Annotated in this window: 29 protein-coding genes; 8 read left to right on the top strand and 21 right to left on the bottom strand. The window is 72.9% G+C overall.

Annotation, left to right across the window (positions count from 1 at the left end; genetic code table 11):
• Positions 1–854: 854 nt before the first annotated feature.
• From ACFVWY_RS33155 to ACFVWY_RS33145, 3 genes are all read right to left on the bottom strand, one after another.
• Complete coding sequence (locus tag ACFVWY_RS33155) at positions 855–2519, bottom strand: ADP-ribosyltransferase domain-containing protein (protein WP_389878629.1); 1665 nt, start codon at positions 2517–2519, stop codon at positions 855–857.
• Between the two features lie 124 nt (positions 2520–2643).
• The gene (locus tag ACFVWY_RS33150) at positions 2644–3312 is read right to left on the bottom strand and encodes a macro domain-containing protein (protein WP_389878628.1); all 669 of its coding nucleotides are present in this window, start codon (positions 3310–3312) and stop codon (positions 2644–2646) included.
• Positions 3313–3905: 593 nt separating this feature from the next.
• Positions 3906–5480, bottom strand: coding sequence for an alpha/beta hydrolase (locus ACFVWY_RS33145; protein WP_389878627.1), 1575 nt, complete (start codon positions 5478–5480; stop codon positions 3906–3908).
• A 425-nt stretch (positions 5481–5905) separates the two neighbouring features.
• On the opposite strand from ACFVWY_RS33145, the gene ACFVWY_RS33140 reads away from it, so the two are divergent.
• Together ACFVWY_RS33140 and ACFVWY_RS33135 are read left to right on the top strand one after the other, a co-directional pair.
• Positions 5906–6205 (top strand): hypothetical protein, encoded by a 300-nt coding sequence (locus tag ACFVWY_RS33140; RefSeq protein WP_389878626.1) that lies wholly within the window; start codon positions 5906–5908, stop codon positions 6203–6205.
• 443 nt (positions 6206–6648) lie between these two features.
• On the top strand, positions 6649–7236 hold the full coding sequence (locus ACFVWY_RS33135; protein ID WP_389878625.1) for a hypothetical protein: 588 nt from the start codon (positions 6649–6651) through the stop codon (positions 7234–7236).
• Between the two features lie 86 nt (positions 7237–7322).
• On the opposite strand, the gene ACFVWY_RS33130 is transcribed toward ACFVWY_RS33135, so the two are convergent.
• The 8 genes from ACFVWY_RS33130 to ACFVWY_RS33095 all read right to left on the bottom strand — a co-directional run bounded on the left by ACFVWY_RS33130 (position 7323) and on the right by ACFVWY_RS33095 (position 22658).
• On the bottom strand, positions 7323–9155 hold the full coding sequence (locus tag ACFVWY_RS33130) for a hypothetical protein (protein WP_389878624.1): 1833 nt from the start codon (positions 9153–9155) through the stop codon (positions 7323–7325).
• Positions 9152–12916 carry a DUF5682 family protein gene (locus ACFVWY_RS33125; protein WP_389878623.1) on the bottom strand — a complete coding sequence of 1255 codons (3765 nt, stop codon included), beginning with the start codon at positions 12914–12916 and terminating at the stop codon, positions 9152–9154. The genes ACFVWY_RS33130 and ACFVWY_RS33125 overlap by 4 nt, the downstream gene beginning before the upstream one ends.
• A complete protein-coding gene (locus tag ACFVWY_RS33120; RefSeq protein WP_389878622.1) occupies positions 12913–14067 on the bottom strand; it encodes an AAA family ATPase in 1155 nt (384 codons plus the stop codon). The genes ACFVWY_RS33125 and ACFVWY_RS33120 overlap by 4 nt, the downstream gene beginning before the upstream one ends.
• Positions 14068–14192: 125 nt before the next feature.
• Positions 14193–19106: a DNA-binding protein gene (locus ACFVWY_RS33115; RefSeq protein WP_389878621.1), complete on the bottom strand. Its 4914-nt coding sequence runs from the start codon at positions 19104–19106 to the stop codon at positions 14193–14195.
• A complete protein-coding gene (locus tag ACFVWY_RS33110; protein ID WP_389878620.1) occupies positions 19103–19969 on the bottom strand; it encodes a DUF4132 domain-containing protein in 867 nt (288 codons plus the stop codon). The genes ACFVWY_RS33115 and ACFVWY_RS33110 overlap by 4 nt, the downstream gene beginning before the upstream one ends.
• Positions 19947–20333, bottom strand: a complete 387-nt coding sequence (locus tag ACFVWY_RS33105) for a hypothetical protein (RefSeq protein WP_389878619.1) — start codon at positions 20331–20333, stop codon at positions 19947–19949. The genes ACFVWY_RS33110 and ACFVWY_RS33105 overlap by 23 nt, the downstream gene beginning before the upstream one ends.
• Positions 20334–20621: 288 nt before the next feature.
• Positions 20622–21485, bottom strand: a complete 864-nt coding sequence (locus tag ACFVWY_RS33100) for a DUF3592 domain-containing protein (RefSeq protein ID WP_389878618.1) — start codon at positions 21483–21485, stop codon at positions 20622–20624.
• A 78-nt stretch (positions 21486–21563) separates the two neighbouring features.
• Complete coding sequence (locus ACFVWY_RS33095) at positions 21564–22658, bottom strand: hypothetical protein (RefSeq protein WP_389878617.1); 1095 nt, start codon at positions 22656–22658, stop codon at positions 21564–21566.
• A 347-nt stretch (positions 22659–23005) separates the two neighbouring features.
• On the opposite strand from ACFVWY_RS33095, the gene ACFVWY_RS33090 reads away from it, so the two are divergent.
• Positions 23006–24370 carry a bifunctional folylpolyglutamate synthase/dihydrofolate synthase gene (locus tag ACFVWY_RS33090; RefSeq protein ID WP_389878616.1) on the top strand — a complete coding sequence of 455 codons (1365 nt, stop codon included), beginning with the start codon at positions 23006–23008 and terminating at the stop codon, positions 24368–24370.
• 172 nt (positions 24371–24542) lie between these two features.
• Here the strand turns inward: ACFVWY_RS33090 and ACFVWY_RS33085 are convergent, their stop codons facing one another.
• Both ACFVWY_RS33085 and ACFVWY_RS33080 read right to left on the bottom strand, forming a co-directional pair.
• The gene (locus tag ACFVWY_RS33085) at positions 24543–25121 is read right to left on the bottom strand and encodes a hypothetical protein (protein WP_389878615.1); all 579 of its coding nucleotides are present in this window, start codon (positions 25119–25121) and stop codon (positions 24543–24545) included.
• Positions 25122–25653: 532 nt separating this feature from the next.
• Positions 25654–25908: a hypothetical protein gene (locus tag ACFVWY_RS33080; RefSeq protein WP_389878614.1), complete on the bottom strand. Its 255-nt coding sequence runs from the start codon at positions 25906–25908 to the stop codon at positions 25654–25656.
• Between the two features lie 325 nt (positions 25909–26233).
• Here ACFVWY_RS33080 and ACFVWY_RS33075 point away from each other — a divergent pair, with 325 nt between their 5' ends.
• Complete coding sequence (locus tag ACFVWY_RS33075; protein ID WP_389878613.1) at positions 26234–26842, top strand: hypothetical protein; 609 nt, start codon at positions 26234–26236, stop codon at positions 26840–26842.
• Between the two features lie 285 nt (positions 26843–27127).
• On the opposite strand, the gene ACFVWY_RS33070 is transcribed toward ACFVWY_RS33075, so the two are convergent.
• Entirely contained in the window at positions 27128–27862 is a 735-nt protein-coding gene (locus ACFVWY_RS33070) for an alpha/beta hydrolase (protein ID WP_389878612.1), read from the bottom strand.
• A 414-nt stretch (positions 27863–28276) separates the two neighbouring features.
• On the opposite strand from ACFVWY_RS33070, the gene ACFVWY_RS33065 reads away from it, so the two are divergent.
• Entirely contained in the window at positions 28277–29581 is a 1305-nt protein-coding gene (locus ACFVWY_RS33065; RefSeq protein ID WP_389878611.1) for a DUF4157 domain-containing protein, read from the top strand.
• Positions 29582–29836: 255 nt separating this feature from the next.
• Here ACFVWY_RS33065 and ACFVWY_RS33060 read toward each other — a convergent pair whose 3' ends face one another.
• The 3 genes from ACFVWY_RS33060 to ACFVWY_RS33050 all read right to left on the bottom strand — a co-directional run bounded on the left by ACFVWY_RS33060 (position 29837) and on the right by ACFVWY_RS33050 (position 35012).
• Complete coding sequence (locus ACFVWY_RS33060; protein ID WP_389878610.1) at positions 29837–30241, bottom strand: DUF4232 domain-containing protein; 405 nt, start codon at positions 30239–30241, stop codon at positions 29837–29839.
• Between the two features lie 254 nt (positions 30242–30495).
• Positions 30496–30840 (bottom strand): hypothetical protein, encoded by a 345-nt coding sequence (locus ACFVWY_RS33055; protein ID WP_389878609.1) that lies wholly within the window; start codon positions 30838–30840, stop codon positions 30496–30498.
• A 242-nt stretch (positions 30841–31082) separates the two neighbouring features.
• On the bottom strand, positions 31083–35012 hold the full coding sequence (locus ACFVWY_RS33050; RefSeq protein ID WP_389878608.1) for an amino acid adenylation domain-containing protein: 3930 nt from the start codon (positions 35010–35012) through the stop codon (positions 31083–31085).
• A 532-nt stretch (positions 35013–35544) separates the two neighbouring features.
• Here ACFVWY_RS33050 and ACFVWY_RS33045 point away from each other — a divergent pair.
• From ACFVWY_RS33045 to ACFVWY_RS33035, 3 genes are all read left to right on the top strand, one after another.
• Positions 35545–36246 carry a ScbR family autoregulator-binding transcription factor gene (locus tag ACFVWY_RS33045; protein WP_389878607.1) on the top strand — a complete coding sequence of 234 codons (702 nt, stop codon included), beginning with the start codon at positions 35545–35547 and terminating at the stop codon, positions 36244–36246.
• 109 nt (positions 36247–36355) lie between these two features.
• Positions 36356–37600: a cytochrome P450 gene (locus tag ACFVWY_RS33040; protein WP_389878606.1), complete on the top strand. Its 1245-nt coding sequence runs from the start codon at positions 36356–36358 to the stop codon at positions 37598–37600.
• A gap of 774 nt (positions 37601–38374) precedes the next feature.
• Positions 38375–39205, top strand: coding sequence for a BTAD domain-containing putative transcriptional regulator (locus tag ACFVWY_RS33035; RefSeq protein WP_389878605.1), 831 nt, complete (start codon positions 38375–38377; stop codon positions 39203–39205).
• Positions 39206–39394: 189 nt separating this feature from the next.
• On the opposite strand, the gene ACFVWY_RS33030 is transcribed toward ACFVWY_RS33035, so the two are convergent.
• The 4 genes from ACFVWY_RS33030 to ACFVWY_RS33015 form a co-directional block, all read right to left on the bottom strand.
• Complete coding sequence (locus tag ACFVWY_RS33030) at positions 39395–40606, bottom strand: MFS transporter (RefSeq protein ID WP_389878604.1); 1212 nt, start codon at positions 40604–40606, stop codon at positions 39395–39397.
• Entirely contained in the window at positions 40603–40806 is a 204-nt protein-coding gene (locus ACFVWY_RS33025) for an MbtH family protein (RefSeq protein ID WP_389878603.1), read from the bottom strand. Before ACFVWY_RS33025 ends, ACFVWY_RS33030 begins: the two co-directional genes overlap by 4 nt.
• Before the next feature lie 29 nt (positions 40807–40835).
• Entirely contained in the window at positions 40836–42026 is a 1191-nt protein-coding gene (locus tag ACFVWY_RS33020) for a cytochrome P450 (protein ID WP_389878602.1), read from the bottom strand.
• Positions 42027–42094: 68 nt separating this feature from the next.
• Positions 42095–51409, bottom strand: a complete 9315-nt coding sequence (locus ACFVWY_RS33015) for an amino acid adenylation domain-containing protein (protein ID WP_389878601.1) — start codon at positions 51407–51409, stop codon at positions 42095–42097.
• Positions 51410–51783 lie beyond the last annotated feature (374 nt).

Raw genomic sequence — 51783 nt, 5'->3', positions numbered from 1 at the left:
GGGCACCGCCACCGACCAGGAAGTCGTCGACCTCTTCACCGGCATCTACGCCGACGGCCTCGACGCCCTCCACAAGACCCTCTCCGCCTGACACCAGAGCCGTCGCGGCACCCCGCCGTGGCCCGGGTACGCGCTCCGCATACCCGGGCCGCAGTGCGCCCGGGCCGTACAGTCACCCGCCGCGCCAGCCAGCGTGTCCAGCACGTGGCGCCGGAGCGGAGCGCCGGTACCGCCGGAGGCCCGCGACACGGTCACCACCACGGATCGCCACCACGATCGGCCCGGGTCCGGCCCGCATCACAGGAATGCCCCCCCCCGCCGGTCCGCTCTTCAACGAGCTGAGACACACGAAGCGAACCTGCTCAGCTCGTCCTCAGCCAGCGCACCGCCGCGTCCAGCCAGTACGCCCGAGGCGGCCAAGCGGAAGACCAGCGCCCGCCAGGGCATCCGAGCCCCCCGGCTCCGGGGAGCACCGAGCCCGCCAGACGGGGTCCGGCCTGGTGACAGAGCAGGCCGTCGACCACCACGGCCGCGCCGCAGTGACGGCCAGTACGGCGGGAAGTCCACGGGTTCGCGAAGCTCCCGCAGCCCGGTGCCCGACTGGCGGATGTCTTCCGGTACTTCCGCGGCCACGGCGCCCCAGGCGACTCGGTCAGCCGCCGCCCGCGGATGCTGGTGCGCCGTCCAGCCGGCCAGGACGCGGAACGTCCCGCAGTGCCTCGTGGAAGGCCCTGTCGGCAGACCCCGGCTCATCTGGCGGGAAGGCCCTCTCTCTCCCCGCCGCGGGATGGCGGCCGTGTCCCCCGCCGCACTCGCAGCCTTCGCGCAGACGAGCGCGGCGGCGGCACGAACGGTCACGACACCTGGCCGGCTCCCTCCAGCTCGGTCAGCCGCACCGTGCACAGGCCCCCGCGCTCGGCCTTCACCTCCGTCACCTTCAGCTGTGTCCCCGGCGCGAGGATGTACTCCTCCTCCCCCGTGAACGCGGAGAACCGCCGGATCCCCACCGCGCGCGCGGGCGTCACCTCGAACAGCGTCCGCCGGCCGCGCCCGCCGAGGAACGCGCGGGCCACGCCCAGCTCGGACGTGCACGACGACACGCCCCACCACGTCACCGTCCGCCCCAGCGGGTACTGGGACCGCAGGTCCAGCGCCACACCGCGCCACAGCGGCCGCGCCTGCGCGGGCAGCGCCTCCATCGCCGAGAACAGCAGCCGCAGGTACGGCAGGTACGGCACCACGCGCTCGCGGTCCGACGAGCGCAGTACGGCGTTGATCTCGCGGTAGAAGCCCGACTCGCACGTGTACAGGTAGAGGGCCGCAATCGCGTCGGCCGACAAGGTGCCCGCGGCGTCCTTGGACCGCGCGCCCGCGGACGCCTCTTCTGCGGCTTTCGCCGCTCCGAAACGGCTCGACAGGTCGATGTGCCGGTCCAGGTGCGCGAGCACCTGCGAGACCGGCTCGACGGCCTTTCGGAAATCCATCAGCGGCGTGTCGAAGACCCCGGTGACGGGCGGCAGGGCGAGGCCCTCGTCCTTGACGCTGGTGAGCCGCTCCAGATACAGCTGGTGCAACTCCATCGTGGACGTGATGAACGCTCCCATCCGCTGCGCGACCTCACCGGCCTGAGGCCCGCCGTCCCCGCCCGTCCCCTGGTCCCAGCCCTTCTGCGGCAGCCAGTCGACCGGCTCGGCTCCCACCGCCGCCAGGGCGTCGTTCACCTGGGCGAAGTGTTCGCCCTCGCAGAACAGATCCCCCTGCGCGGCCGGGTTGGCGTGGTCCAGGTGACGGACCTGCACGCCCGGGTACTTCTTCTCCAGCCGCTGGACGACCCTCTTCAGACTCCGGGCGTGCGCGCCCCACCAGGCGAACACCACGCCCCGGTCGTCCTCCTCCGCCGCGTTCTGCTTCGCCCGGAGGATCTCCTCGGCGATCTGCTCGGCCACGGGGCGCCAGAACGACGTGTGCCGGTCGGTCGCCATCGCCCCGTCCGCGCTCGCCGTGAGGGACGCGTTCAGCAGCAGCACACCCTGGGTCAGCATCGCCTGGAACCACTCGGGCGGCTGAACCGTGTCCTCCTTCTTCAGCAGGGCGCGGACGTCGGCTATCGGGGTCTTCTTGGCGATGCCGTACTTCCACATCGCGGCCGCCTTGATGAGGCAGCGGATGCTGACGACGCGGCCGAACTGGCTGTCCTTCCAGTCGCTGAAGGTGTTGTCGAACATCGCGATGCCGGTCGCGCTCTCCGCGCGCGGATAGGGGTTCTGTCCGAAGACGACCGCCTTCCACTTCTCCGGCGGGTGCGGCTTCAACGCCTGGAACGTCAGCTCGCGCACCGGAACGACCTCCGGGCTGCGCTTCGGGCCGATGAAGTCGGCGGCTCCCGGCTGTGCCTCGATCACCGGTCCGAGCAGCGGCAGCCACGGCTCGCCGCCACCGGTGAACAGGCCTGCCAGTCCGAGCGGATCCCCGGCCGGGGACGCGGCGCCGTCCGCGGCGTTCGCATCGGCTTCACTCACGAGGGTGGGACTCCCGGTACTCGGGCCGGACGCCTCCACGGGCGCCCCGGCGTGCTGAACAGGTGTGGCAGGGCCGTCGCCGGTGTCCGCGCCCTGGGCGGCACCGGTCTGCGGGGTCTGCGGGTCAGTGGCGAAAGGAGGGACGCTGCGGCACGTTGATCCGGACCCGCCGTGCGGACCCCGCTCCCTCGATGTCGTCGAGCTGCCCCAGTACAGCGGCCCGCAACTCGTCGTAGTCCGCGAATCCGTGGTCGTGGAAGAGGGTGTAGCCCGTCCACATCAGGTTGGCGCACACCTTCGCGGGGACCTGCCCGGTCTGCGCGCCCATCCCGACGAGGGCCACCGAGCGGATACTGCCCGGCTTCGCCCGGTTCTGCAGGTGCACGGCCTGGAAGGCGGCCGCGCAGGCCAGGGCCACGTTCATCGTGTGGCTGACGTTCTGCGACGACTGGCGCATGGTGGGTGTCGAGATCAGGTACCGGGGCGTGTCCGCCCCGGACGGGACACACACCGCGCTGCCCACCGGCAGACGTCCTGCGAACCGGTCGCGGATCGCCCGCTGCACCCGCACCTGGATGCCCGCACCGAGGTACCGCTTGACGACGGCGTCGACCCCGCCGTCCATCCGGCCACGCTCGTTGGTGGGGGAAACCCAGGCGTCGGCGTCCACGTCGAGAAGGGAACCCCGTCTGATCCCGACCTCCGGCGTGTCCGCGAACGCGGACCGCCAGGCTGTCACCACCTCGTCATTGACATCGACCAGGACGACGCTCAACGCATGCCTGACACCCACGAATTCACTTCTCTCATCCAGTGATCTCGAACAGCCCCGAAACTACCGCGCGCCACTGACAGCGCCGTTCGGCACGGTTGTCCGGGCGGGGAGAAGGAAGCGGGAGTCCAGGACGCGGGCGCCGCACGAGGCCCGGCTCGCCGGCCGGTTCAGATGCCGGGCGGGCCGTACGCTGCCGGGCCGGTTCGGTTCCGTGGGGCCGCCGAGGGCCGCGAGCGGGAACAGGTCATCGCCCGGCGCCCCGGATGGCTCGGGTTGGGCGGGGCGGCGGACGAGGCGGGCGGGGCGGCCGGACAGGCGCGCGGGCTCGCCGGGTTCGGGCCCGGGTGCGGTTGCCCCGGAGGGCCTCGGGAGGGCTTGGCCTCGTCGTGCCGGGCCCGGACGGTCCGGGCACCACGGGCCGTGCCGACGGCGGAGACCGGGGGGTGGAGACCGGGGGGTGGCGCGATGCCCGCCCGCGCCCGCACGGGACCTGGTCCAGGAGCCCGGCCGCGGGGGTGGGCGGCGCCTGAGCGCCCGGACGGCGGGGCGTGGCGCCCGGCCCGGAGCGTCGAACGGCGTCCGGGCCGAGGGCTCGTGGTGCGGCTGCCGGGCTACTTGGCGCAGGTGCGGTCGCGGGCGGGGAGGCGGCCGGTGGCGAGGTAGGAGTTGACGGTGGAGTCGATGCAGGCGTTGCCGTAGACGCCGTAATTGACGTGCTGGTTGGCGCCGTCGAGGGTGAGGAGGCGGGAGCTGGGCAGACGGTCGTGCAGGGCGACGCTGTTGGCGTACGGGACGCGGGGGTCACCGGTGGAGGCGACGATCAGGGCCCGGGTGTCGTGGCGGACCCGGACCGGTGCCTCGCGCGGGCGGTCCCAGAAGGCGCACGGGGTGATGCTCTCGGTCAGCGGGGCGAACAGCGGGTGGTCGGCGCGGCCCCGTTCGATGTCACGCCAGTACGTCTCGGGGTCGCGCGGGGCGGAAACGTCGCCGCACAGGATCGCGGTCTGGGCGCTGGCGACGGAGGAACCGGCCGGGGTGAACACGCTGCGCAGCAGGCCGGCGAAGGCGGGCGTCAGGGTGGTGGGGCGGCCTTTGGCGGCCCGGGCGAGCAGGGACATGTGCTCGGCCAGGGAGGCGCGCGCCGGGTCGGTGTCGTCGGCGAGTTCGGTGAAGAGCAGGGCGGGGACCTGGCTGCCGTCGAGGCGGAAGACGTCGGGGGCGGTGCCGACGGTGAGCGGTCGGCGGGCGGAGGCGGCGATCACGCCGTCGAGGGTGGCGCGTACCTGGTCGCGGGTGCGGCCGAGGTGGTAGGTGCCGTGGCGCGCGGCCGTCCAGTCGGCCCAGTCGTCGTACGCCTTCTCGTTCTCGGCGTCGGCGCCCTTCAGGAGGCGGGGGTTGTAGCGGTCGGGGTCCAGGGCGCTGTCGAGGACCACCCGGTCGTGGCGGGTGGGGAACATCTGGGTGTAGGCCGTGCCCAGGTACGTGCCGTAGGAGTAGCCCAGGTAGGAGATCTTCCGCTCGCCGAGGACGCTGCGGACGACGTCGATGTCGCGGGCGGTGTTGCGTGTCGTGACGTGCGGCAGGAGGGTGCCGTTGGTGGCCCGGCAGCGTTCCGCGACGTTTCTGGCGCGGGCCGTCTGGCGGTCGAATCCGGCCCGGTCGGGGCCGGCCGACAGCAGGCCGGGGCCGGAGGACAGGCCGCAGTCCAGGGGGGTGCTGCGGCCGGTGAAGCGCGGGTCCATGCCGATCAGGTCGTAGCGGGCGCCGGTCTCCTTCATCACGGGGCGCACAGCGAGCCCCGTGCCGAGGCCCGGTCCGCCCGGACCTCCGGGGTTGATCAGGAGGGAGCCGATCCGGTGACGGGGGTCGGTGGCCTTCAGGCGGGAGACGGCGACGGTGAGGGTCCGGCCGCGGGGCTTGCTGTAGTCGAGCGGCACGGTCACGTCCGCGCAGCGTGCGCCCGCGGCGTCGAGGGCGCGGCCCGTCTCGTCGTCGGCACCCTGGGCGCAGCCGTGCCAGTCGGGGCGCTGCTGGTAGTAGCGGCCGAGCCCGGCCGCAGGGGCCGCGCCGGAGGCCGTGGGCGTCGCGGCGGTGGCGGATGGGGTGACCAGGCCGGTGGTGAGGCCGGCGGCGAGGACGAGTCCCACAGCCGAGGCGCGCCGTGCGGCGGTGCCGGGGGTGATCATGGTGCTTCTCCTGACGGTGACGGACACGGCCGGTCCGGAGAGTGTCCGGGCCGGGCAGGTCGAGCCTTCCAGCGCGCTCCGCCCGCGCGCATCGCCGTGAGGCATGAACTGGTGGTACGTCAGGTGCAGCAGGGCGGGTCACCGGCCTACGGCACGCGTACCACCGCCTGTGCCCGAACACGGCGGGGTGTGGCGCCGTGGCATGTCAAGTGGAAGGTTTCATGGGCTGGTTGGCCGCTTCCGGGCCTACGGCTGACGTGCGGGGAGCGGTTGGGTGAACTGCCCCAGGGCCGGGCGGCGCGGCGCGGCCCGTGGCCGCTCCCCCGGTCTCGCGTTCCCGCGCGCCGTCTGGTGGCGGGAGCGGTGACGGGCCTGCTGGCGGACGGGGCCTGGCAGTGGTGGGGCCCCGTGTGTAGCGTCGCTCCATGACCGACGAGACCACGGCCAGGGCAGGCAGAGAGTTCTACACGTTCGACGGCCGGATTCTGGAGGTCTTCGGCAGTCATCCGCAGCGGTTCCACGTCCGGAACATGGATCTGCGGGTCATGGGCCCCGACCGGAAGGGGAGGCGGACCATCGTGGTCGTCGCCGGTTCTCCCGAAGCCCCGGCGACGCAGCACACCTGGCACCACTCGGCCGAGGAATGGCAGCGGGCGCAGGGCCTGGAGGCCCTGCTGGAAGCGGTACGGGCGGGTATCGCGTCGGCCCGGGAGCGCGGCATCTGAGGGGGTTCGCGCACTGGTGGCTGAGGGCGGCCGTGCCGGGGCCCGGGTTCCTTCACGGGCGCCGCTCGTCCTGGGGCCCGAGCCGTGTCGGTGCTGATGGCGCAGGTGGTCGGGTCCGCGCGTCCGTGCGGGCCCGCAGCGCGGTGACGGTCCGCTGCCGGGTGCCGTCCCGCTGCCGGTGGCGGGACAGGTCGCGTGACCGGCCCCGGGACCGTGCTGGGCGGGTGTGCTCGGCCCTGGGGTGCCGGATACGGACCCGGAGCGGTGTGCCGCCGGTGAGCCCCGCCGTCGGGTCCGGGCCGGCGGGTGGCAGCGGCTGGTGATCGCCCGTGTATCCGGGAGAACCCGGCCGTTGGGCCGTCCGACCCCTACGGTGGCTTTCCGGGGGTACTGAGGGATCGTCCCGATGGCCCGTACGCGTACCGGGCAGCGACCGTATGGACATGACATCGGCCACACGCACCACTCGACTGCTCTGCGTCCTCATTCCCCTCCTGCTGCTGCTGTACGGCGTGCTTCGGCTGATCGACGGCATGGACGGCGATCACGGCCCGGGGGTGGCCTGGAACCTCGGCCACACGTTCTTCCTCGCCGCCTTCCTCCTGCTCGGCGCTTTCGTCGTGGTGCTGCGCGGCCTCGTTCCCGCGGCCACCGTCCGGATGAGAGTTGTTGCCGGTGCCGCCATGGCGGCGGGAGTGTTCGGTGCAGGCTGCTTCGTCTGGGTGATCCTCGGTGATCTGTTCTCCGGTCTCGCCGAGTCCGCTCCGCTGCCCGGATCTCTTGAGTTCGCGGGGCCGATGGCCTTCCAGCTCGGAATGCTCACTCTGCTGATCATGATGGCGGCCGTGCGGCCCAGGCGGCTGCCCGTGTGGAGCCCGGTGCTCGTGTTCGTGTTCTTCGTCCTGATCGCGGTCAGCCTGGACCTGATCCCGCTCGCGGCTCTGGTGCTCATGGCCGGTCTCGCGCCGCTGGCCCGCGTCCGCGCACCGGGTGCCCCGCGCGTGCCCGTCAGCGAGGGTGCGGCCGGCTGAGCGTTTCCCGTCGGGTCGCCGTAGGCATCCGCTGCCGTCCCGGTCCGCCGGACTGTCCGGGCGGTCCGGCCTGACCGGGCGGCGGGTCAGGACCAGGACGCGGCCAGCAGCGAGCGTTCCGCGGCCGCCACATGCACGGCCGAGGCGAGCCAGGCCCTCGCGTAGGCGTCGGCGCAGGGGTCGGTCAGGCGGCCGAAGGGGTCGCGGGGGCGGCGTCCCGCCTCCGTTGTCAGGGCCTGTGCGAGGTGGGCCGCTCCGCCGAGTCCCGCCCGGGTCAGGCGGGCAAAGAGCGAGGCCGCGTCCGTGCCGCGGCCCGCCTCGGCCACGGCGCGGCGGCCGCCCGCGACGCCCGTCTCCAGCAGGCGCCGGACACGCCACAGGGGTGCCTGCGCCAGCGGGTCCGGGGCCGCGGTGACCGGCCCGCAGGCCGCTGGTCCCGCCGGAGGGCGGGGGAAGTGTTCGCCCTGGAGCCGGTCGTAGCCCAGGTCGGCGCGGCCCTTCCACGCGTCCGGCAGGCGCAGGGTGGCCGACGCCCCCGGCACCGGCCCGGCCGCCAGTGGCAGGAGTGTCGCGGCCCGGTCCAGGTCGGGGCGGCCGAGCACGCGCAGGGCGAGTCCCGGATGTTCGGCGATCCGCCGCAGGTTGGCGGCGTGCGGCAGCTCCGGGTGGGGGTGTGCGGGGCGAAGCCGCAGCAGCGGTCCCTCACCGGCGACGCGGACGACGACGGAGTCGTCGGCCGCACCGATCACCTCGACGTCGCAGCCCAGCAGGCTCGGGGCCGCGCCGCCGGGTCCGCCCGTCTCGGGCGCGCTGTCGGCGAGCACGGCGGCCATCGCCTCCCGCACCGGCCGGGTGAAGAGGGCGGCGGCGGGTTCCTCGGACCAGTCCACCCCGCGCAGGGGTGTCGCGCTGACTCCCCGGCCTGCCCCGAGCCTCCCGTCCGCGGAGACGGTCGCGCCGACGATCCGCAGGCCCCCGCGCGCCAGCCCTGCGTGGTCGAGGACGGCACCGCCGAGTGCCACGGACGCGGACCCCGCGCCCTTCGCACGGGCGAGGCCGCCGGGGCGTACGTCGGACACGGTGTACCCGGCGCCGTTGGGACCGACCAGGTGTGTGGCCACTCCGCCGTACCCCGTCGCGGACAGCACCGGCTCCCGGCACAGGCCGTACACCCGCAGGCTGCCTCCTTGTTCGTAGGCCCGGCGCGCGGAGCCTGCCGCCTCCGTTCCGGCGGTCCCGGAGGCGAGCAGGGCGGTGACTGCCAGCAGTTCGCGGAAGGCTCCGGTGAGGTCGGAGAGGCGCTGTCCCCCGCTCCGCTCCCGTGCGGCCCTCAGGCTCCGTACGACTCTCAGCGCGGCTGCTTCGGCCCGCGGCAGCCCGGCCAGCCGCGCGGTGTGGGCGGCGCGGAGCAGCTCGGCCTGCACTATGGCGCCGCCCGCCGTGACGCCGGCGGACAGGGCCTCGGCGGCGGCGTCCCACAGTGCCGTGGCGGCGCGGATCTGCTCCGTGCTGAGGGTGGCCGGTGTGACCGGCGTGGCCGTGACGTCGGCGGCGGGGGTGGGGGGTGCGGCCTTCTCGGGCTCGGCGTCCGGGCCGGTGGCGGTGCCGCCCGCGCCGCCTTCCCCGTCCGCGAGGGGTGCCGCGCCCAGGACCGCGGCCCGGTGCAGACAGCGCGGGGCCAGCAGGCATGTGCACACGGCCTGTTCCCTGTTCGTGACCGTGCCGGACGGACCCGGGCGCAGTGTGACGGTGGCGTCCTCGCCGAAGCGGACCTCGACCGCCCCGTCAGCCGTGGTGGAGGCCTGGTCCGCGCAGCCCGGGATCGCCGCGTCGAGTTTCTTGCGCAGACGTGTGCTGAGCTGTTCGACGGCGTCGGCGAGGACGTCGGGGGCGACGGGGGGCAGGGGTTCGGTACTCAACGGGGTTCTCCACGGAGGCGGTCGCCCACCCAGCGGGCGAGTTCGAGCGGGCTGAGGGCGGCCACCGGCATGCCGGCCGCGACGAGCTGGCGCGCCACGGGCACCGAGTAGCGGGGCGTGCCGGTGTCGTCGAGCGCCGCGCAGCCCAGCAGGTGGGCGCCGCAGGACGCCAGGGCGCGCACCTCGCCGAGCAGTCGGCCGAGCGGTGCGCCCTCCTCGAAGTCGCTGACCACGACGACGAGTGTGCGGCTCGGCACGGTGATCAGCGAACGTGCGTGCGCGAGACCGGCGGCGATGTGCGTGCCGCCGCCGACCCGGACCTCCAGCAGCAGTGACAGCGGGTCCTCGACCCGGTCGGTCAGGTCGATCACCTGTGTGGAGAAGGCCAGGAAGTGGGTGGACAGGGTCGGAACGCCGCCGAGGACCGCGGCAGTCAGCGCGGACCAGATCACCGACGCCTCCATCGAGCCGGAGACATCGACGACGAGGACCAGGCGCCAGTCCGCCTCCTTGCTCGCCCGCGTGCTGAACAGCGGGCGCTCCGGTACGACGACCAGTCGCCCGTCCTGCGTCCGGCGGGTGTGGGCGAGATTGGCCCGCAGGGTACGGGCGAGGTCGAGGCGCCCGCCGGGCCGTCGGGTCGGGCGCGGGGTGGCCAGACCGGTGAGCGCCGGGCGCAGGCGGGTGGCCAGCTCCCGGGACAGTTCGTCGACGAGTCGTCTCACCAGCGGCCGCAGCCGGGCGAGCTGGGTCTCGGGCATGCCTCCGGCCAGGGACAGTACCGAACCGAGCAGTTCCACCGACGGGCGTACCGACGCCGGATCGAGCTGGGTGAGTACGTCGGTGCGGCCGGTATCGGCGGCCTCCGCGAGTACCTCCTCGCGTACGTCGGTGCCGAAGAGGGCCTCCAGCTCCTGCGCCCACTCCCGTGCGGTGGGGAAGGACGGGTCCTGGCCGCCGTCTTGGCCTGGTGCGCCGCCGTTCAGGTCCTGGGCGCCTTCGCCGCGCCCGCGGCCGTAGAGCTCGTCCAGGGCGTGGGCGTAGCGGCGCGCGTCGCCGGTGAGCCGTTCCTTGTGGCGGCCGAGCAGCAGCCGCCAGCGGTCGGCGGGGCCGAGCCGTCGGTCCGCGGCGGGTGTGGGGCGGGGGCGGGCGGCCGGGTCCGGGCCTGGTTCTGTTCCTGGGCCGGCGGCGGCCGGTGTATCCGGGCCTGGCAGGCCCAGGGCCTTCAGCGCGGCCGTTCCGGCCGCGTCGGCGGCCGCCCACAGGGCGAGCAGTGCGGGCGGGGCGTCGAGTGACAGGTCGAGCCGGTCGCCGAGCCGCTCCGTCACGGTGGTGAGCAGCCTGTCGCGGGCGGCCGGGGCCAGGGCGTCGAAGCCGCCGCGCAGGGCCGGGAGCCGGTCGAGGAAGTCCTGGTCGGCGAGGGTGTCGATCCGGTCCATGAGCGTGGCGAGCGCGTCCGGCGAGGCCTGGAGCAGCGGACCGGCCGCGGTGAGCAGCCCGGTAAGCCGCTTGGCCAGCGCCCGGCGCGTGCCGGGGGCCGTGGCCCCGTCGATCCAGCCGGCCGTGCGCTCGCCCAGATCGGCCGCGTCGTCCAGGTCGAGCAGCACGCGTACGGCCAGGGCCGCGCCCTGGATGAGCGGGGAGCCCTCGGCCGCGAGCCCGGCGAGCGTCCGGTCCAGTCTCAGGCCCAGGTGGCGGGCGGCCGTCCGGTCGGCCAGTGCCACCAGTGCCCCGGCGTCGGCGCCGCTGTCGCTCCCGGCGAGGCCGGGCAGGGAGCGGACCGCGGCTTCGAGGAGTTCTTCCGTGAGTGTGCCCGCGCGCGTGCGGGTGTCGTGCGTGGTGCCGGGGTAGTGTCCGCGCCGTAGTCCCTCCAGCAGGTCCAGGGCCTGGAGGAGTTCGGGCAGGTCGGCGCTGTGGGGCAGTACGGCGGATGCCTCGTGCAGGCGTGCGCCGACCAGTTCGGGCAGGTCGCAGCGTGCGGCGGCGGTCAGCCCGGTGAGGATCTGGGCCGGGGCGGGTCCGCCGTCGGCGGCCTCGTGGCGGGCGGTCGCGGCGAGCGTTCCGGCGGCGGCCTGGGCCGCGGTCACTCCGCGCACGCCCGCGAGGTCGAGGCGTGCGGGCACGGACGGCGTCCATGCCAGGCGCCACTTGGTGCCGAGTGCGGTGCCGTCGCCCGTGCTCGTCACGTCCAGGGGTTCGCCGTACGCGGCGCCGATCACCAGCAGGCGTTGGAGCAGCACTTCCCGGCGGCCGTCCAGTGGTGAACGGAGCGGGTCGAGGCGCAGGTCGCGGCGGTCGGGGTCGTCCGGCCGGGGCAGCCGCAGTTCCGCGAGCTCGGTCTCGACCGCGGGGCCGAGACCGGATCGGGGGGCGTGCGGAGTGATCCGGCCGCGAGCGGTGCCGACGAACACGGCCTCCAGGGCCAGGGCCAGGGCCCGGCCCCGGCCGAGTCGTTCGCCCTGGCCGAGGACCGTGGTGACGGCTTCGAGGAGTTCGCCGCGCCCTGGCGCGGGCAGTCCGCGCAGGGTGGCCAGGTCGCAGGCCAGGCGTAGCGTCTCGGCGGCCTCGCCGGTTCCTGCGGTGTGGCCGTTCCGGCGCATCTCACGGCACAGGCCGGTCACCGCGTCGGCGGCTGCCTGCCGGATCCGTTCCGGGTCGCCGGCGGTGGTGAGCACCGCCTGCTGCCACAGTGGGTCGCGGATTCCGGCCGGGTAGCCGGACCGGGAGTCGAGCAGGTCGAAGGAGTACGGCACGAGGGAGGTGGCCGTGGGGGCCCTGGTGGCGGTGGCGCCGTTCTTCCCGGTCCGGCCGGCCGGGCGATCGGCTGCCGTGTCCGTAGCGGCCTCTCGTGTACGGGGCTTGGCGCCGTGCGGTCCGGCCTGGGGCGGGATGTCCGTCTGCCCCGTAGCGCGAGGGGTGTCCGTCGTCCCGGCTCCGGTCTCCGTCGCGGTATCCGCCTGCGTGGGTATGAGGAGCGCGGGTGCGTGGAAGGCGCCGATCACGGCTGCCGCCCGGCGCCCGCTTGCCGTGGCGGCGGCGATCACCTGCCGCATCCGTTCCTCCCGTGCCAGGTCGGCGGCGGGTACGACGGTGTCGGCGCGCAGGGCCCAGCCCACGCCCAGTGCGGCCCGGCGCACCGCGTCCGGGGTGCACCCCGGGGCCAGCACCTCCACCGCGCGGTCCCACAGGTCGTCGCCGTCCCGGCCGGTCCCGGCGGCGGCGAGTGCCCCGGCGTACGGGCGCCGTACCCGTGCCGTTGCGTCGCTGGAAGCAGGGTCCGGACCGGTGTCCGGACCGGTGGTGCGCGCGCCTGTGCTGTCTGGGGTGTCCAGGGGGGTACCGGCTGGGGGGCGTGCGGTCTCGCTCCCGTCCGGCTCGTGTACCGGTCCGTGCGCTCCCGCCGTCCAGCCCGGGTCGCCGAGGGGAAGGTCGCAGCACACGACCTCCACTCCGCGGCTTCTGGCCCAGCGGACGGCGGCGAGTTCCGGTGAGAAGTCGGCGAACGGGTAGAACGAGAGCGGTCCTCCCTCCGCTGCCCCGGCCAGGGCGACCGGGGCGACGGTTTCGGGGTCCGCCAGATGTTCCAGCCAGGGCTGGAAGTCGGCCGGCAGTTCGACGCAGACCACTTCGGCCCGTGCCTCTTCCAGCAGGGCGGGTACCACTGCGGCCAGTGCCGGGCTGTGGTGGCGCACTCCCAGCAGGTACGGGGCACGCGATGCGGCCAGCGCGTCCACGGCGGTGCGTGGATCGGCGGTGGTCAACGCAGGCTCCCGCGCAGGTCCCAGAGCCGGCGCCACATCGCCGAGCCGTTCTCCGCGCGGCGGCGCACCGGGCCGTCCCAGTAGCCCAGCAGCCGTGCGTGGTCGGCGGGGTCGTCCTTGCGGACCACGCCGAGCAGGTGTCCTGGCAGCAGGTCGAGGACGTCCCCGCCGGGCAGGTAGGCGGCCGCGACCCCGAGCGACGCCGCTACCTGGACGGCCTCGGCGGTGGACATGACCGTGCCCGGCCGCTCGACGTCCCAGCCCTCGGTGGAGCGGCCGGAGCGCAGGTCGCGGAAGACGGTGAGCAGGGCGTCGAGGACGGCTTCGTCGACGGCGAAGGCCGCGCCCGCCCGCTGCACGGCGGCGACGGCCTGGCGGCGGATCAGGACCGCCTCGGCGTCGGCGTCGGCGATCGGGTCGACCGTCTCGAAGTTGAACCGGCGCTTCAGTGCGGCCGACATCTCGGAGACGCCCCGGTCGCGCAGGTTGGCGGTGGCGATGACGGTGAAGCCGGGGGCGGCGCGGACGACCGCGTCCTCGGTGGCGGTCAGTTCGGGCACGCTGATCCGCCGGTCCGACAGGAGGGAGACGAGGGCGTCCTGGACCTCGGGCAGGCAGCGGGTGATCTCCTCGACCCGCACCACCCGTCCGGTCCGCATGGCGGCGAGGACCGGGGAGTCCACGAGGGCCTGCGGGGTGGGGCCCTGGGCGAGCAGCAGGGCGTAGTTCCAGCCGTAGCGGAACGCGTCCTCGGTGGTGCCCGCCGTGCCCTGCACGGTCAGGGCGCTGGTTCCGCTGACGGCGGCCGCGAGCAGCTCCGACAGCATCGACTTGGCCGTTCCGGGCTCACCGGTGAGCAGCAGCCCGCGTTCTCCGGCGAGGGTGACCACGCAGCGTTCGACCAGCGCGCGTTCGCCGACGAACTTCGGGGCGATCACCAGCTTCGGCGGCAGACCCGTGCGGCGCCGGGGCAGGGTCAGCTCCATGCCGTCGCTGCCGCAGACGAACGTGACCACCGCGCGGGGGGTGAGCGCCCAGCCGGGCGGGCGCGGGCCGGTGTCCTGGGCGGCGAGGAAGGCGAGTTCGGCGGCGTGGCGCTCCTCGGCCGGCTGGCCCTGCCGGACGGGTGGGGTCGGCTCGGTGACGGTCATGCGGGATTCCTTCGTCGTGGTTCGGCGGTGGGTACGGGCGGCGCGGCGTGCCCGGGGCGGGCGCGCCGCGCCGTGCTGACGACGGGTGGCCGGTCAGCGGCGGCTCGGGGCCGTTCGGCGGTGCCTCAGCGGCGGCGTCTCGTGCGCCGCACCTTCAGCTCCTCGAAGCGGGGAAGGTCGCCTTCGAGGATCCGCCGCCAGGCACGGGCGTACAGCTCCGCGGCCGGTTCGACGGGCACCAGGGCGCCCAGTGCCGGCGTCCCGCCCGTGGCCACCCCGTACATCGGCAGCTTCCACTGCTCGACGGGCAGGACGGGCGTCGGCTGTTCCGCCCAGGCGCCGGGCAGGAACAGCGAGCGTCCCGCGCGGGCCCGTACGGCCGGCACCACCAGGTCGGTCCCGGCGAGTTCGGCCCGCGCCGCCTTGAGACGGGCCGGTTTCCACCCCGTCCATCGCGCGGTGTTGCGGTCCGTCGGGTCCGGCATGGCCAGCAGCATCAGGTACAGCGTCGCCGCGTCGGCGGTCAGACCGCGCGTCTCGGCGGCCTCGGCCACGTGCTCGGGCACCGAACGGGACGGGTCCTGCGGCCACCACTGGCCTTCGTCGTCCGCCGCGCCGGCCGCGGGTGTGCCGGGGTCGGCCAGGAGCCGTGCGAACGCCGGGTCGTATGCCCGTCGCAGGGCGGTCTCGACCTCGGTGGGCTGCTGATCGGGTCCGCGCAGTGCCGCCAGGTAGGGGTCGGAGCCGGTGGAGTCCAGGAGTGCGGGGCGTATGGCCGGCTGGGGCTGGCCGTCCTGTGTGGCCATGAGCACCGCGCCGTAGCGCTCGTGGTCCGGTGCCGTCTGCGTGGGGGCGCCGGCCACCTTGCGGAAGTCCGCGAGGCTTGTGTAGTGCCCGGCGCAGAGCAGTAGTCCGGGGGCCGCGAGCCGTTGCCGCACGGCGGTCAGCGCGCTCGGCAGCGCTGCCCGCACCGGGTCGCCGGCGGGCAGCCGGTGGGCCAGCCAGGCCGCCAGGCTCATCGACCCGGTCAGCACCTCCGAGGTGAACGGCGCGTCGGCGGGGGACGCCGGCGCCGGGTGATCGCCTTCGATGTGCCACGGCACGTCGGTGCCGAGCTCCGGCGACGACGCCGGTTCCAGCAGCGCGGGCAGTGCCCGGTGCGCGGGCCAGCCGCTGCGCGCGGCGCGTGCGGCCTCCGCCACCAGCCAGTCGGGCACCGCTCGGCGCCGTCCCACCTTCTCGTTCCACACGGTGGCCGCCGACGCCACGTCCGGGCCTTCGTTCCACAGCCGTGCCGGGTCGTCGGGCAGGAGCGCCGCGAGCACCGCCCGGCGTACCTCGGCCGGGAGCGCGCGCAGTTCGGCGCGGGCGTGTCCCGCCTCGGCCACCTTCAGGCCGAGCGTCTTGCGCAGTTCGGTCGGCAGGAAGTTGTTCTCCCAGCTGTCGACGTCGGGCATGCCTGCGAGAACGATCCGGGCCAGTGCCCGGGACACGCCGGTGAGGCGGCTGAACTCGTCGGCGGCCTCCGGCAGGAAGGGCGCCGCCTCCCGGGAGTGTGCTTCTCCGAGGAAGCCGGCCAGCCAGTCGGCGCCGCGTGCCCGGTCGCCCACCTGCGTGCCTTCGCTCATGGTGTAGGGGCCGGGCGCCTCGAACCGGCCGCTCGGGTCGTGGAACAGCGCGCCGAACTCCCACCCGTCGCCGGTGTCGCGGTTGTGCTCGGTGAAGCCGAGCGCGGCACCGCCGCCCAGGGGCAGCACACTGCGGTGCGCGACGTTGCGGCGCTGGCCGTCGGGGGTGTGCAGGTGGGGCGGCGTCAGGCGGACCAGGACCCGGCGCCAGTGACCGGCCGAGGCCGCCGTCGAGGCCAGCCCCAGTGCGTCCACCAGGCCGAGGACTCCGAGCAGGACCGCCCGGTGTCCGGGGTCTCCGCCGGGCGCGACAGCCCGGTAGGCGATCGCGGCCGGCTCGTCCAGGAGCGAGACGAACGGCAGTCCCGAGTAGGGCAGCGGCGGCAGATCGAAGTGCAGCTGGCCCGGCAGTGCCGTGGCGGTGGTATCGGCGCGCGCGGACGCCAGAGTCTCCAGATAGCGGTGGGTCACGTCGGTGTCCGCGCCGTAGCGGTAGTAGCCGGCTTTGACGATGCCGTGCAGCGCCTTGGCGAGCGCGTGGTCGCTCGGTCCCTGGGCCCGGGTCTCCGTGGGTGCGGTGGCGGGGTCGAGCCGTGCGGCCACGGCGTCCAGCGTCCTTTGCTGCCGCACCGCGAAGCGCAGCACCTTCACCACTCCGGCGATCAGCTCGGGTGCCGAGACCTGCGGCAGCGCGGCGCTCACCAGTGCGGGCAGGTCCGCCGCCCGCTCCGCGCGCACGGCCGCCTTCAGCAGGAGCCCGGCCAGCTCCGTGCCGGTGCGCCGCAGCGCCTCCGATCCCTGCGGATCACGCGCGCGCAGCATGGACAGGTACGGAAGCGGAGGCAGGGCCTGGGCAGCGGTCCCGTAGAGCTCGTTGCGGTGGTCGCACTGGGCCGTCGCCGTGATCAGGCCCTCCGGGTCGCTGAGTGAGAGCTCGCGCCACTGGCGGGTCAGTGCCCGGGGCCGGTCGTCACCGGGGAACGTCAGGGCGGCGACCGGCCTGTCGGCGCCCTTCGGGAGGGTGACGGACCGTCCGGTGGTGTCCTCGCCGTGGTAGCCGCCGTCGGGCAGCCGCACGACACGCCAGCCGAGGAGGCCGTCCTCGGATGTCTTCTGGGCCAGACCCGCCACCGCCGGGGCGGGCCGCAGCCAGCACGAGCCCGCCTCCAGCTCGGCCCCGGGGGCGTGCCCCGGCAGCGCGTCGGCGAGGAATCCGGGCTGTGAGCGCCGGCCGTACGCACCGCTCACGGGGTCGTATTCGAGCCAGCCGCCCTTGTCGTCCCCGTCCTTGTCCTGCCACACCCAGCACGACGTGCCGTCGGACAGCAGCGCGCGTTCCGCGGGCAGCTTCGTGTCGCCGCGGTGGAGGACCCCGCCGCCGGTGGCGCGGCCGCCGCCGGGCAGCTGCAGGCTGAGGTGGTCCGAGCGCATGACCCAGGAGCCGACGCCCGCGAGAGGGAACACCGTGTCGGGCGCGGTGTGCCAGTAACCCTGCGGCTCGCCACGGCCGTATGTGCTCCAGAACACCAGCAGCGCACCGTCCACGTAGTGGAAGCCCGTCTGCCACACGGACGTGGTGGGCACTCGCAGGTCGTGTACGAGAACGGTGGAGTCGGCGTCGATGACGCGCACCTGCGCGGCGTTGGCCACGATCAGGTACGGCCAGGCCTCGGAGACCGTCAGGCCCTCGGTGGTGTGGCGCCCGGGTGCCAGCTCCGTCAGCGCCTCCTCCCAGGCCGGCCAGTGCAGCTCCTCCCACAGGCCGCCCCGGAGCGTGCGTGCCACGGCTTCGCCGAGGTCGGCCCCGGCCGCTGCCGCGACCTCCCGCGGCGCGAGTGCGAGAGCCTCGGAGGGCAGCCACGAAAGCCGCTCGATCGCCTTCGGCAGTCCGGGCAGCCCTGCCGTCACCGACGAGGCGGCCACCTCGCGTATCCACTCGGTGAGCAGGGGGCGTCCGCCGGGCGAGGCGGCCAGCCGCCGCATCACGTCCGCACCGGAGGATGCGCTGTTGTAGCTGTCCGCCCCGCGCCCGAAGGCGGGCCGGAAGCGCGGGTCGGCCGCCAGCGCGGCCAGGTCCCTCGGCTCCTCTCCGCGCGCCCAGTCCGACAGGTTCAGGGCGTTGCCGCGCTGGTGGCGGGCGGACTTCTCCTCGGGGTCGGCGACCGCGATCTCCAGCGAGAGCAGGAGGTCCAGCAGGTTCACGTCCTCGACACCGATGCGCAGGAACCGCTTGTCCTCGGGCCGGGCCGCCAGGTCGGCACGCAGCCGGGCGGCCGCCCGCCCGACCAGGCCGAGCAGGGCGGGCGGCGTCGGGCGCGTTCCCCAGCCGCGGTGCCGGGCGCTGTGGAAGCGCTCCAGCCAGCCCGCAGCGCCGTCGGAGCACTGCTCCTCCTGCGGCAGGCCGGCGTCGGTGAGACCGGCGTCGGCCCCCGACTCCGCGAGGATGCCCAGCCACAGCTCGGTCATCTCCCCGTTGTCCCCGGGCGGGGTCATCGACAGCAGCGTGCCCCGCACGGACGGAACGCGCCGGGCCAGCGCGGCCAGCGCGCCGCGGTGCGACTTCCACCAGCCGGGGGCGGCCCGCAGGGTGGCCGGCAGCGGGAGGAGCTCGGCGAGGTGGTCCTGCTCCGCCTCGTTGCCGGAGAGGGCCGCGGCGCGGGCGAGCCGTTTCAGCTCCACCGCGGCCTGGGCGGACGGAGCGAGGCCGCCGGCGGTCCGGCGTACGCACAGCCGGCGGAACCGCTCGTACGCCTCGACGGGCGCGAGCCGGGCCGACAGGTCCTTGCCGTAACTGGTGAGGACCTTCACCGGCAGTGCGCCGGCCAGGGCGAACTCCAGGAACACGGCGTCGAGCCGGTTATCGTCGACCGCCAGTCCGTGCTGGGCCTCGCTCGTGCGGGCACGGCCGAACAGCTGGCCTGCGTAGGTGCTGTTCTCGACGCCGAGGAAGACGCGCGCGGCCTGCTCGTAGAAGAGGGGCAGGAAGTGCGGGACGGCCGCGGCGAGCCGTCCGGCCAGCTCGTGGCAGGCGTCCAGGGCGGCCTTGGGCTTGGTCCTGGCCTGCCGGGCCAGCCGGTCCAGCTCGGGTACGACCGCCAGGGCGTGGTGCCCGTCCTCGGGGTGGTGCACCAGCACCCACTCGGGAAAGCCGAGTTCCTGGCGCCGTCCGAGACCGACCACGGCCGGCTCGCCCTGCGGCTCAAGCCCGAGGAAGCTCGCGGCGAGGTCCTCGGCGGGGCCCAGTTCGGCCGCGGCCAGCCGTACGACGACCCGGTCCTCGCCGAGCACCGTGTGGCGGTAGGCGCGGGCGGTCAGCTCGACCGCTGACGGGCCCGCGTCCTGTGCGTCGGCGGGGAGGACCGCGCCTGCCGCGAGCAGCTCCTCGTTGTCGTTTCCAGCCGTCCCGGTCACGCGTCCTCACCCTCGTCGATCGTGCGGCCGGCGTACAGCGCAGCGGCCATGCGCATCCCCTCGGACCAGGCCACCGGCCCGACCTCGGTCAGCCGCACCGCGCGGCCGTTCTCGTCGTGCCAGCTGAGCCCGCCGGTCTCCGACTCCCCGTCCCAGTACGGCTCGCCGATCCACACCGACGCCTCCGTGCCGCTGCCCCCGTCGCGCACCTTGCACGTGGCGTAACCACCGGACACCCGGTAGCCGAGGCCCGTGGCGCGCGCCGCGAGACCGAACCGCGAGGCGAACTTCCCGCCCGCGTAGTCCCGTACCTCCGTCGCCGTCTCCGGACGCCCGGCGTCCGGCCCGTCCGGCCTGGCCCAGGTCGCCCGGTGGATCTGCTCCACCTTCTGGGTGATGCCGAGGTCGGCCGCGAAGTCCCGTACGTCGTCCAGGTCCGGCAGGAGGACGGGGTGGGGAAGCGTCACCGTGCGCGGCGAGAGCCGCACGGTCTCACCGTCGAGGTCGACCACCTTGAGCTCCCCGTCGCCGGTGACGTCCCGCAGGAAGCCGGCCTCGTCCGGGTCGTCGCCCACGACGGCCATGTCACGCAGCGCCGCCTGCCACGCCTCGTCCGGCCACACCCGCGCGATCAGCTCGGTCGGAACCGGAAGCGAGGACACCATCCAGGCATCCACCTGAGCCACGCACGAGGCGGCGTGCCGCTCCAGCCACTCGGCCAGCTGCCTCAGCCGGTCGGCCTCGGGACTGCCGCGCAACGCCTTCGGCAGTGCCTTCAACTGCCTTCCCCCGGCGCGCCGTGCGACCACACGCCCGTCCTCGAGGGTGATCTCGTACCCCTCACCCGCTGCCAGCCACGCCATCAGCCGTGCCCCTCTGCCTGTCCATCAGATGCCAGCGCAGCCGGAACCAGGGACCATGAGGTCCCTGAACTGCGATATGAGGGGAGACTAACGAGGCCCTCTGACAACGCAGGCCGCGAGCGGGGCCTTGGGCCTGCGCACGGCGGGGCGGCTTCGCGGCAGGCACGCTCCGCGCCGACGGCCGGTACGAAGCCGCGGCCGGCTTCCTGCCGGTCCGGGGCGTCCGGAGCCCTGCCTCGGCGGTGACCGCGCCTGCGGCCGGATGGACGATCTCGTCGTGCTCGTCGTGCTCGTCGTGCTCGTCGTGCTCGTCGTGCTCGTCGTGCTCGTCGTGCTCGTCGTGCTCGTCGGCGAGCACGCCCACGCGGTGCAGTGCGGTGCGAGCGCCGACTCGCGCGCTTCGACAGGTCCGCCCGCATCACACCGACGGCGGCCGCCGTCGTGGACCGCCGCGGTTCCGGCCCTGGCCGCCTCCTGCGGTGCCAGGTCCAGGCGGCGCCTGTCCGGGCCGGGGCCGGTGCATCCGTTCAGGCAGGCAAGGCACGTTCCGGCCGCGGGAAAGCCCCCCTCGGCACCCTGCCCCCTTCCCCTGGCGCCTGCGCGCCGGAGTCCTTGCACCGGCTGCCGCGCCGGACGGTCCCGGCAAGCAGCGTCACAGCGCGACCAGCCCCACCACGGCCGCCGCCGCCACGGCCAGAAGGCCCACGACGTTGGCCGCCATGTCCCGCTTCCAGGAACGGCGTTCGGCCTCGACGTCCAGAACGAAGACGGCCGGGTCGCCGGGATCGTAGTGGACCGTGACGTCCAGGCCCCGCGATCCGGCGGGGTTCCGCAGCCCTGACTCGCAGTAGGCCGTCACGGCCGTACCGTCGAGGGTGGTGAAGGTGATGACCGGCACCAGGCGGGTGGAGGTGTGGCCGTCGTCGGTATCGACGCTGACGCTCTTGAGTACGGCGACGACACGGCCGGGTACCGCGGCCATGGCGGCCAGTTCGTCCAGACGGCGGTTCCTGTCACGTACGTTTCCGGGCAGGTGGTACACGCCGGAGAGAGCCCACGGCCCGCAGAAGCCGAGCAGAGCCCATGGCCAGCCCCGGTCGACCGCGGCGGCGACGACCAGAGCGGCGTAGACGAGGAAGACCGCGAAGGTCGGCCAGCCAAGACCGCGCCCGCCTTCGGAGGGGTTACCCGTGAACCGGTAGGCGTGGGGTCTTCCGCGCGGGTAGTGGACGCCGATCTCCCGGCCCACCCAGGCCACGCCGATCCTCTCGCCCCGCTCCCCGTCGTTGGTGACGGTGAACTCCTTTCCGGTGGAGGGGTCCTGGAAGGAGACGACCACGGCTATGCCGTCGTTCGGGGAGCTTCCGTGCCGGGGCTCCCCCACCCGCTCGATGAGCCCCTTCGCCCGGACCTCCCGCTGCGCCTTGGTCAGCCCGGCCAGCGACCTCCCGTACCCGACCAGCGCGACCGTGCCCAACACGCCACACCACAGCACCAGATATCCGTGCCAGTCCATCCGTGTCTCCTCCTGCCACCTCGGGGGACGGCCACCGAGCACGTCCGTGCCGTCCGGAACAGCGCTGTCCCCGGCACCTCACCGCGCGGGTGCGCGCCGCACCACCTTGCCCTGCCCGTCCGCCTCCAGTGACGCCGCGCCTTCAGGCCCGGTCACAACGACCCTGATGGTGAGGGAGCCGGTCAGACGGTCAGCGATGATCTGCCAGGTCCGCGGGGAGTGGACGCCGAGGGTGGTCGTGGCCTCCTTGAGCAGGGCGGGGAAACGATCGTAGGGCAGCGCCCCGGGGTCGAACCCCGGGGCCTGCGTGCCGGGCGGCGAGAAGACCACCGACAGCAGGCGCTCCTGCACGACGACGGTGAGCGCCCGGCGTGTGTCCCCGCCCTTGGTGAGCGAGCCGACGGCACGGTCCAGCTCACCCTTGCCGAGGAACGACTGGCCCGGTCCCAGGGCGACCGTTCCAGACGCCGATGACACAGTTGTGGAGGACGACGTGGAGGAGACGGACGGCCGCGCGGCCGAAGGCGGCTTCGCCGCGCCGTCCCGGCCGGAGAGGTCCGCACGGAAGAGCAGGACCACGGCGGCCCCGCCGAACAGCAGGCCGAGGAGCACGACAAGGCCGAAGGCACAGCCCTGCGGAGGCTCGGCCACCCTGGCCGCCCCGGGCACCGGGTCGAGGCGGGCCGAGGCCGCCCGGTCCTCCCACTGCGGTGTCGGCCGCTTCACGATCCGCACCCGCCACGGCCTGTCCGGCGGGTACTGGACCACCAGGACACCGCGCGGCCGGTAGCCGGAGAGGTCCACGAGGTTGATGTCCTGGGTGATTTCCACCCGGTACGCCGGCCCGTCGTCCGGTACGACGGTGAGCGCGAACCGGACCGGTATGTCGCTCGACTCGCCCCTGACGGCTTCCAGGCTCTCGATCACCGCGAGTGCTGTGCGGGGCACGACCGCCGCCTCCCGGGCACGCCTCGGCCTTCCGGCGAGGAAGAACAGCAGTCCGTAGACCGTGGGCACGACCAGCCCCGTGACGAACAGCTGCACGTTCTCGACGATCCCGCCCACGACGAGCGCGGCAAGCGATGTTCCGGCCACGCCACCGGTCAGGAACCCCCGGGCGAGCGCGACGGGTGTGTGGTGCGTGGGCGGCGGCGCACCCGTGGTAGTCGTCATACGGGCGATTGTGCTGGGCTCGGGTTTCGGCCGGTAGACCTTTGCCGCGGGCGGCGAAGAAGCAGGCCCCGCAGGCCCGTTCGGTCACGGCTCCGTCCCGCGGACCGGGCGTCGGGGATCGCGTCCGTCCGGGCCGGGGCGACCCTGCCGCGCCCGGCCCGGACGGCGGCCCGCAGCCGGGCGCGGCACCGGTTGGCCCGTGCGCCCCGCGCGTGATCCGCGGGCCCGAACGGTGCAGCGGCAGCCCGGAGGGAGCGGCGGTCCGCTCGGCGTCGGCCCGGCGGACGGCATGGAAACCCCTCCCACAACCCCTCACCCTGCGCTTCTCGGCCGTCACGTTAGGTGGCATGATCTGGCGGGTGGATTACCAACGCTGCATCGGCATCCTCGCCAAGGTGCACGAGAACCCCCACGGGCTTCCCCGGCCAGTACGGCAGGCACATGTCTCCAGACTGCTGGAGGCGCTGGGCCGTCCTGAGCGGGACCTGCGCGGAATGCTGGTGGTCGGGACGAACGGCAAGGGATCGACCTGCGCGTTCGCCGTGTCGGCGGTGGCCTCGACCGGCGCACGGGTGGGCAGTTTGCCCAGCCCGCATCTGCAGGAGCCCCGGGAGCGGATCAGGGTCAACGGGGTTCCTGTCACGCGCGCCGAGTACGCCGCGGCGTTCGCCGAGGTCTGGCGTGTGATCGAGCGGTGCGGTCTGCCCGTCCTGAGCCAGGGCATCTTCACCACCACCGCGGCCGTGCACTTCCGGCGGGCGGGCGTCGGCCTGGCGGTGGCCGAGGCGAGCATCGGGGGAAGCAGGGCCGCGGCCGCGGAGCTCGGCCTGGACGTGAAGGTCCTCACCGGCGTCGGACTGGACCACACCCGGCTGCTCGGCAGCTCCCTGGCCCAGATCGCTCGGGCCAAGATCGAAGCCGTGCAGGACGGCGACCATGTGGTTCTCGGGCGGCTGGTGCCCGAAGCGGCCACCAGTACGGAGCGGGTGCTCAAGGAACGGACGGGGCTGTCCGTGTGGCGCATGGACCATGAGATCCGCTACGCGGCCCGTCCCGTCGGCCGCGACGGCAACCGCGGTCCGGTGACGCTGGTGGATGTCACCACTCCCCGCGCCGTGCACCGCGATCTGCCCTGCCCCCTGCCGGGCGCGCACCAGCACCACAACCTCGCGGTCGCCATCGCCGCGGTGGACGCGATGGCCGAACGCGGTCACATCCGCGAGCCGGACGACGGACGCCTCCGCCCACGGCTGGCGGCCACACGCTGGCCCGGACGCCTTGAGCTGATCCCCCACGCCCGGCTGGACGACTGGACCGGCCGCGTCCTGCTGGACGGCGCCACCAATCCTCAGGGCGTCGCGACCGTCGCCCCGGAGATCCTGCGCCACGCCCGCGCCGACGGCCAACCGGGCCCGCCCGTACTGGTCTTCGCCTCGATGGAGGACAAGGACGTCCCCGGCATGCTCGCCCCCCTCCCCTCCACCTGGCCGCTGGTCCTCACCCGCACCGGCTCACACCAGGCCGCGGCCCCCACCACCTTGCACAGCCGGCTCTCCCCCGGCCGCCAAGGGCCGTGTCTGACAGCCGAAGACACCCCGTCAGCGCTGCGCCGGGCCGTCGGCATCGCCGGGCCCGGCGGCCTGGTCGTCGTACTCGGCTCGCTGCGCCTCATCGGCGAAGCCCGCACCGCACTCGCCCTGCAGCCCGCATGAGAGGCCCCACGAAGGACGTCGGCCGCGCCGACCCGCCGATCCGGGACCGGCGGCGATTCCGCGGTGCTCCGGCTCCAGGTCCGAGAGCGGTGCCCTGATCGAACTCATCGAACGCATGGAACGCATGGAACGCATCAAGAGCACCGCCGCGTGATCGGATGCGCGGCTGGGCTCACCCATCGCTCAGGGAGGTGACGAAGCGGCGGAAGACCGCGTCCCCGGCACGACTGACGGCGAGCTCCGCACACAGTGCGGGAAAGTCCGTCCATGCCTCACCCGCGACGGTCCACCTGCCGACGCTGCTGCGCCCGTCGCGGACGCGCACTTCGTCGACCCACCGGTCGGGCCCATCGCCCATCGAGCAGACGAAGAAATGTGTGTCCTCCACAGCGGGGGCCAGCCGGCCGATGAGCCGGTGGAGGTTGCGCATGTCGATGTAGCAGACGTCCGACAGCATCTCCCAGCAGAGGTAGTCCGCCCCCGGCGGGCCCAGATCGAACTCCCACCCTCTGCCCTGGGCCTCCTGGTTGAGCAGATGGACCGGCCAGACCTGCCCAGGCATCTCGGCGGCCACCACCGAGAGCGTCTCCTCGACCAGGGACCGCCACCCGGGGCGCACGCGGGCGAACGCCCGATGCGCGTCGGGCCACGGCGAGACCTGCGGAAAACGCAGCCGGAACCGTCCGCTCCAGCGATCGTCCCGCTCCGAGACGAACGTCTCCGGAGGCTCAACCGGGTAAGGCACGCTCACGTGTTGAGCATATCGGCAGGTTGCGCCGGTACCTGGCCGGCGACGGGGTGGCTGCCGCCGCGACCGGTCCGCACAGCCGGATGCGCCGTCCCGCCCGGCCGCCGGCTGCGGTCAGCGGCCAGGGCCAGGCCCGCCCTTCGTGAAGCGGTCAGCCGCCGGTGGCGGCGTCCGGGTCCGGGTCCGGGCAAGACCTGCGCCGAGCACGCCTTCTCCCTGTACCCCGGCTGCCAGAACGGTACGGATGGGGTCGTGGCGGCCGGCCGGTCCTCGCGCGGAGAGGGACTCGCCGTCAGCCGATACCGCGGCCACCGCCCTCGGCGGACTCGGCGGACTCGGCGGACTCGGCGGACTCGGCGGACTCGGCAGGTGAACGTCCCGCTGGCGGAGTCGGTCCCGGGAAGCCGTTGAGGGCGGGGCGTCGTGGGGTGCCTGGCGCGGGCACCCCACGACGTGATGGCAGTGACGGGTCGGCAGATTTCTCTGTCCGGCGCCCCGTCAGCGGGGCTACGCGTGGTCGCCCATGAGGCGGGTGTCAGTCCTGGGCCCGGCCGCGGTAGCCGACGGGGCCTTCGCCGGGGAACTGGGCCGTTCCCTCGAAACGGCTGCCCTCGTCGAAGAAGGTGACGGAGCCGTTGCCCTGGTCCCCGCTCCAGGTGACGGTCGTCCCTGTCGAGGGGCGGCCGTCCTCGGGAACGGATTCGTCGCGGTTCGCGATGCTGAGCGACAGCGGCGCGTCCGACTGCCAACCGCCGCCTCCGGTGTGAATCTCGGTCTCGTACGTAGCCATGGGCTCCCTCTTCTCCTCCGCCGGAACGCGGGGTGGCAGCTCGCGCGCCCCGCAGCGCCACCTTCACCAGGAGCGAAAGAGGGCGCCACAGGATCAGGTCTATCGCCGGACGAAACCACTCGTGGGAGCGAGCGTCCGCGCAGGGGGGCGAACCGGCCCGCTCGTCCGGCTCGGACACGGGTCTCGCTGACCGGTCCGGTCACCGGTCGGCGCTCCAGGACCGCGCGCGACGCGCGGATCGCGGTGCGGCGCGTGAACGGGGCACTGGCTCACCGGGACCGTGACGTCCGGGCCCGGCCGTCACACCTCGCGGTAGCCTCTCACCATGCATCACGGGGTGGGCGAGGGCGCGCTGGTTCTGGAGGCTCGGGAGATGCTCGGCGCAGGACAGCGCGAGCAGGCGGTCTTCGCCGAGCTGGCCGCGAGGACAGGCGAGTGGGGTGTCTGTGCGCTGGCCGTGTGCCTGGCCCTGGGCGTACCCCGGACCGACGCCGAGAACCGGCTCCGCGAGGTCGAGCCGCTCTTCGCGGAATTCGCGAGGGGTGAGGAGGAAATCCTCGCCTCCCTTCTCCACTTCGGGCACATGTTCATCGTGAACCGGGTACTTGACGAGTACGACGAGCACATTCGCGGCCTGCTGGGAAGCGCCGCCAGCGCCCGCGGAGGCTGTCCCGGCAGCCTGCTCGGGTGGTTTCGCACCGGGGAGCTCACGAAGATCTTCCTCTACTTCGCCAGAACCCGGTTCCCGGACGAGCGGGGCTCACCTCACGCTTTCTGGGCAGCCATGACCACGGCTGGCGAGCTGCTGGCGGGCAAGGGCGGTCCGCACCAGGCTGAGGTGCTGGCGGGGCTGGAACGCTGCCGCACGCAAGCTGCCGCCATCGGCGCGGGACAGACCGTGACCGGCGAGAGACCTCCGCGCAGGCGGCCCTGACGGCTCCGGCGGTCCGGCGCCCGGCAGCCGCGGGTACTGATGCCGCTCAGTGCGCAGAGGCTGGGCAGGGCCCCGCGCGTCGTCACGGAGCGCGCCGGTGCCGCGCCGTACCGCTGATGGCCGGGCGAGCGTTGCCCCCGGCCGACCGGAACCGGCCGGCCGGGGGCGGGTTGTGCACCTGCTGGGCCGCGCAGTCGAGGAGGGCCGGGGCCTGTCCTGGTGAGCGGCGTACCGACCAGTGCCGCCTGCCGGTCTGGCGGTCTGGCGGCGGGGGCCTGCCCGTGACTAACGCAGATGCCGGGCGAAGAACCCGGCCGCGTCCTCCCCCGCGGACTGCGGGACGCCGGTGTGGCCGCCCATGCTGGCGTGCAGGGACTTCTCCTTGGAGCCGAAGGCGTCGAACAGGTCCAGGGCCGCCTGCCGGTCGTTGCCTTCGTCGTCCCACTGAAGCAGGACGTGCAGCGGAACAGTGACCTGGCGGGCTTCCTCGAACATGGCGGCGGGCACGAGACTCCCGGCGAACAAACCGGCGGCCACGATGCGCGGCTCAACCACCGCCAGCCGGATGCCGATGGAGATCACTCCCCCCGAGTACCCCACCGGGCCGCCGATCCCGGGCAGCGCGAGAAGGGCGTCCAGGGCGGCCTGCCATTCCGGGACCGCCTTTTCGACGAGCGGGAGGATGAGGGCGTCGGTGATCTCGCCGCCGACCGGGCCGCCGGCCTCCATGGCCCGGCGCAGTTCGGCGCGGGCCTGCTCGACGGCGGGCCAACGGGGCCGGTCACCGCTGCCGGGGAGCTCGATGGTGGCCGCGGCGAAGCCGTCCGCCGCGGCGTGCCGGGCCCGCCGCACCAGCCGGGGGTACATCGCGCGCAGTCCGAGCGGAGGGTGGCCGAGCAGGATCAGCGGCACCGGTGCGGACGCGGACATCGGCGTCCACAGGATGCCGGGGATCTCGCCGAGGGTGAACGCGCGCTCGATGACACCGTCGTCGAGATGCCGCTCAGAGGTGACATGCATGGGTCGTGCCTTTCGGGAGTGCGCAGAACGGCGCTCCCGGACGACCGCCTATCGCCCGACCGTGGCCTCGGAGGAGAGCACCCACGTCGATACGTTCACGGGTACCACCTCCTCAATCCCTCGCACGGCCTCCGGGAACGTAGCAGTGGGCGCCGCGGTCCGCCAAGCGGGTTCTTGCGGCCCATCCGGCCCCGTCGCGGTCCCAGGGCCCGTCTCAGCGGCCACGGGGGCCTCCAGCGGCGGGCCATGACCTGGGATCATCCACCGCTCAGGATCCACTTCTGCCGCACGGCCTGAGGTGCTCCGCGTTCCGGGCGTCCTCGCGGGGCAGCGAAGCGTGTCCGTACGGATCTGGCACGCGCGGGGGCCCGGCAGCTATGCAGGAGGTTGCGTCCTCCTGTGAGAAGAAGGTCTATGCGAGCCCGAGAGAAGTCCCAGGACCCCAGCACCGGTACCACGCACGCCTCGGCCCGTGCGCGCGCGTCCAGCCGTACGCCGGGCAGGCAGGAGAGCCGGGGCGCCAAAGAGGCCGAAGAGCCGCCCGTGCTCATGGGCTTGCAGGACACCCTCGGCAACGCGGCCGTCGTGCAGATGCTCCGCGCCGCCGGGCACCTCGGAGAGGAGGACGTGAACCGGCGCACCGCCGGCCACGGGGACGGCGGGACCGGGCTGCCCGCCGTGCAGCGTTCCGCGGTGCACGAGGTGCTCGGCAGGGCAGGGCGTCCGCTCGACGACGCGACCCGCGCCGACATGGAGGCGCGGCTCGGCGCCGACTTCTCGGACGTACGGGTGCACAGAGGTGCCGTGGCCCGGGCCTCCGCCGCGGAGATCGGGGCGCGTGCGTACACCTCGGGCAGTCATGTGGTCATCGGCGCCGGGGGCGGAGACAGGCACACGCTCGCGCACGAGCTGACCCACGTGATCCAGCAGCGCACGGGCCCCGTGGCGGGCACCGACAACGGGGCGGGCCTCAGGGTCTCCGAGCCCTCCGACCGCTTCGAGCGCGAGGCGGAGGCCACCGCGCGAAGGGTCATGTCCAGCGGCCCGGCCGTGCAACGCGTCACCCTCGACGGCCCCAGGAAGCGGGCGGGCGAGGGAACGGCGGTCCAGCGGGCGAACGACTCGGAGAACCGGCCCTGGATCAATCACGCCGACGCGGCCGACGACTGGTTCGCCGACAACGCCGCTGCGGTGCGCGCGGACGGCCTCGTCCTGAGCGGTCACGGCGGCTGGGACCGGGTGGACGGCTACTTCCGGGTGCCCAGGGGAACGAGGGTGCACTTCTACACCGTCCACGGGCAGACCGTCCCGGATGACCTGGGCGGTCAGGTGGAGCGGGGCACCGAGCAGCGCGGCAGCGTCGAACAGGGGCGGCAGGCCGGTGCCTCGCGCACCGTGGTGGGCGGCCGGTCCGTGGCCAACTACCGGATCTCCTACCCCTCCGGGCTCACCATCAGGGGCAATCCCGTAGTGGCCACACCCGTGGCAGGCGGGTACAGCGTCGAGATCGACCCGGGAACCCCAGCCCCCAGATTCATCAACGTGGCCACGCTACTCGATCCCCAGCTCGCGGGGCACTCGATCGTGTTCGACGGCAATGTGCTGCTGAGCGACATCCTGCAGGCGGACATGGGCGACGTGCACTTCGCGGCCTGCCGTTTCGTGGAAACCGGCCGTCCGGACACCAGGAACCAGGATGAGGGTCTCTTCAACCCGTGACGGCAGGGGCAGGAGCACCGCCCGGTGCCCGTGACGCTCAGGAACGGGGCGGGCACCGCGTCGCGCGGTGCGCTGGCCCCGGCAGCCGCCAGCCGAGACCGTGTGTCCGGCGGTGTCTCCCGGAACGTGCTGCGAAAGGGGCGGCGTACCAAGCGCCGGGGGCGCGGGCTCCGGCTGCACGCCGGACGTCCACGTCCATGTCCCCGGCCGGGTAGGGCGGTTGGCCGCCGACGGGACCGGACGTGTGCCTCACGTCTACTCGGCCGTGTGCGTGGGGTAGACCTCAACGTCGGTGTAGGCGCCCTTGACGCCCCCCGCGCCCGCGGGCCACTTCAGGCTCACGGTGTGGGTCTCGTTCGGGGGCGTCACCAGGATGCCGGCCGGTGAGGCGAGGCTGTCGCCGCTGTTGTCGACGTCGTAGGCGAGGTTGAAGACAGCGGCGTCGCCGGGCTTCAGGGTGGTGACACGCGGCTGGGCGGAGCCGCGCTCGATGGGGTTCGAGGTGTTGTCGGCGTCCTTGATGTCGACGCCCGCGAAGCCCGTCGCCGAGCAGGTGGCCGACCCCCGGTTGATCATGGTGATGTCGATCCTGCCGGAGTCCTTGCCGGGCGCGGCGTCCCTGGCGTCGATGGCCAGGTCTGCCGTCTTGCAGAACGTCATCTTGCCGCCGGTCGTCGTCGCGCCGTTCGCGGCATCCGCGCGGGTTTCGGTGCCGTCGCCGGAGCCCGGCTTCGGGACAACGCGCCCAGGGCTTAGGGCCTCTCGTTTGGATCATGCCGGGCTCGCGGGGGCCGGCACGCACATCTGCCGCGTTGTCGTCAGTCACCGACGCTCCGCGTCGGCTCCTTCCTCCGCCTTGCAGCTGCACGCACCAGCCCCCGCTCCCTGATCCAGCCTGATCCAAACGAAAGACCCTAGGGCTTGTGGTCCGGCACGGGCTCGGGCAGTCCCGCGTACCAGCCCTGGACGGCCAGCCAGAACCCGGTCAGCACGATGGCGACGATCACGACGCGGCCCGTGTACCCGGCGGCGGACGGCCCGGCCGTCCAGCGCCGGGGCAGCAGCCACGCCGCCAGAGCGGCCAGCACTCCGCCGAGAACGGTCAGCGGGAGCTCCGCGTACAGCACGCTCCAGTCCGGTCCCGGCTCGAATCCGGCGCGCGCACGGAGTTCGGCGTCCGCGGCCCATCCCAGCAGCCCGACGAATCCACCGGCCAGGGCCACCCCCGTACCGCTCAGCGCTTCAGCACGTTCTCTCATGATCACTAAGGACGTGGGCCGCCTCGTGGGAGTTCCCGGAAAATCGTACGATTCTCTGCCACAAGGTTCGAGCTGCCACGGAGCGCAGGCGGTCGGCCGGTGCGAGGGGCTCGCGAGGGGCCTGCCACGCTCCTCTTCTTCGGATGCGGTCAGTTCGTGCCGCGGGCGCCCCGAAGCGCGCACCACGGTGGTGGTGTCCGCTCCGGGGCGCCGTGGAAGGGCGCCGCGTTCCCGCTTCGCCGTTATCCGGCGTGCGGGCCGTCCGCCAGCAGCGCCGCGAGGGGGCCGGGCCGGTCCTTGACGAAGTAGTGGCCCGCGCCTGGCAGCACGGACAGGCTCGTGCGGTGCGCGTAGCGGTTCCATCCCCGGTAGCCGTCCTCGTACCCTGCGGTCGCCGGGTCCGTGTCTCCGATGACGACGTGGACGGGGGTGCGCAGTTTCTCCCACCGTTGCGCGGACTCGATCTGGAAGGCCGCTCCCCGGACCATGGCCTGGCGGACCTGCTTCAGGACGTGCCGCAGGTCTCCCTCGTCGAGGACGCCGTCGAAGCCGCCCAGGGACCGAAGGTAGGAGTAGAGCGCGTCGTCGGTCTGTGCTTCGAGTGTGGCGAGGGAGCGGCGGGGGTCGGGGTCGGTGAGGGCCGCGGCCAGGTGGACGGCCCGGGGGGCGGTGTTCCGGTCCTCCAGTTCCCGTGCCGTGAGCAGGGCGAGTACGGTGCCGACGCAGTGTCCGTAGAGGGCGAACGGGCCGTTCACGGTGTCGGCTATCTCCTCGGCGAGGTGCTTGGCCGCTTCTCGCAGTGTCGGAGCGTCCTGGGCCGGCAGGGTGGGGTCGTGGCCGGGAATCGCGGCGGCGCGCAGTTCCATGTGCGGGGGCAGGCAGGTGGCGAGCTGCTGGAACGCGGTGGCGCTTCCGCCTCCGTAGGGGATGCATATGAGGGACATCCGTGGTGCTGCGGGCCTGGGCGGTGTCAGGGTGCGCAGCCAGTGCTTCTTCTCCGCCTCGTGGTCTGCCGTGCGCAGGTGTGCGGCGAGGCGGCGTGGGGTGGGGTGGGTGAAGATGTCGATGGCTGAGGCGTGGTGGCCGATGCTCCGTGCGACCCTGACGGCTTTGAAGGAGTCGCCGCCGAGGTCGAAGAAGTCGTCGTCGATGCCGATGGTGCCGGGGGCCGTGTCGGCGAGAGCGCTGCTCCAGGCCTGGATGATCTGCCGTTCGAGCGGGTTCGTGGCGGGTGCCGGGGTTCGTGAGGCCGTGGGGGCGGGGGTGGGGAGAGCCGCGTGGTCCAGCTTCCCGTGCGGGGTCATCGGGAACGCGTCGATGACGACGACGAGGGAGGGCACCATGTAGCCCGGGAGGGTTTCCCTGAGGGCGGTGCGCAGTGCTGCCGGGTCGGGGCGGGGGCCGGGGGCCGGGACCGCGTACGCTCTCAGGACCGCGTCGCCGACGGTGTCGGTGCTCACGAGGGCACGGGCGTCGGCGACCTCGGGCAGGTTCTTCAGTGCGGCTTCGATCTCGCCGAGTTCGATGCGGAAGCCGCGGACCTTGACCTGGTTGTCCGCGCGGCCCCGGTATTCGAGCAGACCGTCCGGTAGCCAGCGTGCCAGGTCTCCGGTCCGGTACAGGCGTGCTCCGGGCGGTCCGAAGGGGTGCGGCAGGAAGCGCTGTTCGGTCAGGGCGGGCTGGTGGAGGTAGCCGTCCGTGACCTGTTCTCCGCCCACGTGGATCTCGCCGGTGATCCCGTCGGGGACCGGGCGCAGGGTGCGGTCGAGTACGTACACCTCCGCATTCGGCAGGCCGGCTCCGATGATGCTGCCGGGGGCGTCGGCGACCAGCTTCGCGGTGAGGGGCTGGTGGGTGACGTGGACGGTGGTTTCGGTGATCCCGTACATGTTGACCAGGCGGGGTGTCTGGTCGCCGTGCCGTTCGTACCAGGGGACGAGCCGTGCCAGGTCCAGGGCTTCGCCTCCGAACACCACGTAGCGGAAGGCGAGTTGGCCGGTGATGCCGGGGGTGTCCTGCTCCTCTCGCATGAGCTGGTAGAACGCGGACGGTGTCTGGTTGAGCACCGTTACCCGTTCCGCGGCCAGCAGGGCGAGGAAGGCCTCGGGAGAGCGGGCGACCGTGCCGGGGACGACGACGAGCCGTGCGCCGTGCAGGAGTGCCCCCCAGATCTCCCAGACGGAGAAGTCGAACGCGTAGGAGTGGAACAGGGTCCATACGTCGTCCGGGCGGAAGTCGAAGAGGCGCCGGGTCGAGGAGAGCAGGCTCATCACGTTGCGGTGTGTCACCACCACGCCTTTGGGGGTGCCGGTGGATCCGGATGTGTAGATGACGTAGGCCGGGTCCGTGGCGGTGAGGGGGGCCGCCCGTTCGGTGTCCTGGAGGTCGTGCGCGGGGTGCGCGGCGAGTGCCGTATGGGTTTCGGGGGCGTCGAGCAGGACATGGGGGCGGCCGTCGCCGGGGAGGCGCGCGGCCAGCGTGCGGGTGGTGATGAGGAGGTGCGGGTGTGCGTCACCGAGGATGTGGGTGATGCGTTCGGACGGGTAGTCGGGGTCGACCGGAATGTAGGCCGCGCCGGTTTTCAGGACGGCGAGGAGTGCGGTGAGGAGGTCGGGCGAGCGGGGCAGGGCGAGGGCCACATTGCGGTGCGGACCGGCCCCGGCCTCCGTCAGGAGACGTGCGAGCCGGTTGGCGCGGGCGTTGAGCTCCCGGTAGCTCAGCGCTGTTCCTTCGCATGTCACCGCGGTGTGTTCCGGGAACCGTTGGGCCTGGGCTTCGAAGGCCTGGGCGAGGGTGCGTGGGTCGGTTTCGGCAGTGAGGCCGACGTGGGCGCGGTCCAGCAGGTGCTGGCGCTCCGCCGGGTCCAGGATGTCGAGGTCGTGCACGGTGCTCGCGGGAGCGGTGATGAAGGTGTCGAGAACGGTCAGGTAGCGCTTGAGGTGCCCGGTGAGTTCGGCGGGGGTGTACCGGTTCGGGTTGGCGTTGAGTACGAGGCGCAGGCCGCCTTCGCGGGGGGTCACGGCGAGTGTGAGGTCGTCCACCGGGCCGGGGGCCAGGGGGTGGAAGCGTGCGGTGACGTCACCGAAGGCGAGGTCGTAGTCGAAGGTCATCAGGTTGATGTGCGGTCCGCACAGCGCGCCGCTGTCGTTCAGGAGGCCGAGGTCCCTGCGGATGTCCTCGTAGCGGTGGCGCTGGTGCCTGACGGCGAGCCGGGTGCGGTCGACGGCGTGGCGGACCAGTTCGGACGCCGTCATGCCGGGGGAAACGGTCAGGTGCAGGGGGACGAGGTTGGACACCATGCCGGGGGTGCGCTGTGCCGCCGGTGTTCTGCGCGCGGTCACCGGCAGGCCGAGGATGATCTCGTGCGCCCCGGTGACGCGGTGGGTGTACGCGGTGAGCGCGGCGATGAGCAGGCTGCTCCAGTGGGAACGCAGGGTCCGGGCCGCGGTGCGCAGCCGGGCGAATTCCGGCTGCGGCAGGTAGTGGGTCTCGCGCAGGGAGCTGTGGGCTGCGGCTGCTCTCCGTTCGGAGAGGGACGCCACTTGTTCGAGGGCGGGCATTCTTGTCCGCCAGAACTCCCGGTCGGTCTCCGCCGCGGGTGAGGCCCGGTAGTCGGTGTCGTCCCGCACCAGATCGCGGAGCTGTCCGAAGCCGGCGGGGGCGGGTTCCCGTCCGGATGTGAGGTCCGCGTAGAGGTCGGCGACGCGCCGGGCGATGAGTGAGTGGGAGAAGCCGTCCATGACGAGGTGGTGGAACTTCTGGTACCACACGTGGCTGTTCTCGCCGAGTCGCAGCAGCGCCTCGGTGAACAAGGGGCCGCTGTGCAGGTCGACCGGGGTGGCCAGGTCGTCCCGCATCCACTGTTCGGCGGCGGCCTGCGGGTCGGGGGCTGTGCTGAGGTCCAGTACAGCGACCGGGATTTCCCCGGGGACGTCGACGATCTGCCAGGGGCCGGTGTCGTCTTCCCCGCACCGGATGTGCAGGCACTGCGCCTCGGCCACGGCACGGCGCACGGCGTCGCGCAGCGTCCCGGTGTCCAGGGGTCCGTGGAGTTCGGCGTATTCGGCTGTGACATAGGCCGGGTTTTCCGGGTCGAGTCGCTGAGCGAACCAGATCCCGCTCTGTCCGGCTGTCAGGGGAAGCCGCGTGGTGTGCGGGGCTTGCTCGGGCATGCTGTCCTCTCTCGTTTCTTCTCGTCCGTTGCCGTGGGAGCGCCTGTCGGGGCGCTTGACCGCGGCTTTCGAGGGAGAGGAGGAGCCGGTCGCCGTCCGGCGACGGTGGGACACGAAAGCCCTCGGCCGGTGCTGTGTCCTGCGGCATCGGCGCCCTTCAGGGCTGTACTGTCCGTTGGCGTATCGGCGCTGGTGCACGTGGTTCGCGACAGGCGGTGTGCTGGCGCCGGTCCGGCGAGATCCTGGTGAACCGGCCGCGTACCGCTCCCCCGTGAACGGTCCGTGACTGCGCATGATGCTAGTGCCGCCCGGTACTGCCAGGCCAGGTGCACAATGCACGGGTCCGGATGAAGAATGATCGCCACGAAGGCACCGGGAAGGGCGGGGCGAAGGCCGCCGCGGGAGTGCTGGAGTTCGAACTGCGGTCAGCAGAAGGCGTGTTCAACGCTGCGCGGGTGGATACCCCACTGATATCATACGGGTCTGCCGGTTTTTTTTGAGATGTCACCAGCCAGTTTCCCGGAGGTGAGGCGTGGCCCAGCAAGAGCGCGCGGTTCGGACACGGCGGGCGATTCTCGCCACGGCCGCCGAGGTCTTCGACGAGGTCGGCTACGAGGCGGCCACGGTGTCCGAGATCCTCGCCCGGTCGGGAGTGACCAAGGGGGCCCTCTATTTCCACTTCGCCTCCAAGGAGCACCTCGCCCAGGGCGTACTGCTGGAGAACGCCCAGGTCGTTCCTCCGGTCCCGCCACAGCATCTGAAGCTGCAGGAGGCCGTCGACCGCGGCATGCTGCTCGCCTACCGGATGGGCTACGACCCCCTGCTGCGCGGCAGTGTGCGGCTGGCACTGGAGCGGTCGGGGAACGACAGCCTGGACCGCAGCGTGCCCTTCGACGCCTGGATGCGGGAGAGCGAGATCCTGCTCGAACAGGCCCGGACGGTCGGGGAGCTGCAGCCGCACGTGGACACCCGCGAGCTGGCCGGGGTGTTCGTCGGGGCGTTCGCCGGTATCCAACTGATGTCGCAGGCGATGACCGACCGTCAGGATCTGTGCGAGCGCATCTCGGTGCTGTACCGCGTGCTGATGGCCGGTGTCGCCGTGCCCAGCGTGCTGGTGCAGCTGGACGTCTCCGCGGACCGCGGGGCCCGGGTGCAGGCCCTCGTCGAGCAGCAGGGGGCGCGGGCGCAAGGTGCGGAGAAGGCCGGCCGTTCCTTTCTCGTAGGACAGGACTGAGCGCAGCCGCGCCGTCCGGCGCGGCTGCGCGGATCGAAGGTTCCACCGCACGACGGCCGTACAGGGCCGGGTTCACGGCAGCATGTCACCCCATAGGACGGAGTGCACCATGGCTACCTCGGTCTGCCCGTACGCGATAGACCTGACGGGCAGTGATCTCGCCGGAGAAGCGGCCCGGTTACGGCGGGACGGCCCGGCCTCCCGTGTGCTGCTGCCCGGCGGCGTGATGGCCTGGGCCGTCACCCGGCACGCCACGGCCAAGCGCCTGCTGAGCGATCCGGCCGTCTCGAAGGACGCCGCCCAGCACTGGCCGGCCCTGAAGCAGGGCGGTGTCGGTGAGGAGTGGCCGCTCATCCACTGGATCACCGCCAGGAACATGCTCTCCGCCTACGGTGCGGAGCACAGCAGGCTGCGCCGCCTGATCGCGGGCGCCTTCACCCACCGGCGCAGCGAGGCCCTGCGGCCGCGGGTGGTGGAGTACACCACGGGGCTCCTGGAGTCGCTGGACCGGCGGCCCGGCGGTGAGCCCGTCGATCTCGTCACGCACTTCGCGCTCGAACTGCCCATCCAGGTGATCTGCGAACTGTTCGGTGTCTCCAGCGCCGACCGTCCCGTGCTGCGGCACGGACTCAGCGAGTCGTTCCGCACGTCCGCCACGGCCGGGGAGGTCCGGGCCGCACAGCTCAGCCTGCACCAGGTGCTGGCCGACCTGGTGGCGGCCAAGCGTCTGGCACCGGCCGACGACCTCACCTCCGCTCTCGTGTGGACGCGGGACAGCGACGGCACGCGGCTGACCGAGCAGGAGCTCGTCGACACACTGCTGCTGATGATCGGTGCGGGCCACGAGACGACGGTCAACCTCCTGGGCAACGCTGTCGTCGAACTCCTTTCATCTCCAGGGCAGTTGGCTCAGGTTCAGGCGGGCTCCGCCGGTTGGGACGACGTGATCGAGGAGACGCTCCGGGCGCGCGGCCCCGCGGGGTTCGTGCCCCTGCGGTTCGCGGTGGAGGACATCGACCTCGGTGAGGGCGTCGTCATCGGCCGGGGTGAGCCGGTGCTGATCTCCTTCGCCGCAGCGGGGCTCGATCCGGAGCAGCACGGGCCGGACGCGGCGGAGTTCGACGTGATGCGCCCGGCCCCGCGCGACCACATCGCCTTCGGTCACGGGGTGCACCACTGCCCGGGAGCGTCGCTGGCGCGGCTGGAGGCCGCAGTGGCGCTGCCCGCCCTGTTCGCGCGTTTTCCCGGGATGCGGCTCGCGCGGCCGGCCCAGGAGCTGGAGCCGACCCCGTCCTTCATCACCAACGGGTTCCGCGAGATCCCGGTCCTGCTCGGCCCGGCGGACGGGCGGTGATCGCGCCGGGGTGCGGCCGGCGGCCGTGCGGCAGGGCTGTTCCCGGCGGAGCATCCGCTGCGGCCACCGGACCGGCGCGGGCCGTTTCCGGGTGAACGGCTCGGACGGGCCGAAAGGGGCAGCAGCCGTGCCGCTCCGGCACGCTGAGGTTCTGGCCGCGGGCGGGGCCCGCCGGGATGCCGCACACCGCTGAACCGGGGCGTACGGGGTGCGCGGGGCGTCTCCCGCGTCGCCGGGACGCAGCGGGAGACGGCCGGCGGGCAGCCCGGCGGGCACCCCGCGCAACTGGCCCCGGGGCTGGATCCGTTGCGCGCGCTGGTGCCGCGCGGCGCCCGCGCCGCCAGCCGGCCTCCCCCGGCCGGACGGGAAGGCCGTGACGGTACGCCCTGACGGCCACGTGCCGCGGAAGTCCGGGGACGAGGATCTTCAGGGTGCGGAGGCGGTGGTCCGGCGATCCCCCCTGCGGATGCCGTGCTCGGCACGTGGCCGCCGACGCGGTGAACGCCATCGTTCGACGCCGGTTTCCCCGGGCGTCGCACGGTCGGCACCCACAACGTACCGGTTGTGCTGTTTTTGCGGTTTCCGAACTGAGCTTGCCTCGAACGGGGCTGAATCCGTGGGAGTTTTCCTGCCGTAACCCGCTCCAGAACCCCTTGGCCCGCCTTAAGAAACCGACTATGCTGTTTTTATTCGGTGGCATCGTGTCGGTTCCCGAACCCGGCGGCACGCCTGGTAAAGCAGACCGAGAGGGTCTGCGCGGATCTGGAGAGAGACATGGACATTGAAGTGCTCGGCGGGTTCTCGGCGCGGCTGAACGGTGTTCCGGTGGTGCCGACCGCCCCCAAACCTCGTCAGATCCTGGCCCTCCTCGCCCTGAACGCAGGCCGCGTCGTGTCCCCGCACGTTCTCGCCGAGGAGCTCTGGGGCACCCAGCCGCCGCGCAGCGCGCGCGCGACGCTTCAGACCTACATCCTGCAGCTGCGGGAGCTGATCGGCCCCGCCCTGACCGGCGGCACAGCGGAGCCGGACGCCCGGTCGGGCAAGGACGTGCTGGTGACCCTGCCGGGCGGCTACCGGTTAGAGGTGGGCGACGGCTCGCTCGACTTCCATGATTTCGAGTACCTGAGCACCAAGGGCTACCGGGCCATGGACACCGACGACTACGCGGGCGCGGCCCGCATGCTGCGCGAGGCACTCTCGCTGTGGCAGGGGCCCGCGCTGGCGGATGTGAACGCGGGAAGCCATCTCGACGTGGAGACACGGAGGCTGGAGGAGTCCCGGCTGTGCGCCCTCGACCAGCGCATCGAGGCGGACCTGTGCCTGGGCCGCCACCGCGAACTGCTCCCGGAGCTCACCGTCCTGGTCGAGCGGCACACCATGCACGAGAGCCTGCACAGCCAGTTCATGCTGGCGCTGTACCGCTCGGGACGCGGCGGCGAGGCGCTGCACGTCTACCAGCGGCTGCGCGGCACGCTGGTGCGCAACCTGGGGCTGGAGCCCAGCGCGCCGCTGCGCCGGCTCCAGCACTCGATCCTGAAGGCGCCCTCCGACTTCACGCAGGACACCCTGCTCGACGGCCGCAAGGCACCCGCGCCGGTCAGCTGACCGGCGCGGCGGGAACTCCCTGCCGCCCGCCGGTCGGCCAACCGGCGGGCGGCAGGGAGTTCCCGCCGGGCCTTGCCGGGTTCGGCGGGGCAGGGATGAGCAAAGCCCGGGAGCTGGAGTTCCAGCTTCCGGGCTTCCTCGTTTCCGGGCTTTCTCGTCTCCGGGCTTTCTCGTCTCCAACCCCGCCGTTCAGGTCCGGGCCCGGTGGCGCGCCAGGTTCAGCAGTACGAGCCCGCACAGGCTCGCTCCCACGGCCACCGCTGTGAGGACCGTGCTGACCGAGAGGTGTTCGAAGAGCAGGCCCGCCACGCCGTAGGCGATCGGGCTCGTGATGAAGACGGCGGCGCCGAAGACCGGGACCACGTGCGGGCGCAGGTGCTCGGGCGGCCGCAGCATCATCAGCGTCACGGCGGGTGCGGTCACCCCGGGCAGGAACATGCAGCTGGCCGCCACCGTGAGGGCCAGTGTGGTGACCGGCTGGTTCCAGGGCAGCAGCCACAGGCCGGCCGCGGCGCCCATGCCGCCCGCCGCGGCCAGCCACAGGGGCGGGAACCGGCGGGCGAACCAGGCGACCGCGAGGGTGCCCAGCGCGGTTCCGCCGCCCCATGCGGCCAGCAGCCAGCCGGCCACATGCGGGTCGGCGTGGTAGCGGCTCCGGGCCAGGACGGGCAGCGCGATCATGACGACCGGCATGAGCGCGCCGTACCCGAGTGCGGCGAGCGACATGGTGCGAAGCACCGGATCCCGGAACAGGTAGCGCACGCCCTCCGCCATGTTGCTGGCCGACGGTGCCTCCGGGGGCAGGTCGTGGCGGGGCAGTCTGGTCAGCAGTGCGGCGGAGAGCGCGAAGGTGGCCGCGTCGATCCACAGCACGTTGAGGGCGCCGAACTGGGCGATCAGGAAGCCGGCGACCGCCGGGCCGATCAGCCGGGCCGTCGATGTCGCCGTCTCGAACAGGGCGTTGCCCGCGGTGACGACGCCTTCGTCGGAACCGATGGTCTCGATCAGCAGCATGCGCTGGGCGGACAGGTAGACCGAGGCGACACAGCCGATCAGGGCCACGATCACCAGCAGCGCCCAGAACGGCAGCAGGCCCGCGAGGTACAGCGCGGGAACGGCCGCGGTGAGCGCCGCGCTGCACAGGTCGCCCACGATCGTGACGCGGCGGGCCCCCCAGCGGGCCACGACCATGCCCGCGGGCATGCTCAGCAGCGGCACCGGCAGGATCTGGATGAGGAAGACCAGTCCCATGCGTGCCGGTGAGCCGCTGGTCATCAGCACGAACCAGGGCAGCGCGAGCGTCGTCATCTGGGTGCCGACGGAGGAGGTGAACTCCGCGGCGACGACCCTGCAGAACTGGGGGCTGCGCAGGGGGACCTTCGCCGTCGTCGCGGTCGTCACGGGGTGGCCCGCAGGGAGGCCGGGCGGATGTCGTTCCAGCAGGATCCGACGTAGTCGACGCAGGCGTCCCGGGTGTCCGGTCCGAAGGCCGGGGACCAGCCTTCCGGAACGCTGATGCCGCTCGGCCAGATGCTGTACTGCTTCTCCTGGTTGACCAGGACGTGGTAGCTGCCGTCAGGGTCGTCGAACGGGTTCGTCATCATTGTCTCCTTGTCGTCGCCGCCACCGCTCACCACGTCACGGGGAGCCGGTGCACGCCGTAGACGGCCATGTCGGAGCGCATGGGGATCTCGTCCGGGGCGGCGGCGAGGCTCAGGTCCGGGAAGCGGCGCAGCAGTGCGGTGTAGCCGATGCGCAGTTCCAGGCGGGCCAGCTGCTGCCCGAGGCACTGGTGGATGCCGTGGCTGAAGGTGAGGTGGCTGTGGGTGCCCCGGGTGATGTCGAGGCGGCCGGGGTCGGGGAACTGTCCGGGGTCGCGGTTCGCGCTGGGCAGGTGGATCAGCACGGTCTCCCCCTTGCGCAGGGTCACTCCGTCGATCTCGACGTCCTCGGTGGGGGTGCGCTGCACGCCCACGTGCACGATGGTGAGCAGACGCAGCAGTTCCTCGACGGCCTTGTCGGCGAGCGACTCGTCGGCACGCAGCAGGGCCATCTGGCCGGGGTTGTTGAGCAGTGCGTAGGTGCCGAGGGAGAGCATGTTCGCGGTGGTCTCGTGTCCGGCGACCAGGAGGAGCAGGGTGGCGCCGACCGATTCGTCGAAGCTGATGTCGTCCGCGGTCACCAGGACGCTGAGGACGTCGTCCTCCGGGGCGGACCTCTTGCGCAGGAGCAGTTCGCCGGTGAGTTCGACCAGGTCCTTCAGTGAGGCCTGGGCCTCGTGGGGTTCGATGTCCAGGCGGAGCAGGTCCTCCGAGTCGCTGACGAACCGGTCGCGGTCGGCGACCGGGACGCCGAGCAGTTCGCAGATCACCTGTGAGGAGACGGGCACCGCGTAGTCGGCGACCAGGTCGGCGGGCGGGCCCTTGCGTGCCATGGCTTCGGCGTACTCGTTGGTGATCTGCTCGATCCGCTCGCCGAGCAGGCGCATGCGGCGCAGGGTGAACTGGCCGGCCAGGCGCCGCCGGAAGCGGGTGTGGTCCGGCGGGTCCATGTGCTCGAAGAGCCCGGGGATCTCCGCCTCCAGGTCGGAGGGGCGGTCGGAGGGGAAGGCGAGGTGCTTGTGCGTGGCGGCCGAGCTGAAGCGCTTGTCGGACAGGATCTGCCGTCCCTGGCGGTAGCCGGTGACGAGCCAGCCCTCGTATCCGTCGGGGAAGGTCATCCGGCTGATCGGGTCCTGGGCGCGGAGGATGTCCGGCGGATCGAGGGGGCGTTCCCGCAGCGTCGGCAGTCCGTTGGCGATGGCGTTGATGGTTTCGGTCATCGTTCCTGTCCTCCGCCGTCGCCGGGCCGACGGCTGATCCGGTGGGTGGGTGGGGTGGGCCGGGGCGCTCAGTGGCCGTGTCCGGTGCCGGTGGGGCGGCCGGGCTCGGACCGGACCAGGTCGCGCAGCTGCGAGACCGTCATCCGGGGGTTCTCCGCGGCAAGCCGGAGGACTCGTGGCCAGTGGTGGACCAGTGCGCCCATGACCGCCGGGGCGAGGTAGTCGGGGTCGTACACCCACAGGCCGTGCAGTTCGCCCTCGACGTCGCGGGCCACCAGGTAGAGGTCGAGGTTGTGCGGCTCGATCGCGGTGATGAGTTCGGGCAGCGGTGTCACATCGCCGACGCGTACGTCCAGTGGTGTCACGTCGACCCCTTCGAGGGTGAGCGACTTGGTCGGCACGCCGAGCAGGTTGAGCATCACCCGCATGGGCAGGTGGTTGCCGTCTCCGACCACTCCGTCGTGCACGAGTGCGCGGACGGGGACGTTCTGGTGGGAGTAGGCGTCGAGTTCGCCCTGGAGGACCCGCTGGACCAGCTCGTGGAACGTGGGGTCGTCCGCCATCCGCGAGCGGTTGAGGATGATGTTGATGAACGGGCCGACCATCGATTCGGTCTCCGGCCGCTCGCGGCCGGCCAGGGGGTGGCTGACCGCGATGTCGGTCGCGCCCGAGTAGGTGTGCAGCAGTACGTGGAACGCCGACATGAGGATCATGAAGAGGGTCACGCCCTCGCGGCGTGCGGCTTCCTTGACCGCTGCCATGGTGTCGGCGTCGACCACGACGCTGTGGCTGAAGCCTTCGATGTAGTCGGCGAGCTGGTGTGCGGGGGCCTCGAAGTCGAGGGTGCGTGCCGCGCCGTCGAGTTCGGTGCGCCAGTGGGCGATGTGTTCGTCGAGGGCGCCGCCGGCCAGCATTCCCTGTTCCCAGGCCGCGTAGTCGAGGTGCTGGACCGCCACGTCGGGGAGTTGCGGGCGGCGTCCCGCGGTGTGGGCCGCGTACAGCTCGGACAGTTCGTCGAAGACGACGAGGAAGCCCCAGTGGTCGACGAGGATGTGGTGGGCGACGAGGACCAGGGCGTGCTCGTCCGCGGAGAGCTGGACGAGCAGGCCGCGGACCAGGTTGCCGTCCTCGATGCGGAAGGAGCGTTTGGTCTCCGTGGTGAGCAGGTCGTGCAGCCGTTCGCGCTGGGCCTGTTCCCCGTGTCCGCGCAGGTCGACGGTTTCGAGGGGCCACTGGGGCCGTCCGTCGGCGAACTGCACGGTCGCGGAGCCGCGCTGGACGTAGCGGGTGCGCAGGATGTCGTGGCGGCGTACCAGGTCGTCCAGGCCGCGCCGCAGTGCGGTGGTGTCGAGGGTGCCGTGGAGGCGGAACGCGGTGATGACGGCGTGGTGTGCGTGGTTGGGGCCGACGGGCTGGAGGAGGAACTCCAGCTGTCCGAAGGAGAGGCCGGTGCCGTCGGTGCGGTCGGCCCTGGGGATCGGGGCGTTCAGCAGGTCGGCGGCGTCAGCGGCTTCGGCGGCGACGGCGTGCTCGTCGTGGGCCAGCTCGACGGTGCCGTTGTCGATGGCGGTGGCGCAGCGGGTGACGGCGCGCAGTGCCTCGAACCAGGCGTCGGCGATTTCGCGTACGTCGTCCTCGCCGAGCAGGGCGGGTGCCCAGCTCCAGCTGGCGACCAGGCGGGGCCCGTCGGGTCCGTCCTGGGTGACCGCGTTGACCTCCAGGGGGTGGGACAGCGGCCGGGGGTCGCCAGCGGTGCCGGGTGCGGTTGCGTCGCGCAGGGGCAGCCAGGGCCGTTCCTGCTCGGTGACGGGCACCCGGCCGAGGTAGTTGAACAGCACCTGGGGTGCGGGGAGTTCGGTGAGCCGGGGCGCGCTGAGCGGGTCGAGGTGGCGCAGGACGCCGTAGCCGAGGCCGTTGCCGGGCAGTGCGCGCAGTCGGCTCGCGGTGCGGGTGACGGCGGCGGCGAGTTCGGGGCCTTCCGCGGTGACCCGGTCCCAGGGCAGTGCGGTGTCGAGGCGCACGGGGTACACGCTGGTGAACCAGCCCACGGTGCGGGAGAGGTCGACTCCGTCGGCGAGGTGTTCGTGACGGCCGTGGCTCTCCACGTCCAGGGTCGTCGCGCCGCCGCGGTGGGCGCGCCGGTGTGCCATGGCCAGTCCGAAGGCGGTGAGCAGGACGTCCTGGATGCCGCAGCGGAACACCGCGGGGACCTGTCCGACCAGGGGGGCGGTGTCCTCGGCGGAGAGGGTCACCGTCAGGCGTCCTTCTGTGCCGGTGGTGTCGCGGGCGGGGTCCAGTGTGCCGGTCACCAGTGGTTCGGCGTCGCGCAGGACGTCGCGCCATACGGGGAGTTCGGTGCGGTGGCGGGTGAGGGCGTCGCCGGTGGCCGTGCGCTCGGCCCAGCCGCGCAGGGAGGTGGCGACGGGGGTGAGCATCGGTTCGCGGCCCGCGGCGACCGCGTCCCAGGCGGTGGAGAGGTCGGTGAGCAGGATCCGCCATGACACCCCGTCGACGGCGAAGTGGTGGACGGCGAGCAGCAGGCGTCCCGGCCGGCCGGGGCCGGCGTCGAACCACACCGGTCGCAGCATGGCGCCCTCGGCCGGGTCGAGCCGTCGTTTCGCGGCGGCTGTCTCCCGGGTGATCAGGGTCTGTGCGGCGGTGGTGCCGAGGCCGCTGATGTCGACGCGGCGCAGGAGGTCTTCGATCCGGACGGTGCCGGGTTCGCCGGCGTACAGGGACCATGATCCGTCAGGTCCGGTCAGGAGCCTGGTGCGCAGGGCGTCGTGGTGGTCGACGACTGCCTGGAGTGCCGCGGTCAGGCGGGTTTCGTCGATGCCGGTGGGCAGTCCGACGGTCGCGGACAGGTCGAAGCCGGTTGCCGGTCCGCCGAGGTGGCGCTGGCGTTCGAGGACGGGCAGGGGCGGGATCTCGCCGGTGCCGGTGTCGGTGACCGTGGCCGTGGTGTCCTCGTCGGCCTGCCGTGCCGCCTGGGCGATGCCCGCGACCGTCTGGTGGGTGAATACGTCGCGGACGGTGAACACGAGACCGGCGGTGCGGGACTGGGAGACCAGCTGGGTGGCCTGGATGCTGTCGCCGCCCAGGTCGAAGAAGCCGTCCTCGGCTCCGACTTCGGGCAGTTTGAGGATCTCGGCGAACACGGTGGCCAGGGTGCGTTCGGCCGGGGTGCTGGCTGGCCGCGATCCGGTGGCCGCGCCTCGTTCGGGTGCGGGCAGGGCGCGCCGGTCGAGTTTGCCGTTGGCGGTCATCGGGAACGCGTCGAGCGGCATCACGGCAACGGGCACCATGTACTGCGGCAGCCGTTCGGCCACGAAGGCGCGCAGTTCGGCGGGGTCGGCCGTCGCGCCGTCGGCGAGGACGACGTAGCCGACGAGGTCCTTGCCGCCGGAGGGTTTGTCGTGGACGAGTACGGCGGCGTCCGCGACGGCGGGGTGGGTGTTGAGGGTGTTCTCGATCTCTCCGGGTTCGATGCGGAAGCCGCGGATCTTGACCTGGTCGTCGGTGCGGCCGAGGTATTCGATCCGGCCGTCGGCGCGCCGACGGGCGAGGTCTCCGGTGCGGTACATGCGTTCGCCGGGTGTGCCGTAGGGGCAGGCGACGAAGCGCTGGGCGGTCAGGCCGGGGCGGCCCGCGTAGCCGCGGGCCAGTCCGGCTCCGGCGAGGTAGAGCTCGCCGGGGACCGAGACCGGGACGGGGCGGAGCTGTTCGTCGAGGATGTAGGCGCGGGTGTCGTCCATCGGGGTGCCGATCGGCACGGTGGTGCCGGGCACTTCCCGGGTGCTGTGCAGGACGGCGAACGTGGTGGTCTCGGTCGGCCCGTATCCGTTGGTGAGTACGGTTTCGGGCCAGGCGGTCAGTGCCCTGGCGACGGCGGAGGGGGACAGTGCCTCGCCGCCGGCCATCACCTCGCGCATCCCGGAGAGGGCCGCGGGGTCGTGCTCGACCAGCAGGTTGAAGAGGGCCGCGGTGAAGAACGCCGAGGTGACGTGGTGGTCGCGGATGGTGCGGGTCAGTACGTCCGGGTCGAGTTCGCCGGCCGGTGCGACGACGATCGCGCCGCCGGTCAGCAGCGGTACCCACATCTCGTACGTGGAGGCGTCGAATGCGGTCGGGGCGTGCATCAGGACGCGGGTGTGGCGGTCGCCGCGCCACGCGTGGTCGGCGGCGAGGCTCGCCACGTTGCGGTGGGTGACCGCGACGCCCTTGGGGCGTCCGGTGGAGCCGGAGGTGAACATGATGTACGCCATCCGGTCCGGGCCGCCCGGGTACGGAAGGCGGGCGGGGGCCGGTGGCGCCGGGGTGCGGCCGGTGGCGTCGGGTCCGGCGGACACGTCGAGCACACGCAGTCCGTCGACGGTGGGGTGTCCGGGGCCGTCGCCGTCCACGAGGAGCACGTCCGCGCGGGTCTCGGTCATGATCAGCCGCATCCGGGACGCGGGGTAGCGGGGGTCGAGCGGTACGTACACGCCTCCGGCCTTGAGGACGGCCAGGATCGCGACGGGGACGCGTACCGAACGCTCCATCAGCAGGCAGACCGCGTCCTCGGCTCCGTCGGTGCCGATGCCGAGGGTGCGCAGCCGCCCGGCGAGCCGGTCGGCGGCCTGGGACAGTTCACGGTAGGTCAGCCGTTCGTCACCGCAGCTGACCGCGACGGCGTCCGGGGTGCGGCTGGCCTGGGCCTCGAACAGTTCGGGGAGGGTGGCGGTGATCTCCGCGGCGCCGGCGCCGTTCCATTCCTCCAGCACGCGGTGGCGCTCGGCCGGGGTGAGCAGGTCGAGGCCGTCGACGGGCCGGTCCGGGTCGGTGATCATCGCGAGGACGACCTGGCGCAGTCTGCGCAGCATGGTGCGGACGGTCTCCGGGTCGAAGACGTCGGCGTTGTACTCGAATCCGCCGTCGATGCCGGCCGGGGTGCCGTCCTCGGCGAGGCGTTCGTGCAGCAGGAGGACCAGGTCCATGCGTGCCGTGCCGGTGGCGCGCGCCACCGGGGTCGCTTCGATGCCGGGCAGTTCCAGGGTCTCGCGGGAGACGCTCTGCCAGGACAGCATGACCTGGACGAGCGGGTGGTGGGACATGGACCGGGCCGGGCGCAGGCTGTCCACGAGGGATTCGAAGGGGATGTCGCGGTGCGCGAGCGCGTCGAGGGTGCGTTCGCGGACGGTGGCGAGCAGTTCGCGGAAGGTCTGCCGCGGGGAGATCTCCGTACGCAGGACCAGGGTGTTGGCGAAGAAGCCGATCAGGTTCTCGGTGGCCTGGTCGTCGCGGCCTGCGGTGGCCACGCCGATGGGGATGTCCTGGCCGCCGCCGAGGCGGCTGAGCAGGGCCGCGAGGGCCGCGTTGAGAAGCATGAACATGCTGACGTCGCAGCTGCGGGCCAGCCGGGCCAGTCCTTCGTGCAGTTCCGCGTCCCACTGGAAGGTGAGGGTGTCGCCGTCGTGGGAGGCCTCGGCCGGGTGGGGACGGTCGACCGGCAGCGCGATCCGCTCCGGCAGGCCCTCCAGCGCGCCGCGCCAGTAGGCGAGCTGGCGGGACCAGGTGCTTTCGGCGTCGTCCTGGTCGCCGAGGAGGCGGCGTTGCCACAGGGCGTAGTCGGCGTACTGGACGGGCAGGGGTTCCCACGCGGGCGCGTGGCCGGCCAGGCGGGCCCGGTAGGCGAGGGCCAGGTCCTGGCGCAGGGGTTCCAGGGACCATCCGTCGGCCGCGATGTGGTGGACGACGACGACGAGTACGTGGGTGTCCTTGCCGGCCGTGAACAGCTCGGCGTGCAGCGGAATCTCGCGGGTCAGGTCGAAGGCGTGGCGCACCGCGCCGGTCACCGCCTCGTCCAGGGCGGCCGGGGTGACCTCGGTGACCGGCAGGGCCGGGCGGGCCTGTGCGGGGTCGAGGATCTGCTGGCAGGCCACCGCGCCGGTGTCCGGGAAGACGGTGCGCAGGGCTTCGTGGCGGGCGACGACGTCGCCGAGGGCGGCCCGCAGGCTGTCCACGTCGAGTGTGCCGGTCAGGCGCAGCACCACGGGGAGGTTGTAGGTGGGTGAGGGGCCTTCCATCTGGTGCAGGAACCACAGCCTGCGCTGGGCGAAGGAGAGCGGCAGCGGGTCGGGCCGGGGTGCCGGGGTCAGTGCGGGGCGGGTGTCGCCGCCGTCGCGGCGCAGCAGTTCGGCCAGTTCGGCCACGGTCTGCTTCTCGAACAGGGCACGTACCGGTACCTCGGCGCCGAGGGCGGCGCGGATCCTGGCGACGAGCCGGGTGGCGAGCAGTGAGTGTCCGCCGAGTGCGAAGAAGCCGTCGTCGATGCCGACCTGGGGTACGTCCAGGACCTGGGCGTACAGGGTGCACAGGGCTTCTTCCTCGGCGTCGCGGGGTGCGACGTAGAGGGCTGTGGTGCGGGTCTCCTGGCCTTCGGGGGCGGGCAGGGCGCCGCGGTCGGTCTTGCCGCTGGGGGTGAGCGGCAGCGCGTCGAGGAGTACGAACGCGGAGGGGACCATGTAGTCGGGCAGTTTCTCGGTGAGCGCGGTGCGCAGGGTGCGGCGCAGTTCGTCGGGTGCGGTGTCCTGGTGCGCGGGCACGACGTAGGCGGCGAGGCGCTGGTCGCCGGGCTGGTCCTCGCGGACCACGACGACGGTGTCCTTGACCTGTTCCTGGCGCATGAGCACGGACTCGATCTCGCCGAGCTCGATCCGGTAGCCGCGCAGTTTGACCTGGTGGTCGAGCCTGCCGAGGTAGTCGATGGTGCCGTCGACCCTGCGCCGTACCAGGTCGCCGGTGCGGTACAGGCGGTCGGCGAGGCCGGAGGTGAAGGGGTTGGTGACGAACTGCTGTGCCGTGAGTTCGGGGCGGTTGATGTAGCCGCGGGCCAGTCCGCTGCCGCCGATGCACAGTTCGCCGGGGACGCCGGGGGGTGTGGGGCGGCCCTCGGGGTCGAGGATGTGGATCTCGGTGTTGGCGATGGGGCGGCCGATGGTGATGGTGTCGTCGGTGATGCGGGTGCCGAGCGAGTAGATGGTGGTCTCGCTCGGTCCGTACATGTTCCACAGGTCGACGCCCTTGGCCAGGAGGCGGCGGGCCAGGTCGGGCGGGAGTGCCTCGCCGCATATGAGTCCGCGCAGTCCCGGGCGGCCGGGCCAGCCGGCGTCGAGCAGCATCCGCCAGGTGGACGGGGTCGCCTGCATCATCGTCGCGCCGGTGGCGGCCATCTCCTCGGCCAGCCGCTTGCCGTCGGTGGCCACGTCACGGGTGGCCAGGACGACGCGGGCGCCCTCGACGAGCGGCAGCAGGAGTTCGAGGGTGGCGATGTCGAAGGAGAGGGTGGTGACCGCGATCAGGCTGTCGTCGGCGTCGATGCCCGGCCACTGCTTCATCGCCCGGAAGAGGTTGCGCAGGGCCCGGTGCGGCAGCTGGACGCCCTTGGGGCGTCCGGTGGACCCGGAGGTGTAGATCACGTAGGCGAGGTCGGTGTCCTGGACGGGGAGGCCGAGGGGATCGGTGGGTTCGGTGGCGAGTTCGTCGCGCAGCTCGTCCACGCACAGTGCGGTGGCCTTGGAGGCCGGCAGGTCCGGCAGGACCGAGCTCTGGGTGATCAGGACGGGCAGTTCGGCGTCCTCGATCATGAAGGCCATGCGGTCCGCGGGCAGTTTCGGATCGACCGGTACGTAGGCGCCGCCCGCCTTCAGCACGGCCAGTACCGCGACGACCATGTCGAGGGACCGTTCCAGGCAGACGCCGACCATGGTGTCGCGTCCGACGCCCAGGGTGCGCAGCCGGTGGGCGAGCTGGTTGGCGGAGGTGTCGAGCTGTGCGTACGTGAGGGCCTCGCCCTGGCAGTGCACGGCCTCCTTCCCGGGCCGCAGTACGGCCTGCTCCTCGATGCGCTGGTGGGTCAGCAGCCGGTCGGGCCATTCGTGGCGGGTGTCCGCCCGCTCCTTGAGCTGGGCGCGCTGTTCGTCCCCGGTGAGCAGGGCGATCTCCAGGATCGGCTGGTCGGGGTCGGCGAGCACGTTGTCGAGGAGCACCTTCAGGTGGCCGCCCATGCGGTCGATCGTGGCGTCGTCGAAGAGCTCGGTGTTGTACTCGAAGTAGCCGCTGAGCTCGTCGCCCTGCTCGAACACCTGGAGTTCGAGGTCGAACCGTGCGGTGGTGCTGGCCACGTCCATCAGTTCCAGGCGCAGGCCGCCGACGCCGAAGTCCGGTACGGGGATGTTCTGGTAGACGAACGACACCTGGAAGACCGGTGAGCGCGACAGGTCGCGTTCCGGGCGCAGCTCCTCCACCAGTCGTTCGAACGGGACCTCCTGGTGGGCGAAGGCGCCGAGGGCCGCGCCGCGTACCCGGCCGAGGAGTTCGGTGAAGGTGGGGTTGCCGGACACGTCGTTGCGGAGGGCGAGGGTGTTGACGAAGTAGCCGATGAGCTGCTCGACCTGGGCCTGTCCGCGGTTGGCGACGGGTACGCCGACGACGACGTCCTCCTGCCTGCTGTAGCGGTGCAGCAGGGCGACGTAGGCGGCGAGCAGGGTCATGAACGGGGTGGCGCCGGTGCGGCGGCTGAGTTCGCGTATCCCGTCCATCACGGAGGCGGGCAGCTGGAAGGGCCGGGAGGCGCCGGCGGTGCCGAGTACCGCGGGGCGGGGCCGGTCGGTGGGCAGTTCGAGGATGGGTGCGGCGCCGTCGAGCGCCTTCTTCCAGTACTCCAGTTCGGTTGCGAAGCCGGGGCCGGCCAGCTGTTTGCGCTGCCAGGCCGCGTAGTCGGCGTACTGGACGGAGAGGTTCGGCAGGGGGGCGGTGGTGCCGGTGAGGTAGCCCTGGTAGAGGGTGACGAGCTCGCCGAAGAGCACCGAGGTCGACCAGAGGTCGGCGACGATGTGGTGCATGGTGAGCAGCAGGATGTGCTCGTCGGGGGCCAGGCGGAGGAACTTCATCCGCATCAGTGGGCCGGTGCCCAGGTCGAAGGGGCGGGCGAACTCCCGGCGGGCCAGCTCCCTGACGCCGTCCTCGCCCTGGGGGCCGCGCAGGTGGGCGCATTCCTCGATGGTCAGTTCCAGCTCGCCGCTCGTGTGCACGACCTGGACGGGCTCGCCGTCGGTCTCCTCGAACGTGGTGCGCAGCGACTCGTGCCTGCGGACGATCTCGGCGAGGCTGCGGCGCCAGGTCTCCAGGTCGAGCGGGCCGTGGACGCGTACCGCGGCGGGGATGTTGTAGGCGGCGCTGCCCGGGTTGAGCTGGTCCAGGAACCACATGCGCTGCTGGGGGAACGACGCGGCGAACCGGCGCTCGGGTGGCTGCGTGCGGTCGCTGTTCTTCCTCCGCAGCCGCTCTGCCAGCAGCGCGCGCTTCTGTTCCGGCGTGAGGCTGGTCAGGTCGATGTCGGTCATGCGCCAGTCTCCTGATCGTTGGTCTCTGCGGCGAGGAGTGCGTGCACCGTTCTGTCGCCCTCGCGGGTGCGGTGTCGGCGTCACCGGGGCGCGTGTGCGGCCCGCGCCGTCCGCGTGGTGCGCTGTGGACGTGGGCGGTGCCTGTCCAGTGGCCCGGGTCGGCGCATGGGTGAGGGGCGGGCGGGGCCAGGACCGCGGGGTCCTGGTGCGCGGGAGGGGGGCCGTGGGGGTGCGCGGCTTGGATCAGCCTTCCGTCCGCAGCTTCCCCGCTCGGCGATCGTGAGGCAACCGCGCAGGGAGAACGCCGAGTTGGCGCGGGTGAACGAGCTGTCGGGGCGAGACGGCAAGCGGCGCAGGCACGGAGTTCCCGTGCC

The organism is Streptomyces sp. NPDC058195 (assembly GCF_042883525.1).
Lineage (GTDB): Bacteria > Actinomycetota > Actinomycetes > Streptomycetales > Streptomycetaceae > Streptomyces.
The sequence above is the reverse complement of the archived record's forward strand: the minus strand, read 5'-3'. Positions and strand labels throughout refer to the sequence as shown.

Coding starts and splice junctions, on each gene's coding strand:
- ACFVWY_RS33025 (WP_389878603.1), bottom strand. CDS start 40,806: ATGACGAACCCGTTCGACGACCCTGACGGCAGCTACCACGTCCTGGTC.
- ACFVWY_RS33110 (WP_389878620.1), bottom strand. CDS start 19,969: ATGGCGTGGCTGGCAGCGGGTGAGGGGTACGAGATCACCCTCGAGGAC.
- ACFVWY_RS33140 (WP_389878626.1), top strand. CDS start 5,906: ATGACCGACGAGACCACGGCCAGGGCAGGCAGAGAGTTCTACACGTTC.
- ACFVWY_RS33040 (WP_389878606.1), top strand. CDS start 36,356: ATGGCTACCTCGGTCTGCCCGTACGCGATAGACCTGACGGGCAGTGAT.
- ACFVWY_RS33070 (WP_389878612.1), bottom strand. CDS start 27,862: ATGCATGTCACCTCTGAGCGGCATCTCGACGACGGTGTCATCGAGCGC.
- ACFVWY_RS33145 (WP_389878627.1), bottom strand. CDS start 5,480: ATGATCACCCCCGGCACCGCCGCACGGCGCGCCTCGGCTGTGGGACTC.
- ACFVWY_RS33090 (WP_389878616.1), top strand. CDS start 23,006: ATGATCTGGCGGGTGGATTACCAACGCTGCATCGGCATCCTCGCCAAG.
- ACFVWY_RS33060 (WP_389878610.1), bottom strand. CDS start 30,241: ATGACGTTCTGCAAGACGGCAGACCTGGCCATCGACGCCAGGGACGCC.
- ACFVWY_RS33120 (WP_389878622.1), bottom strand. CDS start 14,067: ATGACCGTCACCGAGCCGACCCCACCCGTCCGGCAGGGCCAGCCGGCC.
- ACFVWY_RS33020 (WP_389878602.1), bottom strand. CDS start 42,026: ATGACCGAAACCATCAACGCCATCGCCAACGGACTGCCGACGCTGCGG.
- ACFVWY_RS33015 (WP_389878601.1), bottom strand. CDS start 51,409: ATGACCGACATCGACCTGACCAGCCTCACGCCGGAACAGAAGCGCGCG.
- ACFVWY_RS33075 (WP_389878613.1), top strand. CDS start 26,234: ATGCATCACGGGGTGGGCGAGGGCGCGCTGGTTCTGGAGGCTCGGGAG.
- ACFVWY_RS33050 (WP_389878608.1), bottom strand. CDS start 35,012: ATGCCCGAGCAAGCCCCGCACACCACGCGGCTTCCCCTGACAGCCGGA.
- ACFVWY_RS33055 (WP_389878609.1), bottom strand. CDS start 30,840: ATGAGAGAACGTGCTGAAGCGCTGAGCGGTACGGGGGTGGCCCTGGCC.
- ACFVWY_RS33080 (WP_389878614.1), bottom strand. CDS start 25,908: ATGGCTACGTACGAGACCGAGATTCACACCGGAGGCGGCGGTTGGCAG.
- ACFVWY_RS33135 (WP_389878625.1), top strand. CDS start 6,649: ATGACATCGGCCACACGCACCACTCGACTGCTCTGCGTCCTCATTCCC.
- ACFVWY_RS33035 (WP_389878605.1), top strand. CDS start 38,375: ATGGACATTGAAGTGCTCGGCGGGTTCTCGGCGCGGCTGAACGGTGTT.
- ACFVWY_RS33095 (WP_389878617.1), bottom strand. CDS start 22,658: ATGACGACTACCACGGGTGCGCCGCCGCCCACGCACCACACACCCGTC.
- ACFVWY_RS33065 (WP_389878611.1), top strand. CDS start 28,277: ATGCGAGCCCGAGAGAAGTCCCAGGACCCCAGCACCGGTACCACGCAC.
- ACFVWY_RS33100 (WP_389878618.1), bottom strand. CDS start 21,485: ATGGACTGGCACGGATATCTGGTGCTGTGGTGTGGCGTGTTGGGCACG.